At 63.9% G+C, this 52,800-nt stretch carries 47 protein-coding genes and 4 pseudogenes; 27 read left to right on the top strand and 24 right to left on the bottom strand.

All coding sequences use genetic code 11. The features are described from left to right. Both E8E95_RS13055 and E8E95_RS13050 read left to right on the top strand, forming a co-directional pair. Nucleotides 1-868: IS3 family transposase (locus E8E95_RS13055; RefSeq protein WP_280349636.1), on the top strand; the 868-nt coding region annotated here is incomplete at its 5' end. A gap of 166 nt (nucleotides 869-1,034) precedes the next feature. Next, nucleotides 1,035-3,614, top strand: coding sequence for a PAS domain-containing protein (locus tag E8E95_RS13050; RefSeq protein WP_280350762.1), 2,580 nt, complete (start codon nucleotides 1,035-1,037; stop codon nucleotides 3,612-3,614). Between the two features lie 217 nt (nucleotides 3,615-3,831). On the opposite strand, the gene E8E95_RS13045 is transcribed toward E8E95_RS13050, so the two are convergent. Both E8E95_RS13045 and E8E95_RS13040 read right to left on the bottom strand, forming a co-directional pair. Then, nucleotides 3,832-4,002 (bottom strand): hypothetical protein, encoded by a 171-nt coding sequence (locus E8E95_RS13045; protein WP_280350760.1) that lies wholly within the window; start codon nucleotides 4,000-4,002, stop codon nucleotides 3,832-3,834. Nucleotides 4,003-4,337: 335 nt separating this feature from the next. Continuing rightward, nucleotides 4,338-4,610, bottom strand: a pseudogene (locus tag E8E95_RS13040) (SDR family oxidoreductase); the annotation flags it as partial. Between the two features lie 346 nt (nucleotides 4,611-4,956). Between E8E95_RS13040 and E8E95_RS13035 the strand changes: the two are divergent. From E8E95_RS13035 to E8E95_RS13020, 4 genes are all read left to right on the top strand, one after another. Then, nucleotides 4,957-5,472: a DUF4142 domain-containing protein gene (locus E8E95_RS13035; RefSeq protein WP_280350758.1), complete on the top strand. Its 516-nt coding sequence runs from the start codon at nucleotides 4,957-4,959 to the stop codon at nucleotides 5,470-5,472. Nucleotides 5,473-5,702: 230 nt separating this feature from the next. Next, the gene (locus E8E95_RS13030; protein ID WP_280350756.1) at nucleotides 5,703-6,425 is read left to right on the top strand and encodes a DUF2238 domain-containing protein; all 723 of its coding nucleotides are present in this window, start codon (nucleotides 5,703-5,705) and stop codon (nucleotides 6,423-6,425) included. Then, a complete protein-coding gene (locus E8E95_RS13025; protein WP_280350754.1) occupies nucleotides 6,422-6,754 on the top strand; it encodes a four-helix bundle copper-binding protein in 333 nt (110 codons plus the stop codon). The genes E8E95_RS13030 and E8E95_RS13025 overlap by 4 nt, the downstream gene beginning before the upstream one ends. Nucleotides 6,755-6,793: 39 nt before the next feature. Beyond that, nucleotides 6,794-6,973: a hypothetical protein gene (locus E8E95_RS13020; RefSeq protein WP_280350752.1), complete on the top strand. Its 180-nt coding sequence runs from the start codon at nucleotides 6,794-6,796 to the stop codon at nucleotides 6,971-6,973. Nucleotides 6,974-6,997: 24 nt separating this feature from the next. Here the strand turns inward: E8E95_RS13020 and E8E95_RS13015 are convergent, their stop codons facing one another. Further along, entirely contained in the window at nucleotides 6,998-7,348 is a 351-nt protein-coding gene (locus E8E95_RS13015; protein ID WP_280350751.1) for a DUF3509 domain-containing protein, read from the bottom strand. A gap of 249 nt (nucleotides 7,349-7,597) precedes the next feature. Here E8E95_RS13015 and E8E95_RS13010 point away from each other — a divergent pair, with 249 nt between their 5' ends. Next, the gene (locus E8E95_RS13010) at nucleotides 7,598-8,671 is read left to right on the top strand and encodes an NAD(P)H-dependent oxidoreductase (protein ID WP_280350748.1); all 1,074 of its coding nucleotides are present in this window, start codon (nucleotides 7,598-7,600) and stop codon (nucleotides 8,669-8,671) included. A gap of 176 nt (nucleotides 8,672-8,847) precedes the next feature. On the opposite strand, the pseudogene E8E95_RS13005 reads toward E8E95_RS13010, so the two are convergent. The 5 genes and pseudogenes from E8E95_RS13005 to E8E95_RS30540 all read right to left on the bottom strand — a co-directional run. Beyond that, a pseudogene (locus E8E95_RS13005) lies at nucleotides 8,848-9,066 on the bottom strand (hypothetical protein); the annotation flags it as partial. 21 nt (nucleotides 9,067-9,087) lie between these two features. After that, nucleotides 9,088-9,495, bottom strand: a pseudogene (locus E8E95_RS13000) (PA2169 family four-helix-bundle protein); the annotation flags it as partial. 749 nt (nucleotides 9,496-10,244) lie between these two features. Beyond that, the gene (gene galU / locus E8E95_RS12995) at nucleotides 10,245-11,132 is read right to left on the bottom strand and encodes a UTP--glucose-1-phosphate uridylyltransferase GalU (RefSeq protein WP_280350746.1); all 888 of its coding nucleotides are present in this window, start codon (nucleotides 11,130-11,132) and stop codon (nucleotides 10,245-10,247) included. 311 nt (nucleotides 11,133-11,443) lie between these two features. Beyond that, on the bottom strand, nucleotides 11,444-11,785 hold the full coding sequence (locus E8E95_RS12990; protein ID WP_280350744.1) for a four-helix bundle copper-binding protein: 342 nt from the start codon (nucleotides 11,783-11,785) through the stop codon (nucleotides 11,444-11,446). 111 nt (nucleotides 11,786-11,896) lie between these two features. Then, the gene (locus tag E8E95_RS30540) at nucleotides 11,897-11,992 is read right to left on the bottom strand and encodes a CinA family protein (RefSeq protein WP_348532579.1); all 96 of its coding nucleotides are present in this window, start codon (nucleotides 11,990-11,992) and stop codon (nucleotides 11,897-11,899) included. Between the two features lie 294 nt (nucleotides 11,993-12,286). Between E8E95_RS30540 and glgA the strand changes: the two genes are divergently transcribed. The 11 genes and pseudogenes from glgA (at nucleotide 12,287) to E8E95_RS12935 (ending at nucleotide 28,311) form a co-directional block, all read left to right on the top strand. Next, complete coding sequence (gene glgA / locus E8E95_RS12985) at nucleotides 12,287-13,825, top strand: glycogen synthase GlgA (RefSeq protein WP_280350742.1); 1,539 nt, start codon at nucleotides 12,287-12,289, stop codon at nucleotides 13,823-13,825. Beyond that, on the top strand, nucleotides 13,822-15,585 hold the full coding sequence (gene treZ / locus E8E95_RS12980) for a malto-oligosyltrehalose trehalohydrolase (RefSeq protein ID WP_280350740.1): 1,764 nt from the start codon (nucleotides 13,822-13,824) through the stop codon (nucleotides 15,583-15,585). Before glgA ends, treZ begins: the two co-directional genes overlap by 4 nt. Beyond that, nucleotides 15,582-17,654, top strand: a complete 2,073-nt coding sequence (malQ, locus tag E8E95_RS12975; RefSeq protein ID WP_280350738.1) for a 4-alpha-glucanotransferase — start codon at nucleotides 15,582-15,584, stop codon at nucleotides 17,652-17,654. Before treZ ends, malQ begins: the two co-directional genes overlap by 4 nt. Beyond that, nucleotides 17,647-20,445 carry a malto-oligosyltrehalose synthase gene (locus tag E8E95_RS12970; protein WP_280350736.1) on the top strand — a complete coding sequence of 933 codons (2,799 nt, stop codon included), beginning with the start codon at nucleotides 17,647-17,649 and terminating at the stop codon, nucleotides 20,443-20,445. The genes malQ and E8E95_RS12970 overlap by 8 nt, the downstream gene beginning before the upstream one ends. Further along, nucleotides 20,442-20,714 (top strand): DUF2934 domain-containing protein, encoded by a 273-nt coding sequence (locus tag E8E95_RS12965; protein WP_280350734.1) that lies wholly within the window; start codon nucleotides 20,442-20,444, stop codon nucleotides 20,712-20,714. Before E8E95_RS12970 ends, E8E95_RS12965 begins: the two co-directional genes overlap by 4 nt. A 9-nt stretch (nucleotides 20,715-20,723) precedes the next feature. Further along, the gene (glgX, locus tag E8E95_RS12960) at nucleotides 20,724-22,883 is read left to right on the top strand and encodes a glycogen debranching protein GlgX (protein ID WP_280350732.1); all 2,160 of its coding nucleotides are present in this window, start codon (nucleotides 20,724-20,726) and stop codon (nucleotides 22,881-22,883) included. Between the two features lie 120 nt (nucleotides 22,884-23,003). Further along, a pseudogene (locus tag E8E95_RS12955) lies at nucleotides 23,004-24,200 on the top strand (zinc-dependent alcohol dehydrogenase); the annotation flags it as partial. 217 nt (nucleotides 24,201-24,417) lie between these two features. Further along, on the top strand, nucleotides 24,418-25,335 hold the full coding sequence (locus E8E95_RS12950) for a DUF72 domain-containing protein (protein ID WP_280350730.1): 918 nt from the start codon (nucleotides 24,418-24,420) through the stop codon (nucleotides 25,333-25,335). Then, nucleotides 25,332-26,120 carry an endonuclease/exonuclease/phosphatase family protein gene (locus tag E8E95_RS12945; RefSeq protein WP_179058673.1) on the top strand — a complete coding sequence of 263 codons (789 nt, stop codon included), beginning with the start codon at nucleotides 25,332-25,334 and terminating at the stop codon, nucleotides 26,118-26,120. The genes E8E95_RS12950 and E8E95_RS12945 overlap by 4 nt, the downstream gene beginning before the upstream one ends. Continuing rightward, complete coding sequence (clsB, locus tag E8E95_RS12940) at nucleotides 26,117-27,322, top strand: cardiolipin synthase ClsB (protein ID WP_280350727.1); 1,206 nt, start codon at nucleotides 26,117-26,119, stop codon at nucleotides 27,320-27,322. Before E8E95_RS12945 ends, clsB begins: the two co-directional genes overlap by 4 nt. Beyond that, nucleotides 27,319-28,311, top strand: coding sequence for a lysylphosphatidylglycerol synthase domain-containing protein (locus E8E95_RS12935; RefSeq protein ID WP_280350725.1), 993 nt, complete (start codon nucleotides 27,319-27,321; stop codon nucleotides 28,309-28,311). Before clsB ends, E8E95_RS12935 begins: the two co-directional genes overlap by 4 nt. A 15-nt stretch (nucleotides 28,312-28,326) precedes the next feature. On the opposite strand, the gene E8E95_RS12930 is transcribed toward E8E95_RS12935, so the two are convergent. From E8E95_RS12930 to E8E95_RS12920, 3 genes are all read right to left on the bottom strand, one after another. Next, entirely contained in the window at nucleotides 28,327-28,458 is a 132-nt protein-coding gene (locus E8E95_RS12930; RefSeq protein WP_280350723.1) for a hypothetical protein, read from the bottom strand. Next, nucleotides 28,455-29,348, bottom strand: a complete 894-nt coding sequence (locus E8E95_RS12925) for a Ku protein (protein ID WP_280350690.1) — start codon at nucleotides 29,346-29,348, stop codon at nucleotides 28,455-28,457. The genes E8E95_RS12930 and E8E95_RS12925 overlap by 4 nt, the downstream gene beginning before the upstream one ends. A gap of 74 nt (nucleotides 29,349-29,422) precedes the next feature. Next, nucleotides 29,423-29,575 carry a PSPA7_2676 family Cys-rich small protein gene (locus tag E8E95_RS12920; protein WP_179058669.1) on the bottom strand — a complete coding sequence of 51 codons (153 nt, stop codon included), beginning with the start codon at nucleotides 29,573-29,575 and terminating at the stop codon, nucleotides 29,423-29,425. A gap of 172 nt (nucleotides 29,576-29,747) precedes the next feature. Here E8E95_RS12920 and E8E95_RS12915 point away from each other — a divergent pair, with 172 nt between their 5' ends. Further along, nucleotides 29,748-29,972 carry a hypothetical protein gene (locus E8E95_RS12915; protein ID WP_280350685.1) on the top strand — a complete coding sequence of 75 codons (225 nt, stop codon included), beginning with the start codon at nucleotides 29,748-29,750 and terminating at the stop codon, nucleotides 29,970-29,972. Then, nucleotides 29,969-30,607 carry an NAD(P)H-binding protein gene (locus E8E95_RS12910; RefSeq protein WP_280350683.1) on the top strand — a complete coding sequence of 213 codons (639 nt, stop codon included), beginning with the start codon at nucleotides 29,969-29,971 and terminating at the stop codon, nucleotides 30,605-30,607. Before E8E95_RS12915 ends, E8E95_RS12910 begins: the two co-directional genes overlap by 4 nt. A 4-nt stretch (nucleotides 30,608-30,611) precedes the next feature. Here the strand turns inward: E8E95_RS12910 and E8E95_RS12905 are convergent, their stop codons facing one another. Then, complete coding sequence (locus E8E95_RS12905; RefSeq protein WP_280350682.1) at nucleotides 30,612-33,074, bottom strand: glycogen/starch/alpha-glucan phosphorylase; 2,463 nt, start codon at nucleotides 33,072-33,074, stop codon at nucleotides 30,612-30,614. Between the two features lie 28 nt (nucleotides 33,075-33,102). Continuing rightward, entirely contained in the window at nucleotides 33,103-33,432 is a 330-nt protein-coding gene (locus E8E95_RS12900) for a DUF2513 domain-containing protein (protein ID WP_280350680.1), read from the bottom strand. 165 nt (nucleotides 33,433-33,597) lie between these two features. Between E8E95_RS12900 and E8E95_RS12895 the strand changes: the two genes are divergently transcribed. From E8E95_RS12895 to E8E95_RS12885, 3 genes are read left to right on the top strand one after another with little or no spacing between them, the layout of a single operon-like run. Continuing rightward, complete coding sequence (locus tag E8E95_RS12895) at nucleotides 33,598-34,026, top strand: hypothetical protein (protein WP_280350678.1); 429 nt, start codon at nucleotides 33,598-33,600, stop codon at nucleotides 34,024-34,026. Then, nucleotides 34,026-35,123: a DUF3182 family protein gene (locus tag E8E95_RS12890; protein WP_280350676.1), complete on the top strand. Its 1,098-nt coding sequence runs from the start codon at nucleotides 34,026-34,028 to the stop codon at nucleotides 35,121-35,123. The genes E8E95_RS12895 and E8E95_RS12890 overlap by 1 nt, the downstream gene beginning before the upstream one ends. Next, nucleotides 35,110-35,880, top strand: coding sequence for an alpha/beta fold hydrolase (locus E8E95_RS12885; protein WP_280350673.1), 771 nt, complete (start codon nucleotides 35,110-35,112; stop codon nucleotides 35,878-35,880). Before E8E95_RS12890 ends, E8E95_RS12885 begins: the two co-directional genes overlap by 14 nt. Nucleotides 35,881-36,102: 222 nt before the next feature. Here the strand turns inward: E8E95_RS12885 and E8E95_RS12880 are convergent, their stop codons facing one another. Next, nucleotides 36,103-36,552 (bottom strand): PA2169 family four-helix-bundle protein, encoded by a 450-nt coding sequence (locus tag E8E95_RS12880; RefSeq protein WP_280350671.1) that lies wholly within the window; start codon nucleotides 36,550-36,552, stop codon nucleotides 36,103-36,105. A 210-nt stretch (nucleotides 36,553-36,762) separates the two neighbouring features. On the opposite strand from E8E95_RS12880, the gene E8E95_RS12875 reads away from it, so the two are divergent. After that, nucleotides 36,763-37,176 (top strand): CBS domain-containing protein, encoded by a 414-nt coding sequence (locus E8E95_RS12875; protein WP_280350669.1) that lies wholly within the window; start codon nucleotides 36,763-36,765, stop codon nucleotides 37,174-37,176. A 30-nt stretch (nucleotides 37,177-37,206) separates the two neighbouring features. Here the strand turns inward: E8E95_RS12875 and glgB are convergent, their stop codons facing one another. From glgB to E8E95_RS12855, 4 genes are all read right to left on the bottom strand, one after another. Continuing rightward, nucleotides 37,207-39,369: a 1,4-alpha-glucan branching protein GlgB gene (glgB, locus tag E8E95_RS12870; RefSeq protein WP_280350667.1), complete on the bottom strand. Its 2,163-nt coding sequence runs from the start codon at nucleotides 39,367-39,369 to the stop codon at nucleotides 37,207-37,209. Beyond that, entirely contained in the window at nucleotides 39,366-42,674 is a 3,309-nt protein-coding gene (treS, locus tag E8E95_RS12865) for a maltose alpha-D-glucosyltransferase (protein ID WP_280350665.1), read from the bottom strand. Before treS ends, glgB begins: the two co-directional genes overlap by 4 nt. 16 nt (nucleotides 42,675-42,690) lie before the next feature. Further along, nucleotides 42,691-44,676, bottom strand: a complete 1,986-nt coding sequence (locus E8E95_RS12860) for an alpha-1,4-glucan--maltose-1-phosphate maltosyltransferase (protein WP_280350662.1) — start codon at nucleotides 44,674-44,676, stop codon at nucleotides 42,691-42,693. 129 nt (nucleotides 44,677-44,805) lie between these two features. Beyond that, the gene (locus E8E95_RS12855) at nucleotides 44,806-45,351 is read right to left on the bottom strand and encodes an MgtC/SapB family protein (RefSeq protein ID WP_280350660.1); all 546 of its coding nucleotides are present in this window, start codon (nucleotides 45,349-45,351) and stop codon (nucleotides 44,806-44,808) included. A 170-nt stretch (nucleotides 45,352-45,521) separates the two neighbouring features. Between E8E95_RS12855 and E8E95_RS12850 the strand changes: the two genes are divergently transcribed. Beyond that, entirely contained in the window at nucleotides 45,522-45,899 is a 378-nt protein-coding gene (locus E8E95_RS12850; protein WP_280350658.1) for a Rho termination factor N-terminal domain-containing protein, read from the top strand. A 495-nt stretch (nucleotides 45,900-46,394) separates the two neighbouring features. Here the strand turns inward: E8E95_RS12850 and E8E95_RS12845 are convergent, their stop codons facing one another. The 4 genes from E8E95_RS12845 to E8E95_RS12830 form a co-directional block, all read right to left on the bottom strand. Then, nucleotides 46,395-46,637 carry a metallothionein gene (locus E8E95_RS12845; RefSeq protein WP_179058654.1) on the bottom strand — a complete coding sequence of 81 codons (243 nt, stop codon included), beginning with the start codon at nucleotides 46,635-46,637 and terminating at the stop codon, nucleotides 46,395-46,397. A 122-nt stretch (nucleotides 46,638-46,759) separates the two neighbouring features. After that, nucleotides 46,760-46,888 carry a hypothetical protein gene (locus E8E95_RS12840; RefSeq protein ID WP_256873301.1) on the bottom strand — a complete coding sequence of 43 codons (129 nt, stop codon included), beginning with the start codon at nucleotides 46,886-46,888 and terminating at the stop codon, nucleotides 46,760-46,762. Between the two features lie 27 nt (nucleotides 46,889-46,915). Continuing rightward, entirely contained in the window at nucleotides 46,916-47,359 is a 444-nt protein-coding gene (locus E8E95_RS12835; protein ID WP_280350654.1) for a phosphotransferase system, HPr-related protein, read from the bottom strand. Between the two features lie 169 nt (nucleotides 47,360-47,528). Further along, the gene (locus tag E8E95_RS12830) at nucleotides 47,529-47,993 is read right to left on the bottom strand and encodes a PA2169 family four-helix-bundle protein (protein WP_280350652.1); all 465 of its coding nucleotides are present in this window, start codon (nucleotides 47,991-47,993) and stop codon (nucleotides 47,529-47,531) included. A gap of 202 nt (nucleotides 47,994-48,195) precedes the next feature. Here E8E95_RS12830 and E8E95_RS12825 point away from each other — a divergent pair, with 202 nt between their 5' ends. Continuing rightward, on the top strand, nucleotides 48,196-49,077 hold the full coding sequence (locus tag E8E95_RS12825) for a formate/nitrite transporter family protein (RefSeq protein ID WP_280350766.1): 882 nt from the start codon (nucleotides 48,196-48,198) through the stop codon (nucleotides 49,075-49,077). On the opposite strand, the gene E8E95_RS12820 is transcribed toward E8E95_RS12825, so the two are convergent. Together E8E95_RS12820 and E8E95_RS12815 are read right to left on the bottom strand one after the other, a co-directional pair. Next, the gene (locus E8E95_RS12820; RefSeq protein ID WP_280350650.1) at nucleotides 49,074-50,042 is read right to left on the bottom strand and encodes a class I SAM-dependent methyltransferase; all 969 of its coding nucleotides are present in this window, start codon (nucleotides 50,040-50,042) and stop codon (nucleotides 49,074-49,076) included. The genes E8E95_RS12825 and E8E95_RS12820 overlap by 4 nt on opposite strands. Nucleotides 50,043-50,058: 16 nt before the next feature. Further along, nucleotides 50,059-51,447: an iron-containing redox enzyme family protein gene (locus E8E95_RS12815; protein WP_280350646.1), complete on the bottom strand. Its 1,389-nt coding sequence runs from the start codon at nucleotides 51,445-51,447 to the stop codon at nucleotides 50,059-50,061. A gap of 137 nt (nucleotides 51,448-51,584) precedes the next feature. Here E8E95_RS12815 and E8E95_RS12810 point away from each other — a divergent pair, with 137 nt between their 5' ends. Then, nucleotides 51,585-52,736: a carboxylate-amine ligase gene (locus E8E95_RS12810; protein ID WP_280350644.1), complete on the top strand. Its 1,152-nt coding sequence runs from the start codon at nucleotides 51,585-51,587 to the stop codon at nucleotides 52,734-52,736. Nucleotides 52,737-52,800: the final 64 nt, after the last annotated feature.

Raw genomic sequence — 52,800 nt, 5'->3', positions numbered from 1 at the left:
TGATGTCAGACGCCCTCGATTAGTGCGCTTAGTCGAGTCATTGGGTGAGCACTATCCACGGGCAGAGCTGTGCCGGCTGTTCGGCATCAATCGCAGCAGTGTCTATGCCGCCGCCAAGTCAGCGGCTCGCGGTAATCAGCCGCACGCCAGGTTGCGACAGCGCTTGGTGGAGCTGCATGTCCAGAGTCGGCGTTCGGCAGGCGCCCGGACGCTCGCGGCGGCTTTGCGCCAGGAAGGCTGGGCGGTGGGTCGATTCCTGGCCGGCCGTTTGATGAAGGAGGCCCAGTTGTTCAGCTCGCAACGCCGTCGACACCGTTACCGCCCAGCGGAGGGCGAGAGTGCCAAGGCGTCGAACGAGCTGGACCGACAGTTCCGCACTCACGGTCCCAATCAGGTGTGGTGCGGTGACGTGACGTACATCTGGGCCGGCGGGCGCTGGATCTACTTGGCCGCGGTCATGGACCTGTATGCGCGGCGGATTGTGGGTTGGGCAATGTCCGATCGTCCGGACTCGCAGCTCACCGGACGTGCTTTGCGCGTGGCCTATGAGGCTCGCGGTTGCCCCGGCGGCGTGCTGTTTCACTCCGACCAGGGCAGCCACTACAGCAGTCAGGAGTTTCGACAATTGCTCTGGCGGCATCGAATCCGCCAGAGCATGAGTCGTCGCGGCAATTGCTGGGACAACGCCCCGATGGAGCGTTTCTTCCGGAGCCTAAAATCCGAATGGATACCGGCTTCGGGTTACGCCAGCCAAGCCGAAGCAGAGGCTGACGTACTGCGCTACCTGACCGACTACTACAACCACCGACGGCCGCACAGCTACAACAGTTACCAGACACCGGTACAGCGCGAAGCGCTGGCTGGATAGACCTAAACCGGTGTCCAGTTTTACTTGACCACTTCAGCTTGACCTATAGTTGAAACTGATCGACCGCTGGTCCGGGAGGGGGAACGCAATGCGCCTCCCGTTCTCTTACTCGCTGGGAGATCGGGCTTAACCAGGGATCCCTATTCGCCTATCGGCCGCCGTTTTTATGGAACAGCTATCTGGCTTCGCCCCCGACCAGGCCACTTTCGACCTGAATTTTCTGCTCAATGGCGGTGCCGTCGGCGCGCTGTTGCAGAGCCGCGACTGGGCGGGCTCACCTCTGGGGAATCCGGCCAACTGGTCGCCCACGCTCAAGACCCTGATGTCCACCCTGTTGCCTGCCAAGGCCCAGATCGTGCTGTTCTGGGGGCCGAAATACGTCGCCCTGTACAACGATGCCTACGTGCCCACCATCGGCGCCAAGCATCCGCGCGCCCTGGGCCGCCCGGCCATCGAGAACTGGAGTGAACTCTGGAGCGATCTCGGTCCCCTGCTCGAGGCCGTGCGGGAAACTGGCGAAACCTTCACCGCCCAGGATCGGCCCTTCTACATCGAGCGTGATGGACGGGGAGAAACCGCCTACTTCGATGTGTCCTATTCGGCGGTCCGGGAAGAAACGGGTTCGGTTGGCGGCGTGCTGTGCATTGTCACTGAAACCACCGAGCGCGTTCGATTCGAAAGACGCCAGGCCTTCCTGCTCGAACTCAGCCAGACCTTGCGTTCGAGCTCCGACCCCGAAGAAATGGAGATCCTTTCCTTGCGCAAGATCGGCGAGGCACTCGGCGCTTCGCGGGTTTTCTTCGGCGAAGACAACGGCGACGGCGAGAGCTTCAGGGTTCATCGGGACTACTACCACGGCAACCGCTCCGCCTGGGGGCAGCATCGCTATCGAGATTTCGGCGGCGACCTGCTGCGTGCGTTGCGCTCCGGTCTTCCGGTAATCCGCGACGACATCGCCAGCGAGAAGGGACTGACGGTCGGGGAAATGTCGCTATGCGGCGAACTGGACGTGGCGGCGACGCTGCACATTCCGGTCGTTCGCCACGGCACTCTGGAGGCGACACTGGCCATTCACCACGATCATCCCCACGACTTCCTGCCTGCCGAAGTTGCCCTGGCGGAAGAAATCGCCAAGCTGATCTGGAATTCGGTGCATCACGCCCGGGCGGAAATGGCCTTGCGGGCCAGCTCGGCGCAGCTGTCGGCCATATTCGACCAATGCAGCGCCGGCATCGCCGTCTGTGACCAGGACGGCACCTTCACCCGGGTGAATGATCGCTATTGCGAGATCGTCGGACGCTCACGCGAAACACTGCTTGGGCTGTCGCTGCGCGATATATCCCAGGTCGACCACCCGCTCCCGGAACCGCTGGTGGATGACAGCCTCTGTATGGGGCCGTTGCTGGAGGGCACTGGACGCTACATCTTGCCGGATGGCCAGACGGTGTGGGTCCAGAATCAGATCACGCCGCTATTGAACGACCAGGAACAGTTCAACGGCATCCTCCTGGTCTGCGTGGACATCAGCGCACGGGTCCGCGCCGAGGTGGAGTTGCGCAAGCTGAACGAGGACCTGGAAGGTCGCGTCGCCTCCATGGTCAGCCAGCGTGAGTCGGCGGTGGCGCAGTTGCACGAAGCACGCAAGATGGAAATGGTCGGCCAGCTCACTGGCGGCATCGCCCATGATTTCAACAACCTGCTCACGCCGATCATGGCGTCGCTGGAGCTGATTCGCCGCCGGTTGACCGAAGAGCGTGACCGGGGACTTATCGATGGGGCCTTGTTGTCGGCGGATCGCGCGCGAATCCTCGTTGGCCGCCTGCTGACGTTCGCGCGTCGGCAGACGCTAAAGCCCCAGGCAATTGCGCTGCACACCCTGATGAACGATATGAGTGACCTGCTCGGCCGCTCACTCGGCCCGACCATTCCCGTCACCCTCGATATTCCCGAGCAGTTGCCCCCTGTCATCGTCGACCCGCACCAACTCGAACTGGCGATCCTCAACCTGGCGGTCAATGGTCGTGATGCCATGCCGGACGGCGGCGGGCTCATCATCCGCGCGCAAGTGAAGGAAGTCGCCGAGGACTCGATCAAGGGCATCGCCCCAGGACGATTCATGTGCCTCACGGTGACTGATGACGGATGCGGCATGAGTGCCGAAACCCTGGAACGGTGCATGGAGCCATTCTTCTCTACCAAGGGCGTGGGCAAGGGCACCGGGCTCGGCCTTTCAATGGTGCAGGGGCTGGCGGCTCAGTCGGGTGGCGGCCTGAGCATCGTGTCGGAATCCGGGCGCGGCACCGAGGTTTCCTTGTGGTTGCCGATTGGCGAGGGGCCGGAGGTTTATCGAAGCGAAGCGCCGGTCGACGCGCCCCTTGCGTGCCGTCCCACACAGGTGCTGCTGGTGGACGACGAGGAACTGGTACGCCAGACGACGGCGTTGCAACTAGGCGAACTCGGTTACCAGGTCACCTCGGCGGATTCGGCAGCCGCCGCCCTCGACCTGATCGAGGCAGGCCTGAAGCCGGATGTACTGGTGACCGATCACATAATGGCGGACAAGACGGGCGTCCAGCTCGCCCATGAACTGCGCCAGCGCAATGAAAGACTTCCGGTATTGATCATCACCGGCTTCGCCAATCTCACGCCCAAGCAGCTGCGCGGGTTCGAAGTGCTGACCAAACCCTATCGCCGCGTGGAACTCGCCGAGCGCCTTGCGCAGTTGCTGAATCCGCCGCACCGCTGACCAAAAAAAAACCTTGAACGATTCCGAAGGCGCCAATTCTCATTATTTGGAGCCTCTGGTGGCCTCCCCTCATACCACCGGAAATGCGAGAAGCGGCAGGAAGCCGGCTCGTAGCTCTATACGGCTGCCTCACCGCCCCCTCATCGGCGGGGCGGCCGTTTTCATTTGGGGCGTCGAAGCGGCAGCCGAAGCCGCCGCTTCGCGCGGGGGATGGGGATTATCTGTCGCGTCCGCCACCGCCTTGCTGGCCGCCACCCTTGCGGCTGGTATCAGAAGTGCGATCCTGCTCTTTCTTGATATCGCTTTGCTGGCCGCCTTTTTTTCCCGATTCGGATGCGCGATTACGATCCTCGTTGAAGTTGCCTTTACCGCCTTTTTGTTCGTTCATGAGTCGAATCTCCAGATGGTGAGGTGAGCGAATGCAGTGGCATTCCCCTTGTCCGAACCGACACAGCCGAGAATCGTTCCGACTCTTTTCGCCTCCTGGCCCTGTGCGAAAACGAGCCCGGTGGGCCGTTCCACCATCAATTCGCCATCAGAATTCCTGCTTCGAGACCTGATTTTTTCTCGGATGGCGATCCGCTCGCTCAACGCAAACCCCCGATCTTGCCGCGGCGCTACGAACATCCAAACGACCGTTTTCATTTTTGACCAGTTGGCCAGCATATGGCCGGACGCGCCAACCGAACTCGCCCGGCATGCAAAAACGGTCTGAACAGCGGCTCATCCATTGACCACGGTGCCGCCGTTCACATGCAACACCTGCCCGCTCATATACGAGGAGTCGCTGCTGCCCAGGTATACATGCGCCGGCGCAACTTCCGACGGTTGCCCCGGACGTCCCATCGGCGTATCGGCACCGAACTTCGCCACCTTCTCGGGACTGAAGGTCGAGGGAATCAGCGGGGTCCAGATGGGGCCAGGCGCCACGGCATTCACCCGTATTTCGCGAGATGCCAGGTTCATCGCGAGGGAGCGCGTGAAGGAGGTGATGGCGACCTTGCCGGCCAGCTTTCCACCCGCGCAATAGGGCGAGGAAAGATACTCCGGCGCCGGCCGCATATCGGCCTCCAGGCCCGGCTGGCGATTCTGGCGCTGCGGTGGAAGCGTTCTTTTCTCGGACATGGTGATTTCCTCCGATAAAGCGCGTGTTGACGAGTCCTCCCCCGCTGCCTGTGGACCTTCGGGAGACACCAATGTCAGCAGGGGCTCTAGGGTTGTGAGGATGCAAAACGCGCTTAGGTTCGAACTGCTTTCAAGCCTCGCACCGACAAACTTTCTTGAACTTCCCCACCGCCCTCCTCTTCTACCGACGGTAAAGCCTATATCCGGAGGACTCACCATGATTCATTCGCTCAAACACACGCTGTTCGCGTTGTTCGCAGTGCTGGCGCTCGCCACTTCCGTGCAGGCCAAAGATGAAATCAGTGCCCAGGACTTCGTCGATCAGGCGTCGGCCGCCGGCATGGCCGAGGTGGAAGCCGGGAAGCTGGCGTTGGAAAAAGGCACCAGTTCCAAGGTCAAGGAATTCGCCCGGATGATGGTCGATGAGCACACAGCCGCTAACCAGCAGCTCAAGGCCCTGGCCAGCAAACACGACCTTGAAGTCGCCGACGCCCCGGGACTGTCGGAACAGGCCAAGGCGAAAATCCTGGAAATGCGTGACTCCGACTCCTTCGACAAGGCCTATGCCAACAACCAGGTCGAATCCCATAAGGCAGCCGTCGAACTGTTCCAGACCGCCGCCAACTCCGAAGACGAAGCCATCCGCGCTTTCGCCGTGAAAACGCTGCCCAAGCTCGAGGAACACCTGAAGATGGCGCAGCAGCTCGCTGACGACCTCGTCGCCAAACAATAATCCCGCCCTTGCAGCTGATGACTGCCTGTAGGAGCGAGCTTGCTCGCGAACAGCCCCGGCACGATCTTTCGCGAGCAAGCTCGCTCCTATAAAAGCCAAGGTGAAATCGATCTGATCGAGGCTTCCGCGTAGCGCAGCGCGCGTGATGGCACTAAAAAAATCCGAACATTCGCAGAACCGGCGCCTCCCATGTAGCAAGGGGCCATACCCGAACGGTGGAGCCTGGCGATATGACTGGAACCGGACCTGGCGAGAACCGCCATGGCGCAGACCCAAACCACTTGCGTTACTACACGGGCGCGACGGACAAGCGCCTGCAGTGGGCACTGCTGATTCTCTTCCTGGTGTTCTTTGCCTTCCTCGCCATCGCACCCAAGGACCGCCAGGACTGGGCCATGGAGAACGGCCTGGTGTTCGCGCTGATGGCGATAGTGGCGTGCAGCTGGGGGCGACTGCGCGTGTCCAATGCCTCGGCCTTGCTGCTTTTTGCCTTTCTCTGCATCCACGAAGTGGGTGCGCACTACACCTATTCGCTGGTGCCCTACGAGCAGTGGAGCAAAAGCCTTTTCGGCCATGACCTCAAGGAACTGCTGGGTTGGCGGCGCAACCATTTCGATCGCTTCGCCCATTTCGCCTATGGGCTGTTGCTCGTGTGCCCCATTCGTGAACTGCTGGTCCGCGTGACGCCTTTGCGGGGTTTCTCCGCCACCTTCCTGGCGATGAACCTCGTGCTGTCCACTTCGGCTGGCTACGAGCTGATCGAATGGCTCGGCGGCGAATACGTCGGCGGGGACAAGTCCGCCCGCTTTATCGCCGCCCAGAACGACAAATGGGATTCACAGAAGGACATGGCCCTGGCCTTGATCGGCGCAGTGCTGGCGATGGGAATTGCCTGCCTGTCTCGACTCTTCACCCGATCCGGGGAACTCAAGCCACAGGAGATATCGTCATGACTGAGGAACATCGCTTCCAGACCTGCATCACCGCATGCAACAGTTGCGCTACCGCCTGTGAAAGTTGCATGGCGGCCTGCCTCACCGAAGACCGTGCGACTACCCTCACCCGCTGCATCCAGCTGTGCCGCGACTGCGCCGACATCTGTCATTCCTGCGCCTCGTTGATGATCCGCGAAAGCGAATACGCCTCCGCCATGGGCCATGTGTGTCTGATGGCGTGCATCGATTGCGGCGAGGAATGCGCGGTGCATGGCAGCAACCATTGCCAGGAATGCGCCAGGGCGTGCCAGGTTTGCGCCGAGGAATGCGAACTGATGACGGCATGAATCGCCGCCTCGGTTCCTCCACGCGAGAGGAGAAAGATCATGGGTACCGAAGAACGACCGCTCCCCGAACAGCCCGTCATCGACGACCCGGGCAACGAAGACCCCGGCTCGCAAATCGAGCGGGAAGAACCACCCGCTATTACGCCGGACAGCCCGCCTCGCGAGGCCCCTGACCCGCGCATCCCGCCCCGTGAAAAAGAACGCCGCGATCGGGTCTGAGCGCGGCGTTCTCGTTTACCGGGGTTATCTCGCGGCCAGGCGCCGTTCGTGCTCCACCTTGCGGCGTGCCACCAGTGTCTTGGCGGCGGTCACGTGGAGGCCTCCGCCGTAGTAGGTCGGCAGTTCACGTGACACCCAGTCGACGCCGCGCGCATGCCAGATGGCTTCGCCATTGGTCAGCTTCATCTCGCGCAGCAGCTCCCGGATGATCGCTCGGGCACAGTCTTCGTCGTGGAGCGCATGGCCGCTGATCGCCTTGCACAGCGGCTGGCCGGTTTCACCTTCGAGTACGAGCAGCAGCGTCCCGTCGGGACGGGGCTTGAGGTCGACGTGGAATTGCGGAAAGGCCTCGGTGAATACATCCAGGGAGCTCATTTTGGGTAGTCCTGAGGGGTGGTGGTTCCCTTATTCAGCATCAACCGTGCCGCTCCACCGCCTGCAGCGAAGGCTGCGAAACCAACCCTCAGCCGAGGCGAATGGCCTCTAGCCAGCAGCGATTTGCATGATCAGTCGGCCAGCGCCTTGCATCCTGCATGAGCGGAAAGACTCGCCGTCCGCAAGGTTGAACCCTGGCCACGCGGCGCGATTCGGAATAGGAGAACCGGACGCCACGAGGTGATCGCCATGGGCATTCAGCCACGTAAAGGCCAGGCAACTGGACGCATCTCCCCGGAAGTCTTCCGCCAACGTTTCAGGGAATCCTTCTCCGATCCCGCATTCTTCGTAGAACGGGAAGCGCTGGAGCGCATCGAAACCATCGCTTGGGAGGCCTATCAGGAAGGCCGCAAGGCGCCCCGGACGCACCCGGCCGGCAGTGGATACGCCGACCCGGAGTACTTGTTGTCGGATGAATGGAGGGCCACCCGCGAGGCCCTGGAGCGCGCCGAACACCGGCAGAAAGACCCGTCCACGCCGTCGCGGGTGCTCGTCATCATCGGCTCTTCGCGCAATGACGGTACCTGTCCTGGCGAGGTCTCCAAGTCCTGGCGGTTGGCGCGGATCGCCGCCGATGAGCTGGCCAGGGGCAAGGTGGAAACCGACCTCCTCGATCTCAGCCGGATCACCTCCGAGTACCGCCTGCACATCCATCCCTGCAAGGGTTGCGTCTCCACGGCCATGCCCCTTTGCCACTGGCCGTGCAGCTGCTATCCCAACCCCGCGTTGGGCCAGACCAATGACTGGATGGCGGAAATCTACGAGCGCTGGGTGGCGGCCCACGCGGTGATCATCATCACGCCGGTGTACTGGTATCAGTCACCCAGCCCGTTGAAGCTGATGATCGACCGACTGGTCTGCGCCGATGGTGGCAACCCCGATCCCACCTCCACCGGAGGCAAGGACGTCGCATTGGCCAAGCAGGTCGAACTCGATGGCTGGCACTATCCCAAACACCTTGAGGGCCGCGTGTATGGCCTGGTGGTTCATGGTGACGTCGCAGGAATCGAAGAGTCGCGCCGCGCCCTTTCCGACTGGCTCGACTGGATGGGCTTCCACGATGCGGGCTTCAACGCCAGGCTCGAACGCTACATCGGCTACTACAAGCCCTACGCAACCAGCCACGAAGAACTGGACAGCGACATGGCCCTGCAACAGGAAGTGCGCATCGTCGCCCAGGCGGTCAGCCGCACGGTGGCCGATGCCAGGGCCGGTCGACTGGCCAGCCCTCGCCAGGGATTGCAGGCTCCGCGGCCGAAATGAGCGGGGGCCAATCGGCGCACGTCACGCCGGCCCCTTGGCCCAGGCTCGACGACCTGTAGGAGCGAGCTCTGCTCGCGAACAGTTCCGAGCTCGGTCCTTCGCGAGCAAGCTCGCTCCTACAAGAGCTGATCGGTGCACGTCACGCCGGTATCTTCTTGGCCCAGGGCTCCCTCGCCCAGCAGCGTCGGGCCGCGTTCGCCCGCCTTCAGGCTGTTCTGGTTGTCGGCAATGCGGGTGCCGGTGTTGGTGGTCAGAGCTTCATTGGTGGCGTCTTCGCGGAAGGTTTCCAGCTGGTCGAGCTTGGCGTTGCTGTTGCGTCGGTCGAGGGTGTCGGTGCCGGCGAGTTCACTGGGTCGGCCCTTCTAGCGCTGTTGCGCTCGCGACCATTGCGCCAGGAGAACGCGCAGTTGCGCCTGGCGATCGAGCAGTCGGTGGTACTGGTCGGTCAGCTCGTGCCGCAGGGGTGGTGCGAGTTGTTCCCGCAGTACCGTTTCGAAGCGCTGGCGAACCGACGCTTCGATTCGCAAGCCCTCATCCAGCAGCGCCTGGTCGCTGCCGCGTCCAATCAGCGTCTTGAGCCCTCCCCAGCCGCGATGTATCTCGCTCTCCAGGCTGGCGTGCAGCGCCGGCCGCCCACCATAGGCCTTGATCTGATCGCGCAAGTTCTCTCGGATGACCATCCACTCCAGGGCGCGGCTGGCGAATAGCTGGTAGAGGTCCTGATTACGGCATTCGCGGGCGATGTCTCCGCATTCGAGTCGCCCACCTTCACAGGCGACCAATAGCTGGTTGAGCAGGTCGATGGTTTTGTTCAGCGTTGGCATGGAATCGCTCCCTGTTTTTGGTGCTATTGCTGTCGACTGGTGGGAAGGCTGGGGATTCAATGTGATTTTTATTTGCGTCATCGGTGCAGGCCTGACACAGCCCTCTCCCCCGGCCCCTCTCCCGCAGGCGGGCGAGGGGTGACTCGCGCTGGTGAGGGACAAATCATCCTGAAGCTCACACTCGACGGAACCTGATTTCAGCCCGATGGCTGTGTCAGGACCGCCTATGCCTTGCCGGCGCGAGTCACCCCTCTCCTCTTCAGGGAGAGGGGCCGGGGGAGAGGGTTGCCAATGGCTGGCACCGTGCTCGCCATTTCGCGAATGAATTCGCTCCTACAGGGCAGGACTGCGTCCTGCTTAGCGATTGAAATCGCCCCCACAGGACTGTGCCCAGACTGGAAGCAGGCACGGACAGCTCCCTCTCCCTCTGGGAGAGGGTTGGGGTGAGGGCGGACGCCGGCTGGCACCGTGCTCGCCATTTCGCGAATGAATTCGTTCCTACAGGCAGGACTGCGTCCTGCTTGGCGATTGAATTCGCCCCTACAGGACTGTGCCGAAGCTGAGCGGTGAGTCACCCCTCGCCCGCTTGCGGGAGAGGGGCCGGGGGAGAGGGCTGCCAATGGGTGGCACGGTGCCCCACCATTTCGCGAATGAATTCGCTCCTACAGGGCAGGACTGCGTCCTGCTTGGCGATTGAAATCGCCCCTACAGGACTGTGCCGAGACTGAACGCAGGCACGTACAGCCTCATCAGGCCACGCTGGCCACCTTCAACGGTTGCTCCAGTCCTTGCGACAGCCGCGCCGCCTGGGCGGGCTTGTAGAAGTTCTCGAAGCAGAAATTCGTCGCCTCGACATAGCCCTGGGCCGAGCCGCAATCGAAGCGTTGTCCCTTGAAGCGATAAGCCAGCACGCAGCCACGGCTGGCCTGCTTCATCAAGGCATCAGTGATCTGGATCTCGCCACCCGCGCCCGGCGGGGTTGCCGCGATCAGGTCGAAGATGTCCGGCGTCAGAATGTAGCGGCCGATGATGGCCAGGTTGGAAGGTGCGTCTTCCGGGCGGGGTTTCTCCACCATCCGGTCGACACGCAGCAGCCCTTCACGCATGCACTCGCCGGCGACGATGCCGTACTTGCCGGTTTCCCCTGCCGGCACTTCCTGGATGGCCACGATGGAACAGCGGAACTGGTTGTAGAGCTGCACCATCTGGGTCAGCACGCCGTCCCCGCCGGGGTTCAGGCAGAGGTCGTCCGCCAGCACCACGGCAAATGGCGCATCGCCGATCAGTGGGCGGCCGCTGAGAATGGCATGGCCGAGCCCCTTCATGTGGGTCTGGCGGGTATAGGAGAAGGAACACTCGTCGATCAGCCGTCGGATGCCATCCAGGGCTTTCTCCTTGTCGGTATTGCAGATCTCGTTCTCCAGCTCGTAGCTGATGTCGAAATGGTCTTCCAAAGCGCGCTTGCCTCGTCCGGTGACCATGGAAATCTGCGTCAGGCCGGCATCCAGTGCTTCCTGTACGCCGTACTGGATCAGCGGCGTGTCCACCACCGGGAGCATTTCCTTGGGCATGGACTTGGTTGCCGGAAGGAAGCGGGTACCGTAGCCAGCGGCGGGGAAGAGGCACTTCTTGATCATGGTGTCAGCTCCATTACTGATGTGGGCATCAGAATGCTGACTAGCCGGTCACGAGGGGGTTCAAGGAATATTTTCAACGGTAGGCAACTGCGCCCCGCCCTAGGGGCAGGACGCAATCTGTGGCTCAGGGACGGTTGCCTCCATGGCTATGTTGGCCCCCTTTGCGCGCTTTCTCGGCGCGGTTGGTATCGCTGCCGACATTACCGCCCGTAGTACGACCGGTCTCCGCGTCTCCGCCGCCGGAGATGGTCTGGGGTGCGTCGGGATACGGATGTTTTCGGTGGTGCTTGCTCATGAGGATTTCCTCCCCTCTATGTTGATGGGGCAAGGGGCGCTGGGCGGCGATCGAGCAGCCGCGCGCATTCCTCGCAGTTTTTTCGGCAATCCTGGCACTCGGCCGTCTGGTGGCGCGCGCACTCGGATGCGCAGAGCCGGCACATGGCGGCGCAGAAGGGGCCGTAGCTCTCGGTGTAGCGACTGTCATGCTCCAGCAGGTCGAGCATCTGCCGGCAGGTATCCATGCATTCGCCGCAGAGATCGCGGCAGCGACGGATGGCCCGGCGGTCCGCTTCGTCCTCCACCAGCAGGAAACTGGTGATACACACCGAACAGGTGACGATGCAGCGGCTGCAGGCTTCGCGGCGGGGTTCCATGGCGTCAGGTCCGGCGCAGGCGTTCGTAGTAATCAGGAAGATTCAGCAACGCATGCCGGGCGGCGGCCTCGCGAACCTCATTGCGCTCGCCGTCGAAACGAACGGTTTCGCTCACCACGCCATCAGGCCGGCGGTGCAGGACTCGGCGGTGGCCAGGCGCAGGCCGCACCGGTCCAGGAAACTCACGACTTCGTCTATGTCACCCATGGTTCCGCTCTCCCTTTGCCCGCTGCGCTCATGCCCTTATGGAATGACCCCCATAGGCAAAGTTCAGGTTTTCCCTCCAAACGGCTTGCCGGTGAGAAATAAGTCGAACCTAAGCGAATCCGACCAGTCAGCAAAAAGTGTGGGACCCAGTCCAGGGCAACCACTCACAGATGGCAGCAGGGCTTGCGAAGAGCCCGGACAAAAGGAAATCAGACGTGCGCGTCCGGGCTCGGCGGGAAACCTGCCAGCCAAGGGCATCGCCAAAACATGGTCCACGACGAATCGGAGCACATTATGGGAAATGCTGTAGCCACGGCCCAGGTCGACGAAGCTGTTTGCATCGAACCCAGGCCCAGGGCCGAATTGCATCTGGGCAGCTTGCAGGCGGCCAAGAAGCGCATCCTCTTCGTCACATCTGAGCTGGCCGACCTGGTCAAGGTCGGCGGGCTCGGCGATGTCTCGGCAGCCTTGCCGAAGGCGTTGTCCGCCCACCACGACATGCGCGTGTTGCTGCCGGGCTATCGGCAGGTGCTGGAAAGTGGCTATCCCATTCGCATGATCGGCCAGGTGAACGGCCTGGCCGCCCTGCCCCCTTGCCGCATCGGCCGCATGGACCTGCCCGACGGGCTCATCGTCTACCTGCTGATCTGCCCCGAACTCTACGAACGGGAAGGTACGCCCTATGGTGACGGCCACGGCCACGACTGGCCGGACAACCACATCCGCTTCGCCAGACTTGGCCTGGCGGCCGCACAGATCGCCGACGGCACGGCCTGCATCAGCTGGTGTCCGGAACTGGTCCATGCCAACGACTGGCCGGCTGCCCTGGCGTCCGCCTACATGGCCTGGCACGGCGTGAACACGCCGCGTGTGTTCACCATCCACAACCTCGCCTACCAGGGCCTGTGCGACCTGCAATGCAGCGCGGAACTCGGCATCCCGGCCGAGGCCCTCACCTCCGAGGCCCTGGAGTTCTACGGCAAGCTGTCCTTCCTCAAGGGCGGGATCGCCTACTCGAACCATGTGACCACCGTCAGCGAAACCTATGCCCAGGAAATCACCACGCCGCTGTTCGGTTGCGGGCTGGAAGGCATGCTACAGGCCAAGGTTAACAACGGCCAGCTGAGCGGAATCATCAACGGAATCGACGAAAGCTGGGAGCCGCGCAGCGACCCCCACCTCGTGGAGGGTTTCAGCGCCGGCCGCTGGCAGGGCAAGGAAGCCAACGCGCGCCATGTAAGAGAACGCTTCCAGCTGGAAATGCACGACGGCCCGTTGTTCGCCGTGATTTCCCGCCTGGTGCAACAGAAAGGCATCGACCTCACCCACGATGTGGCCGGGCATATCGTCGAAGCCGGCGGCAGCATCGTCGTGATCGGCCAGGGCGAACCGGACCTGGAACAGGCGATGGTCGACCTGGGCGAGAGCTACCCCGGCCGTATCGGCGTGAGCATCGGCTTCGATGAAACCGTGGCGAGGCGCATGTTCGCCGGCAGCGACTTCCTGCTCATGCCCTCGCGCTTCGAGCCCTGCGGCCTGAGCCAGATGTACGCCCAGTGTTTCGGCTCGCTGCCCATCGCGCATCGCACGGGTGGTTTGGCGGACACCATCGAGGACGGCGTCACCGGATTCCATTTCGAGGATGAAACGGTGGACAGCTACCGGGACGCCATCGATCGTGCCTTGGCGGTCTACCGGCATCCCGAGCTGCTGGACGCCATGCGCGTCCACGCGATGGATTCGCCCCTCTATTGGGGCCGTACGATCTGGCCCTATGACGAGCTGTACCAGCGGCTGGTGGACAGCCAGTGCGAGGCAGGGGACGCGCTGTGATCACCGACCCGCTCCATGGAGCCCGTCTGATCGGCCCGCACACCACCCGCTTCGCCCTCTGGGCCCCGGATTGCCGCAGCGTGGCGGTGGAGCTGATGGATGGTTCCCTGCACCCGCTGGCGGAGCAACCCGGAGGCTGGTTCGGTGGCGAGCTGGAGTGCGGCGCGGACACCGGATACCGCTATGTCGTCGACGGCGAGCGCCGGGTTCCGGACCCGGCCTCGCGTAAACAGGCCGGCGACATCCACGGCTTCAGCATGGTGGTCGATCCTGCGGCTTATTCCTGGCGCATGACGGACTGGTGCGGGCGCCCCTGGCACGAGGCGGTGATCTACGAGCTGCATGCCGGGTTGCTGGGGGGCTTCGCCGAAGTGGAAGCCTACCTGCCAACGCTGCGCGAACTGGGCGTCACGGCGGTGGAGCTGATGCCCCTCGGTGAATTTCCGGGTAAGCGCAATTGGGGCTACGACGGCGTCCTGCCCTTCGCCCCGGATTCCTCCTACGGGACGCCGGATGAGCTGCGTAGCCTGGTCGATCGGGCCCATGAGCTGGGGCTGATGGTGCTGGTGGATGTGGTCTACAACCACTTCGGGCCTGAAGGGAATTACCTCGGTCATTACGCGTCGGACTTCTTCCGCACCGACCGCCAGACGCCCTGGGGCGATGCCATCGATTTCCGCCGACCCGAAGTCAGCGAGTACTTCATCGAGAACGCCTTGATGTGGCTCCAGGATTACCGCGTGGATGGGCTGCGCATCGACGCGGTGCATGCGATCCGCGACACGGCGTTCATGTTGGAACTGGCGAGCCGGGTGCGAACGACCCTCCCGCGCAACCGCCATGTGCATCTCGTGCTCGAAAACGAGTTCAACCAGGCCAGCCTGCTGGAGCACGGCTTCGATGCCCAGTGGAACGATGACGCGCACAACGCCCTGCACGTCCTGCTCACCGGCGAACGCCACGGCTACTACGCGGATTTCGCCGAGGCGCCGGCCCTCAAGCTGGCCACCTGCCTGGGGGAAGGCTTCGCCTACCAGGGGCAATCCGACCGCAATGGCTTCGGCCGTGGCGAGCCCAGCGCCCATCTGCCTCCCAGCGCATTCGTAATCTTCCTGCAGAACCACGATCAGGTCGGCAATCGCGCCTACGGTGAACGGCTGCCGGCCCTCGCCGACCTGGATGCGCTGAAAGCCGCTGCCGTGCTGTTGTTGCTCTCGCCGATGATTCCGCTGCTGTTCATGGGCGAGGAATGGGGCTCGACGCAGCCTTTTCTCTACTTCACCGATCACCCGGAAGCGTTGGGGGCCGCGGTTCGTGAGGGCCGGCGTAACGAGTTCGCGGCATTTCCAGCCTTCAGCGACGCCGCCTTGCGCGAGAACATCCCCGATCCCAACGCCCCCCGCACCTTCAACCGCTGCCTGCCCGATCTCGACCTGGTCAACCAGCTGCGGCACCGCGAATACCTGGCCTTCTATCGGAACCTGCTCGGACTGCGACACGGCAGCATCATCCCCCGGCTGCACGGCTGCCGCACCCTGGAGTCCGCTGTACTGGGTTCCCATGCGGTAAGCGCTGCCTGGCAGATGGGCGACGGCACCCGCCTGGATATCCTGATCAACCTGGGTGAGTCCCCGGTCGCCCTGGAACCCGTGAATGACAACGCGGAGATTCTGTTCACCCATCGTGTCCAAGGCGTCGACCTGGCCGAAGGCCGATTGCCGCCGCGAAGCGCCCTGGCACTGCTGGAACCGGCGCCATGAGCGATGTGCAACTGGCGGAACTGGCCAATGCCGCCGGTCTGCAACTGGACTGGGTGGATTCCAATGGCCAGGCGCAGCGCGTCAGTCCCGAAGTCCAGCGCGGCCTCCTGGAAGCCATGGGCTATGCGGCGCAATCTCCCCAGCAGATAGCCGGCAGCCTGGCCGGTGTGCGCGAGCGCCAACAGGCCGCCCGCCTCGGCCCGCTGATCGTGCTCGACCAGGGCGAACGGTTATCCCTGGCCGGAATCGGGCGTCCTGGCCAGGGCTACCAACTGCGCCTGGACGATGGCCGGCTGAGCGAGGGACGACTCGATGCGGACTGCTGTCTGAACGCCCCCGACGCCTGCGGCTACCACCCGTTGCTGATCGGCGACAGTGAACTCTGCCTTGCCGTCGCCCCACCCGCTTGCCCCAGTGTTCGCGAACTGGTCGGCCATGAGCACGCCTGGGGCCTCACCGCCCAGCTCTACGCCCTGCGTCGGGCTGGAGACGGCGGCCTCGGCGACACCCGCGCTGTCGAGAACCTCGCCTGTAGCGCCGGGCGCCGTGGTGCCGACGCGCTGGCCATCAGCCCGGTACACGCCATGTTCAGCGCCAATGGTGAGCAGTACGGCCCTTATTCACCCTCCAGCCGTCTGCACTTCAACGTGCTGCATGCGGCTCCTGCCAGTGTGCTGGGCGATGCCGCGCTGGCACGTGCCCTGGCGGCGACCGGCCTGGGTGCCGAGTACGCTCGCCTGGAATCCTTGCCTCTGCTCGACTGGCCGGCGCTTTCCCGGGCGCGGATGGCGGTCCTGCGCCAGCTCTACCAGCAGTTCGAAGAAGAACAGGGTGCGTTGCGCCACGACTTCGAGCGCTTCCGTGAACAGGCGGGTGACGCCCTGCTCCTCCATTGCCGCTTCGAAGCCCTGCACGGACATATGCTGGCCAGCGGTGCTTCCGGGGATTGGCGCTGCTGGCCGGAGCACTTGCGCAATCCCACCCACTCCGCCGTCCAGCGCTTCGCCCGCGAGCATGCCCGCGACGTGGAGTTTCATGCCTTTGCCCAATGGCTCGTGGTCCGTGGGCTGGAACGCGCACAGATCGCCGCCATCGGCGCCGGCATGGGCATCGGGCTGATCGCCGATCTTGCCGTGGGCGCGGACTGCGCGGGCAGCCAGGCCTGGGCGTGCCAGGAACAGCTGCTGGCCAGCGTCACCGTGGGTGCGCCGCCAGACGTCCTCAACCGCTCCGGTCAGAACTGGGGCGTCTGGGCATTCTCACCCTTGGGCCTGAAAGAGCACGGCTACCAGGCGTTCATCCAGATGCTGCGGGCCAGCTTCGGCTGCGCCGGCGGGGTGCGGATCGACCACGTCATGGGCCTGCAGCGACTCTGGGTGATCCCCGAAGGCGCCGACCCGGGAAGCGGCGCCTACTTGCGCTTCCCGCTCCAGGACCTGTTGCGCCTGATCAGCCTGGAGGCCTGGCGCAGCCAGGGCCTGGTGATCGGCGAAGACCTCGGCACGGTTCCCGACGGCCTGCAGAAAGAACTCGCACGGCGCAATATCCTCGGCATGCGCGTGCTGTTGTTCGAGCACGCCGACGGTGCCTTCGCCCTGCCCTGCGACTGGCCCCATGACGCCCTGGCGACCACCACGACCCATGACCTGCCGACCCTGCAGGGCTGGTTCCAGGGACAGGACATCAGTTGGCGTCTGAAAGCCGGCCACAGCGACATGGAGACCACGCGCAACGACTTCGAGGTTCGCCAACAGGAATGCAAGGCACTGACGGCCGCACTGCGGGTGGAGGGCCATCTTTCCCCCCATGAGCACGACATCGAGCATTGCGTGCAGGCCTGCATCGGCTATGTCGCGGAGACACCCGCGCCGCTGGTGCTCGTGCCGCTGGAGGACCTGCTGGGAGAGTCCGAGCAGCCCAACCTGCCGGGCCCTGGCGATTTGCATCCCAACTGGCGTCGCCGCTTGCCGGTGGCGGCAGCCGAACTGCTCGAACTCCCGGTAGCCCGCCAGCACCTCGGCTGCCTGGTGGAGGGTCGCGAACAGCGAATGGAGGTGCCGGATGGATGAAGTACGCGCCACCTTGCGCTTGCAGTTCCATCGCGGCTTCACCCTCGACGACGCGATACCCCTGGTGCCCTACTTCGCCGAACTGGGCATCAGTCATCTGTATTGCTCACCGCTGTTCACCGCCCGCCCCGGTTCCAGTCACGGCTACGACGTGGTGGACCCGACGACGATCAATCCCGAACTGGGCGGCGAATCCGCCCTGGAGCGGCTGGTGGAAGCGCTGCGCCACCAACGCATGGGGTTGATCCTCGATCTCGTACCGAACCACATGGCCGTGGGCGGCGACAGCAATCCCTGGTGGCTGGACGTCCTGGAATGGGGCCAGGCGAGCCCCTATGCGAATTTCTTCGATATCCAGTGGCAATCAACCGACCCGCTGCTGGATGGCCAGCTACTGGCGCCCTTCCTCGCCAACGACTATGCCGAGGTGCTGTCCGCAGGCGGGTTGCAGCTGGGGTACGACAGCGAGCGTGGCGGCTTTGCCGTCCGCCATTTCGATCACCTCTTCCCGCTCTCGCCCCCCACCTGGGGCGAAATCCTGCGCAGCACGGGTGACCCCGATCTTTCCGCCCTGGCGCAGGACTTCGACCGGCTGGCGGACGCGCCCTCCCCCCGCGACCGGGCGCAGGCCTTGAAAGAAGCGTTTGCGCGCCTGGTCGCGGAATCTGGCAAAGCGGCTGCACTGGAACTGGGAATGGACCAGTACCTGGGCGACAACGAGGCCGGCATGCAGCGCTTGCACGAACTCCTGGAACGTCAGCCCTATCGCGTCGCCAGCTGGCGAACCGCCGCCGACGACATCAACTGGCGGCGCTTCTTCGACATCAATGAACTGGGTGGCCTGCGGGTGGAGCGCGCCGAGGTGTTCGAGGCGACCCACGCCAAGCTCTTCGAGCTGGTCGCACGCGGGCTGGTGGACGGGCTGCGCATCGACCACGTGGATGGCCTGGCCGATCCGCGAGGTTATTGCCGCCGCTTGCGCCGACGCGTCGAGCGCCTGCTGGATGCCCTGCCCCGGCGCCCGCCTTTCCCCATCTACGTGGAAAAGATCCTCGGTCATGGCGAGCACCTCCCGCGGAACTGGGACGTCGACGGGACCACGGGGTACGACTTCATGAACGAGGTGTCCCTGCTGCAGCACGACCCGCTGGGCGAACTGCGCCTGTGTGCGCTCTGGACCGCCATCAGCGGTCGCAGCGGAAACTTCCCCGAAGAGTCCCAGGAGGCACGCCGACTGCTGCTGACCAGTTCCCTGGCCGGCGATGTGGAAACGGTAGCCCAGGGCCTGCTGCAGATTGCCCGAGGCGAACTGGCGAGCCGCGACCTCACCCTCGGCGCCATCCGCCGGGCGCTGGTGGAGCTGGTGGCGCACTTCCCCGTCTATCGGACCTACGCCGGCGCTTGCGGGCGTTCCTACGAGGACGAGGAGGTGTTCCAGCGCGCCTTGAACGGTGCCCGTACCAGCCTTGCACCGGCTGACTGGTCGTTGTTCGATTATCTCGACCGCTGGCTCGGTGCGCAGGCGCTGCGCGATGTCCCCCGCGGTCCCAAGCGTCGTCTGCGGCGGCAGGTCCTGCAGCGCTTCCAGCAGCTGACATCGCCGGCGGCGGCCAAGGCCGTGGAAGACACCGCCTGCTACCGCTCGATCGTGCTGCTTTCGCGCAACGACGTCGGCTTCGGCCCCGAGCATTTCAGTGCGCCCCCGACGGAGTTCCATTGCGCTTGCCTGGAGCGCGCCGCCCGCTTCCCCAATAACCTGCTGGCCACCGCAACCCATGACCACAAGCGCGGCGAGGATGCGCGCGCCCGGCTTGCGGTACTCAGCGAGCGCTCGGACTGGTTTTTCAAGGCGGTTCAGCGCTGGCGTCGGTTGGCCGATCCACTGCGTAACGTCGCCGATGACGAAGAGACCATCGCACCGGCCGACGAACTTGCGCTGTACCAGACCGTGCTGGGCAGTTGGCCACCCGGGCTTTCCCTGACGGATGCCGACGGCATGCAGGGCTACCTCGAACGGTTGCAGCGCTGGCAGGAAAAATTCCTTCGCGAGGCTCGGTTGCGCAGCAGTTGGAGCGCGCCGAACCAGCCCTACGAAGCGGCCTGCCGCGTCTTTCTTGCGCGTCTGCTGGAGAGCCCCGAAGGGCGTCCACTGCGCAAGGACCTGCTCGCCGCCGTTGCCGAAATCGCCCCAGCCGGCGCGCTCAACGGCCTGGTCCAGTGCCTGTTGCGGATGACCACGCCCGGCGTGCCGGACCTCTATCAGGGCACCGAATTCTGGGACTTCAGCCTGGTGGACCCGGACAATCGCCAGGAAGTCGACTTCGCCGCGCGCATCGCCGGTTTGGCTGACCAGGGCGCGCCGCAAGAACTGCTGCGGTCCTGGACCAACGGCCATATCAAGCAGCGATTGGTGGCGACCGTGCTCAACCTGCGCCAGAAGCAGCCGCTCCTGTTCAGCCAGGGTAGCTATGAGCCGCTTGAGGTCGAAGGCCCCCAGGCCGAACGGGTCCTGGCCTTCGCCCGCTGCCATGAACTGTTTGGAATGGTGGTGGTGGCGCCGCGCCTGGCTTCGACGCTCCTCGACGGTCCCCTGCCCCAGGTGCCGCCGCAGCACTGGGCGGATACCCGTCTCAAATTGCCTCGTTCACTGCGCAAGGGGCGCTTGAGCGGCGCGTTTTCAAGCCGCGACCTCGTCCCTCGGCAAAATTGCCTGGAGGTTGCCGACCTGCTGGCCGACTTCCCCGTCAATCTTCTACTGATCACACCCTCGAACCGGGAGCCGCAACCATGAGCAACGACGAAGCACGAATCCGCGAACTCGCCTACCAGATCTGGGAGTCGGAAGGTTGCCCGGAGGGCCAGTCGACGCGGCATTGGCAATTGGCCTGCGTCCTCGCCGAAATAGCCCATACGCCCACCCCTGCGGAAGTCGTCCGTACCCGCCGAGTCACCAAGCCCGAGCCGGTCGAGCCCGCCAAAGCCCCGGCACCACGCAAGCCCAGCGCGCCGAAATCCATCACCAGCAACCCCCCACCGAACCGAAATCCTGAGATCGGCTAAGGAGGCAGCATGAGCAGGCAGCGCGCACGTGCCCCTGAAGTCCTGCGGCGTTCGCGCATCAGCGAAGGGCACCCCTTTCCGCTGGGCGCGAGCTGGGATGGACTGGGGGTCAATTTCTCGATCTTCTCGGCCCACGCCACACGGGTCGAACTGTGCCTGTTCGATGGCACGGGCGAGACCGAACTGGAGCGCATCGAGCTCCCCGAGTACACCGACGAGATCTGGCACGGCTACCTGCCCGACGCCCATCCCGGCCAGGTCTACGGCTTTCGGGTGCATGGCCCCTACGAGCCCGAGGCCGGGCACCGCTTCAACCCGAACAAACTGCTCATCGATCCCTATGCCAAGCAATTGGTCGGGCGGCTGCGCTGGTCGGAAGCGCTGTTCGGCTACGAGATCGGCTCGCCGGACGCCGACCTCAGCTTCGATACCCGCGACAGCGCTGCCTTCGTGCCCAAATGCAAGGTCATCGATCGCGCCTTCACCTGGGGCGACCAGCAACACCGACGCATCCCCTGGGACAGCACGCTGATCTACGAGGCACACCTGCGCGGCATCAGCATGCGGCATCCGGCGGTGGCGGAAAATCTGCGCGGTACATTCGCCGGGCTGGCGAGCCGCGAGCTGATCCAGCACCTGCGTTCCCTGGGTGTTTCCGCCATCGAGCTGCTGCCGGTGCATGCCTTCCTCGACGACAAGCACCTGCTGGAAAAGGGCATGAGCAACTACTGGGGATACAACAGCATCGGTTTCTTCGCGCCCCACCCCGCCTACCTTGCCAGCGGCCAGGTGAGCGAATTCAAGGAGATGGTGGCGCACCTTCACGACGCCGGCCTGGAGCTGATCCTCGACGTGGTCTACAACCACACCGCCGAAGGCAACGAACTGGGCCCCACCCTGTCCATGCGCGGCATCGACAACGCGACCTACTACCGATTGGTGCCCGACTCCCGCCGTCACTACATCAACGATTCCGGTACCGGCAACACCCTCGACCTCAGTCACCCCTGCGTCCTGCAGATGGTCACCGATTCGCTGCGCTACTGGGCGACCGAGATGCACGTCGACGGTTTCCGCTTCGACCTCGCCACCATCCTCGCCCGGCGCTCCCAGGGCTATGAGGAGCGCCACGGATTTCTCGTGGCCTGCCGCCAGGACCCGGTACTCAGCCGCCTGAAACTCATTGCCGAACCCTGGGACTGCGGTCCCGGCGGCTACCAGGTCGGCGGCTTCCCGCCCGGCTGGGCGGAATGGAACGACCGCTTCCGCGATACGGTGCGGGCCTTCTGGCGCGGCGACAACGGCAAGGCACGGACCCTGGCCAAGCGTCTCACGGCCTCCGGCGACCTGTTCAATCAGCGCGGCCGGCGGCCCTTCGCCTCGGTGAACTTCATCACCGCACACGATGGCTTCACTCTGCGTGACCTGGTCTCCTACGACCACAAGCACAACGAGGACAACGGCGAGGACAACCAGGACGGCAGCGACCACAACCTGTCCTGGAACCACGGTTGCGAAGGCCCGACCGATGATCCGCAGCTCCGTGAGCTGCGCATGCGGCAGATGCGCAACCTGCTCGCCACCCTGATGTTCTCCCAGGGCACGCCGATGCTGCTGGCCGGCGACGAGTTCAGCCGCACCCAGCACGGCAACAACAATGCCTACTGCCAGGACAATGAAATCGGCTGGGTCGATTGGAGGCTGGATGAGGAAGGCCGCGACCTGCTGGAGTTCACCCGTCGCCTGGCGAGCCTGCGGCGGGCCTATCCGATCATGCGTCGCGGGCGCTTCCTGGTCGGTCATTACAACGAGGAACTGGGGGTGAAGGACGTCACCTGGCTCGCGCCCGACGGCGAGGAAATGACCGAGGAGAACTGGCTCGACGAGAACACCCGTTGCATGGGCATGCTCATGGACGGTCGCGCACAGCCGACGGGCATCCGCCGCAGCGGGGCCGATGCGACGGTGTTGCTGGTCGTCAACGCCCATCATGAAGCGGTGAACTTCCAGCTTCCCCAGGTGACCGGCGGCTCCGGTTGGCACTGCCTCGTGGATACCGACAGCCCGGCCCTGCGCAGCCAGGGCGAGTTGCCTTTCGACGAACCCTATGAAGTCACCGGTCGGTCGCTCGCACTGTTCGAACTGGTCCAGCTGGCCCGGGCTGTCTGACTGGCGCCGCTCCGTCAAAAAGGCTGAACCCTCCGTGAGGGCCCCAAGTCGGAACATAAAGGGCTGGTTCGGACGGCCCGGTTAGTTGCAGCAACCCCCGAACGCCAGAGGAGCCGACCTATGAAAGCCGTGGTTTTTCACGACGTTGGCGATATCCGTCTCGATGACGTAGCGGAACCGGTGCTGCAGGAACCGACCGACGCGATCATCCGCCTGACGGCCTCGGCGATCTGCGGGACCGATCTGCATTTCGTCCGGGGAACCGTGAGCGGCATGGTCAAGGGCACCATCCTCGGGCATGAAGGCGTCGGCATCATCGAGGCACTGGGCAAGGACGTCCGCAACCTGGAAATCGGCGACCGCGTGGTGGTGCCGTCCACCATTGCCTGTGGAAACTGCTCCTACTGCCGCGCCGGCTACTACGCCCAGTGCGATGAGGCCAACCCCAACGGCAAGGAGGCCGGCACCGCCTTTTACGGCGGCCCTGCCACCACCGGGCCTTTCCACGGCCTGCAAGCCGAACTGGCGCGCATTCCCCACGCCAATATCGGCCTGGTCAAACTGCCCACCAGCATCAGCGATGACCAGGCGATCCTGCTTTCCGACATCTTTCCGACCGGGTACTTCGGCGCCGAGTTGGCGGAGGTCACGCCAGGCGACACCGTGGCCGTGTTCGGGTGTGGGCCCGTCGGCCAGTTCGCCATCGCCAGCGCGAAGTTGCTCGGCGCGACCCGCGTTTTTGCCATCGACAAGCTCGATGACCGCCTGCGGATGGCCCGGCAACAGGGTGCGGAGATCATCAACTTCGACCTGGAAGACCCGGTCGAGACCCTGCGCCGCCTGACCAACGGGATCGGCGTGGATCGCGCGATCGAGGCCGTTGGCGTGGACGCCGAATGCCCCGCCCATTGCGATTCGAACGTCGGCTCCGAGTTTCATCAGGAGATGGCCGAGGTTACCCCCCACTCGCACCCCGATGGCGACAACTGGCACCCCGGCACCGCGCCGAGCCAGGCCCTGCGCTGGGCGGTCGAGGCCCTGGCCAAGGCCGGAACCCTCGGCATCATCGGCGTGTATCCGCAGCAGGCATGCCGCTTTCCCATCGGAGGAGCCATGAACAAGAACCTCACCATCAACATGGGCAACTGCCACCACCGGCGCTACATCCCGATCCTGATCGAGATGATCCAGGCGGGCCGCATCGACCCAGCCAAGATTCTCACCCAGATCAAGCCGATGGGTGATGCCATCGAAGCCTTCAAGGCGTTCGATCGCCGCGAAAGCGGCTGGATCAAGGTGGAGCTGCAGCCCCAGAAGCCCACGGAGAGCAAGGAGGGTGTAGGCGAGGAAGTCGTCTACGACTGGACCGCCGCCGACAAGTCCGACAAGACGGCAACGCTTCCGGCCGGTCCCAAACCGCCGCCAGGGGAACGCAGCGATGCCGAAGACTCGGCCAATCGTCAGGAACGAACCGAGTCCGCCACACTGCCCGCGGGTCCCAAACCGAAGAAAACCGATAGTTGAGGACGCCGCTGTGGGTGAAATACGCGTGGGTATTTCCGGATGGCGCTATGCGCCCTGGCGGGGAATCTTCTATCCCGATGGACTGCCCCAGGACCGCGAACTGGCCTTCGCCTCGCGCGCGGTCAACAGCATCGAGATCAATGGGTCCTTCTACGCCTTGCAGAATCCGGTGCGCTACGCCCACTGGCGTGATGACGCGCCGGAGGATTTCATCTTCGCCGTCAAGGCGCCGCGCTACATCACCCACACCCGCAGGCTGAGGGAGGTCGAGCAACCGCTGGCCAATTTCTTCGCTTCGGGCCTGTTGCAACTGGGTGAGAAGCTGGGGCCGATCCTCTGGCAGTTCCCGCCCAGCATGAAGTTCGATGCCGAACTCTTCGCCCACTTTTTCGACCTGCTGCCGCGCACGTCCCTTGCAGCCCGGAACTGCGCCAGCCATTGCAGTGAGCGCCTGAAGAAATCGGGCTATCGGGATGCGCCAGCCCGGGCCGTGCTGCGCCATGCCGTGGAAATCCGCAACGAGAGCTTCGTCTGTGACGAGTTCGTGCAACTGCTGCGCAAGCACAAGGTCGCCCTGGTGATCGCGGACACCGCCGGCAAGTGGCCGTACCTGGAAGACCTCACCAGCGACTTCGTCTACCTGCGCCTGCATGGCGACAAGGCGCTCTACGCCAGCGGCTATTCCGAACAGGCCCTGGAGCGTTGGGAGACGCGCATCCGCACCTGGAGCGCCGGCCGTCAGCCCGGCGACGCCCATGTGGTGGATGAGCACCAGCCCAAGCAGCGCAAGTCGCGGGACATCTATTGCTACTTCGATAACGACCTGAAAGTGCGCGCGCCTTTCGATGCACGACGACTGCTCGAGCGCCTGGACCTCACCAGGGACCTGGAAACCGAACCTGGTGTCTTGCAAGGAACACCACCGTGACCACGACCATTCCCATGCCAGAGATCGTCATCGACCGGATCACCGCCGTGCATCGTCTGAAGGTGATCACCATCAACACGCACAAGGGCTTCACCGCCTTCAACCGGCGTTTCATCCTACCCGAGCTGCGCGATGCCGTGCGCACCACCAACGCCGACATCGTGTTCCTGCAGGAAGTCCTGGGCAGCCATGATCGCCATGCCCGGCGTTACCAGGACTGGCCAGCGACGCCGCAGTACGAGTTCCTTGCCGACAGCATCTGGCCGCAGTTCGCCTATGGGCGTAACGCGGTCTATCCGGATGGCCACCACGGCAATGCGCTGCTGTCGAAATTCCCCATCATCCACCATGAAAATCTCGACGTGACGGTGCATGGCAATGAGCAGCGCGGCGTGCTGCATTGCATCCTGGATGTGCCGGGGCATCGCGAAGTGCACGCCATCTGCGTCCATCTGGGCCTGCGCGAGGGACACCGCAAGCTGCAGATCGGGCTGCTCTCGGAGCTGCTTTCCACGCTGAACCCACAGGCCCCGACCATAGTCGCGGGAGACTTCAACGACTGGCGCCTGCGCGCCGACGGCATGCTGGCGGAACACGGCCTGGTGGAAGCCTTCGGCTGGGCCTATGGCGCGCCTGCCAAGACCTTCCCCGCACGCCTTCCGCTGCTCTGCCTCGACCGCATCTACGTGCGCAACGCCAGCTGCCATGACGCCGAAGTGCTGTCGACCCGTCCCTGGTCGCACCTGTCCGACCATGCGCCGCTGGCCGCGGAGGTACATCTGTGAACGGGCAATGGCGCGACGGCAACCACATCGAACTGCTGGTCAACGGCGAGGAGTATTACCCGCGGGTATTCGAGTGCATCCGCGCGGCGAAGCACGAAGTGCTGGTCGAGACCTTCATCATTTTCGAGGACAAGGTCGGCTACGAACTCAAGGAAGTACTGATCGAAGTGGCCCAGCGCGGCGTCAGGGTGGAGCTGGCCTTCGATGGCTACGGCACCGCGGACCTGGGCGACGCGTTCATCGCCAGCATGACCTCGGCGGGCGTGCGAGTGCATGCCTTCGATCCCAGCCCGCGACTACTGGGCATGCGCACCAACCTGTTCCGTCGCCTGCATCGCAAGATCGTCGTGATCGACGGTGAGCTGGCCTTCGTCGGCGGCATCAACTACTCCGCCGACCACCTGGCGGACTTCGGCCCCATGGCCAAGCAGGACTACGCCGTGGAAGTGAGCGGTCCGATAGTGGCCGACCTGCACCGTTCCAGCCTGCGCCTGCTCTCCCCCGTACTGGAAGGCCCCAGCGAGGTCCGGCCACCGCTGCAAAGCACCGGCCAGGCGCGCATCCTGCTGGTGGAGCGCGACAACAATCGCCATACCACCGATATCGAACAGCAGTATCTGGCCGCTTTCCGCAGCGCTCGCTCGCACATGGTGGTGGCCAATGCCTACTTCTTTCCCGGCTACCGCCTGCTGCGCGAGCTGCGCAACGCGGCCCGCCGAGGCGTGAAGGTGGTGCTGATCCTGCAGGGGCAGCCGGACATGCTCTGGGCCCAGAGCTTCTCCCGCCTGCTCTACAACTACCTGCTGCGTGAAGGCGTGACCATCTACGAGTACTGCCAACGCCCGCTGCACGGCAAGGTCGCCCTGGTGGACGAGGAATGGTCGACCGTGGGTTCCAGCAACCTCGACCCCCTGAGCCTGGCCCTTAACCTGGAAGCCAATCTGTTCGTGCGGGACCGAGCCTTCAACCATCACCTGCACCGCCATCTGGAGCAGTTGGCGACCGCCCACTGCAAGAGCATCAGCCTGGAGCGAATGATCCGGGGCTATTGGTGGCGGGCGCCGCTGATCTTCCTGTGTTTCCACTTCATCCGGCGCTTTCCCGCCATTGCCGGCTGGTTCCCCGCTCACCGGCCCAACCTCGAGTCGCAGCACCCGGCCGAGGACGAAGAACCCCACCTGGATGAGGGCAAGCCGCGATGAGCGAGTCCGCCAAGAAACCGTGGATGAAATGGGGTTCGCGGCTGCTGACCCTGTTTTTCATTCTGTTGATGCCGGTCCTGCTTTACCTGGTGGCACGCAACCTCGACTGGAACGAGGTGAAGAAGTCGCTGCAGGCCTTCAGCTTCACCACCTTGCTGGTGGGCGGCGTCCTGGCCTTCTGCAGTTACATGGTTTTCAGCATCTTCGACCTCATTGGCCGCGCCTACACCGGGCACCACCTGCCCGCGCGCCAGGTCCTGCCGGTGGCCTTCGTCTGCTACGCCTTCAACCTCAACTTCACCACCTGGGTCGGCGGTGTGGCGCTGCGTTATCGACTGTACAAGCGGCTCGGCCTGGATACCGCCACGGTCACGCGCATCATCAGCCTCGGCATCCTTACCAACTGGATTGGTTACATGGCGCTGGCGGGCGTGGTGTTTTCCCTACGGCTGGTGAAACTCCCGGCCAGCTGGAGCCTGGGTGTGACCGGCCTGCAAATGATCGGCCTGCTGCTCCTGGTGCTGGTCGGCATCTATCTGTACGCCTGCGGCTGGGCTGAAAAGCGGACCTGGTCGTGGCGGGACCATGAGATCACCCTGCCCTCGCTGCGCCTGGCGCTGATCCAGATCTGGCTCGGCGCGACCAATTGGGCGCTGATGGCCTCACTGATCTTCTGGCTGCTGCCCCACGGACACGGCACCTACTACCCGTCGATTCTCGGCATCCTGCTGATCAGCTGCGTGGCGGGGGTGATCACGCATATCCCGGCCGGGCTCGGCGTGCTGGAAACGGTGTTCCTCGCCCTGCTGCACGACCAGGTCAGCCAGGGTGGATTGGTGGCGGCCCTGCTGGGCTACCGCACGCTCTATTTCCTGGTGCCGTTGCTGATCGCTGTAGTGACCTATCTGATCCTGGAAAAACGCGCCAAGACCATTCGCAAGCAGCACAAGCACAAGGTCCGGCCGGAAAAATCGGAGGAGACGAGCTGACGCCGATCAGTCGCTTCAGGGCGGCGTGCTGCCGATCAGGGTCCACATGTTGCGGGTGCCGCTGGCCGCATCCATTTTCCAGCACGGGCTGCTGATGCCGATGCCGGCGACTTCCGTCCGGGGGGCGCGATGGATATCGGCGTTCATTTGCGTGACGCCTTGGCGGGTTTGCGCGCGGTGCCACCCGCGCGCCGGCGTGGTGCTTCTTCGGCCTCTTCTGTTTCTTCAGTGGGCTTGCCGCCCTTGCGTTTGCCACCCAGGCTGCGACGCAGCAATTCGGTAAGGTCGATGATCTCGGCGCCTCGGCCAGTCGGTTCCTCGCCCGGTTGTTCCACGCGCTCGATCTTGCCCGCCTTGGCCTTCTGTTCCACCAGTTCCATCACCTTCTCGCTGAAGGTGTCGACATAGGATTCCGGCTCCCAGTCGGTGGTCATGTCCTCGATGAGACGGCTGGCCATCTGCATCTCGCCCTTGCTCAGTTTCGCGTTGGTCACGTCTGAGCCCAGGTCCAGCACATCGAGTTTTCGCACTTCAGAGGGCCAGCGCAGCATCACCAGGACCAGCGCATTCTCCATCGGCATCAGCGCAGCGAGGTGCTGGCGGGTGCGCAGGACAACCTCGGCGAGGGCTACCTTGCCCGACGCTTCGAGGGCTTCGCGCAGCAAGGCATAGACCTTGCCACCACGCTTGTCGGGGCTGAGGTAATACGGCGCTTCGATGTTCTGCAGGGGAATCTGCGTGGCTTCAACGAAGGCGATGATATCGATGGTCTGCGTCGACTCCGGGTGCGCCTGGCGGATTTCGTCATCGCTGAGGACCACATAGTGCCCATCACCGTATTCCACGCCCTTGACGATGTCCTCGTGCTGGATTTCCTTGCCGGTGATCTTGTTCACGCGCTTGTAGCCGACCGGCTCCATGCTGCGCTTGTCCAGCCAGTCGAAATCGATGCCGCTGGATTCGCTGGCGGAAACCAGGGCGACCGGAATGTGCACGAGTCCGAAGCTGATGGCGCCTTTCCAGATTGCGCGTGCCATGGAAATTTCCCCTTCGCGGTGGCCTACATTCGACCGACAGGCCGTCCTCCGCAAAGTTGCAGGAATCCGCCGGGCTACCTCCCTGGCTGGCGGGTTTCTTCGACAGGCCTGATATAGCGGTTGCTGCCGCAACGGCTGCAGCGCTGCTGCATGAGGTTCTCATTGCCGATTCGTACCGGCATTTCCAGCATCCAGGCACAGCCGCAGAAGAAACAGATGAAGCTCATCGCAACCTCCCCCGCGTGAAGCGGGAGTGTCGTGCATGACCGTTCGACAGCCGGGGTTCCTCGTCGGCTCAGCCAATCGGCCGGCGCGGCGCCGTCCGACGGATTGGCGGAACCCCTACTGGCAGGCCGCGACTCTACCTCTAATACATCAAGCCAAAGGGAGTGCCCGCTCATGTCCAAGAAGACGCTATTCCTCATCAGCTACATCCTCGACAACCAGCCCTGCAGCGTCGAGGTGGAAGCGGATAGCGAAGCCATGACGCCGGACCAGGCACGCTTCTACCTGGGCTCCCTGCACACCTCCGCCTCCCCCGAATCCTTCACCGATGTCCAGGTGACCCGCATCAGCCACCCGAAGAAGGATGGGCCCACCCCGGCCCATAACCTGCAGTCATGAAGAATCTCGAGACTCCGGCGGTGAAGCTGGCGCTCTACGGTGCGCAAAGCGCGCTCGGCTATGCGCTGATGGTGGAGGCCCTGCATCGCCAGTACGAGGTCGGCGCCGTGCTCAGCGACCTCAACGCGATCACCGCACGGCCCGGCATCCGCGCGATGAGCAGCAACCCCTACGACGCTCTAAGCGTAAGCCAGGCAGTGGTGGGCAAGACTGCCGTGATCGGCATGCCTTGCGCGTCCGGTGTGCCCGCCGCAGCCCATGACGGCAGCGGCGAGCCCTTTGCGCAGGTCTATACCGGGATCAGCGCCCTGATCGATGGCCTGTGCATTGCGGGGGTACGTCGGCTGGTGATCATCGATCCGCTCCGATGGCTGGAGCAGTCGCCCTCCAGCCCGGCACCTGCGGCGGAATACCTCCAGCGACGCCTGCTGGACAGTGGTTTGGAATGGACCTTGGTGGAAGCGCCGCAAGGCTACGATCCGGACCTGGACTTCGAGGATTTCGTGCACGCGCCCTCAGCCGAGAAGGCCCACTCGGTCGAGCTGCTGCAAAGTTTCGCCTCGGCCGTGCTGGACGAACTGATGCTGCGAAATCACTTGCACCAGTGCCTGCTGCTCTGCGACGAGGAGGCCTGAGTCGTCAGGGCTGTTCCGGCGGCGGAACGGGAACATGCCAGATATCGGTGGCGTATTCGCGAATGCTGCGGTCGGAGGAAAACCAGCCCATGCGCGCCGTGTTGAGTACCGCGGAACGCCACCAGCGGGAAGTGTTCTGCCAGCATTTGTCCACCTGCCGCTGGGCATTCCAGTAGGCATCGAAATCATCGCAGACCCGGTAGCGGTCCTCACGGATCAGCGCATCTATCATCCCCAGGTAACGTCCCCGGTCTTCCGGGGAAAACACCCCTGAGCGAACGGCATCCAGCGCCGCGTGGAGACGCTCGGAATACGGGGCCGCCGGCTCGCCGGCCAGTTCGTCCAGGCGGCGCTGCTCAACCTGTTGCGCCGTCATGCCGAAGATGAACATGTTGTCCCGGCCGATCCGTTCGCACATCTCGACATTGGCGCCATCCAGGGTGCCGATGGTCAATGCGCCGTTAAGGGCGAACTTCATGTTGCTGGTCCCCGACGCCTCGAGGCCGGCGGTGGAAATCTGTTCGGAAAGGTCGGCCGCCGGAATGATCGCTTCGGCCAGGCTGACGTTGTAGTTGGGGATGAACACCACCTTCAGCAGCCCGCTTACCGTGGGGTCGTCATTGATGGTTCGGCTGATGTCGTTGGCCAGCTTGATGATCATCTTGGCCTGCTGGTAACTGGCGGCGGCCTTGCCGGCGAAAATCTTCACGCGTGGCACCCAGTCGGTGGCCGGGTCGTTGCGGATCGCCTGATAGAGGGCCACGGTGTGCAGCAGGTTCAGCAGCTGGCGTTTGTATTCGTGGATGCGTTTGACCTGCACGTCGAAGATGGCATGGGAATCCACGGCGATGCCCAACCGCTGGCGGATCAGCTGCGCCAGGGCGTCCTTGTTGTGCTGGCGGCTGAGACTGAACTGTTTGCGGAACGTCTGCTTGTCGGCACAGGGCTCCAGCTCCCGCAACACGGTTTCCGGCGAATCCAGAACGCCCTCCCCCAGGGTTTCCACCAGCAGGCGGGTAAGTTGCGGATTGACCTGGAATAGCCAGCGGCGGAAGGTCACGCCGTTGGTCTTGTTGTTCACCCGATTGGGGTACAGCTGGTGCAGGTCGCGGAACACCGTTTTCTGCATCAGGCGGGTATGCAACGCCGACACGCCGTTGACGCTATGGGCACCGAGAAACGCCAGATTGCCCATGCGCACGCGCCGCCCCTGCTCTTCCTCGATCAGCGACACCGAGCGCAGCAGCGCAAAGTCGTGGATGTCCTTGGCGCGTAGGGCATCGATGTGCAAGGCGTTGATCAGGTAGATGATCTGCAGGTGCCGGGGCAACAGGCGTTCCATCAACGCCACCGGCCAGGACTCCAGCGCTTCCGGCAACAGCGTGTGATTGGTGTAGGCCAGCGTCGCCACCGTCAGCTCCCACGCCTTGCCCCACTCCATCCTGTGCACGTCCACCAGTTGGCGCATCAGTTCGACAACGGCAATGGCCGGGTGCGTGTCGTTGAGCTGGATTGCCACCTTTTCGGGCAGGTTGTTCACGTCGCCGTACTGGTCCATATGGCGCTGCAACAGGTCCTGGAGCGAGGCCGAAACGAAGAAGAACTCCTGGCGCAGGCGTAGCTCCTGTCCGGCTTCGGTGATATCGGCGGGATAAAGCACGAGGGAGATGGATTCGGCCCGTACCACGTCCGCCACTGCGCCGATGTGGTCGCCGGCATTGAAGCGGTCCAGTTGCAGGTCTTCCTCGGCACGTGCGCGCCACAGTCGCAGGGTATTCACCGCCGAGCGCCGCCAGCCGACCACGGGCGTGTCATAGGCGATGGCGCGAATGGTCTCGTGGGGTTGCCAGATCTGCCGGACGCTACCGTCTTCCTCCTGGTGGCTGAAGACGCTGCCGCCGAAGCCGACGGTATACGCCACTTCGGGTCGTTCGAACTCCCAGGGGTTGCCGAAATCCAGCCAGGTTTCCGTCTGTTCCGCCTGCCAGCCGTCGATGATGGCCTGACGGAAAAGACCGTGTTCGTATCGAATGCCGTAGCCATGCGCGGCCACGCGCAGGGTTGCCATGCTTTCCATGAAGCACGCGGCCAATCGCCCGAGGCCGCCGTTGCCCAAGGCTGCGTCGGGTTCCACTTCACGGATGCGGTCGAGGTCGACGTTCAAGTCGGCCATGGCCTGGCGGGCCACGTCCAGCAGGCCGAGGTTGCTCAGGTTATCCATCAGCAGGCGGCCGATGAGGAATTCCAGCGAGAGGTAATAGATGCGCTTCTGGTCCTGCCGGTCGACATGGCTGGAAGCTTCCTCCCATTGGTCAACCAGGTAGTCGCGCGTCGCCAGGGCCAGCGCCTCGAACCAGTCATGATCGAAGGCGGTTACCGGGGATTTGCCAACGGCGTACTTGAGTTTCGCCAGAATGCTGTCCTTGAACGTCTGGACGGCATCGGCGGGAGTTGGCTGCTCGGCCATCACCACCTCTCGTCAGCTGCAAAGGGGATTAGCAGATCTTCCTTAACGAATCGTAGGAGATGACGCCCAGGCGCTGCAGCAGCATGGCCTTCTTGGCGTCCCAGTTCTCCTGGTCGCGGATACTGTCGAGCAGGTCGTGGCCATGCAGGGTCAATGCACTGGCGACGCGGCCGGACTCGCCATTCCACTGGCGCTGCTCCCGGCATTCCACCAGACCGGCCTGTTCCATCAGGTGAAGGTGATAGTCCACCTCCCCCAGACTGTGTTCATCGGTGCAATGCAGGGTCACGAGATGGCCTGGTTCCAGGGCCTCGATTTCCAGCAGTAGATCCCTGATCAGATCCCAGTTCCGCTTCATGAGTGATTGCTCCTCGTACGGCGACAACGCCTTCAATTTGAGTCCACAGCGACGGCCGCGAGTTCAGACTTTCTCGCCCCCGGCGCGCTTCCGTTGATCAATCACCCTGAACTCTCCGCGAACCTCCCCGTTCAGAAGCTGTGAACAGCTGACTGGAGATTGACCATGCGCCTCGCCCCCCTGATCCCGCTGCTCTTTCTGCTAGGCACAGGTTCGGCCATGGCCGAGGCATGCCATGTCATGACCCGTTCATCGAGTTCCGCAGTACCGGCAGTCGAGATGGAGAGCTGCTATGAGTTCACCGGCGTGCCCGAGTCGACCATCGACTGGTCCTGCAGCAATGAGAGCAAGGAAATGCTCAGCAGCCAGAAGCACCCGGTCGAACGTTGCGCCGACGGCAGCGATGGTCAGTGCATCGCAGCCCTGACCCAGGAATCCCTGGCCAATCCCCGATCCGGCGCGGAGAACGAAAGCCAGGCACGCCCGGCAATCCCCAATGACGCCAAGGTCATCACTTACTACTACAGCGTCGCCAACCTGGGACAGGCCCGCACCGACTGTGAAAACAGCGGCGGTACCTGGCGGGAACAGTGATGAAGCGCCTCGATGGAGTTCTGCTGCTGCAGGTCGGCGAGCGCTTCCTGGAGCATGAACTGGCCGTGCACCGGATTCTGGGTGAGAAGCTCGGTGAACTGCTGGGCTGCCCGTTTCTCGGCCGTTACGACCCGCTGCAGCACGAACAGGGACAGTACTACCTGATTCCCGATGAAACGCTGATCGGCAATGGCAACGGCCTGGGCATACACGGACCGGATGATTTCTTCGGCGGCCTGGTCCCGCAGCCCTTCACGGCCACCAAGGCGATCACTCATCCGTTGTTCAAACTGCCTAACCGTGTTCCGCCGGGCTGGTCCGAGCGCTTTGCCGAGCAGGCTGCCAAGGCAATCCTGCATGGTTATACGGTGTTCGACCTGACCGACGCCCGGCGCGCCGGTGAAGCGATGCTGGAACATGGCCCGCTGCGCCTGAAACCGGTGCGCGGCAAGGCCGGGCGCGGCCAGCAGGTGATCTGGAACCTGCACGACCTGGGCGAAGCGCTGGACGAACAGGATGCGGAAGAACTCGGGACCTGGGGCCTGGTGCTGGAAGAGGACCTGGAACAGCCCGAAACTTTCAGCGTCGGCCAGATACGCGCCGCCGGCCTGGTGGTCAGCTACTTCGGCACCCAGCAGCTGACCCAAGATAACGACGGCGAAAGTGTCTATGGCGGCTCGCAGCTGACCCTGGTGAACGGCGATTACGCGGACCTGATGAAGCTCGACCTGCCACCGGCAACCCGCCTGGCGATCGAGCAGGCGCGCATTTACGAGAAGGCCGCCTTCGACAGCTATCCGGAAATGTTCGCCTCACGCCGCAACTACGACATCGCAAGGGGGCTGGACGCTCGCGGGCGGCAGCGGTCCGGGGTCCTGGAGCAATCCTGGCGGATTGGTGGCGCGAGCGCGGCCGAAGTGTTCGCTCTCGAGGCCTTCGCGGCCGATTCCTCGCTGAAGAGCGTGTGTGCCTCGACCCAGGAAATCTACGGTGACGCACCGCCCCCTGCCGATTCGATCCAGCTCTATCAGGGAGAGGAGCCCGAACTCGGCAAACTTTCCAAGTACGTCAAGGTGGAACCTCATGACAGCACATAGCGAACAAGTGGAGATCGTGGTGGATAACGAAGCAATTGCCGGAACGCTCCTCGCGCCCGAGACCCGAGTCCCGGGCGTTCTCTTCGTGCATGGCTGGGGCGGCAGCCAGCAGCGCGACCTGGCTCGCGCCCGCGGCATCGCCGGCCTGGGTTGCGTGTGCCTGACCTTCGACCTGCGCGGCCACGAGAAGACCATCGCCTCCAAGGAAAGCGTCACCCGCCGGCACAACCTCGATGACATAGTCGCGGCCTACGACCGGCTGGCCACCCATCCGGCGATCGATTCGGAATGCATCGCAGTGATCGGCAGCAGCTACGGCGGCTACCTGGCGACCTTCCTCACCACGCTGCGGCCGGTGAAATGGCTGGCGCTAAGAGTGCCGGCGCTGTACTGGGACGACGAATGGGACTCGCCCAAGCATCTGCTGGACGTGGCGCGGCTGGCGCGATACCGGAACATTCCGTGGAATCCCATCGACAATCTGGCCCTGAAGGCTTGCTCTGCTTTTGCCGGTGATGTGCTGCTGGTGGAGTCCGAGCACGACACCTTCGTGCCCCATACCACCCTGATGAGCTACCGCGCGGCGTTCGAGAAGGCCCATTCGCTGACCCACCGGATACTCGACGGCGCCGACCACGCCATGAGCCAGGACTGCGACCAGCAGGCCTACACGAAGATTCTCACCAACTGGTTCAGCGAAATGGTGATCGGTGCGCGGGTGGGGGATTATCCGCATCATTCGGCGCGGTATTCCTGACCTTCGCACGGACTCTGTAGGAGCGAGCTTGCTCGCGAAGGTCCGAGCTCGATCTTTCGCGAGCAAGCTCGCTCCTACCCACTGCCCCACCTCGGTGCCAAATTTCAGGCCACTAGCTGCTTCAGGACTGTTAGTGCGTCGCCGTCGCGAGTCACCCCTCTCCTCTTCAGGGAGAGGGGCCGGGGGTGAGGGCTGTGTCAGGCTGACTCGGAAGCCCAGCCCTCAAATCCGCCCACTATCCTTCAACGCGCGCATTTGCCCGTGATTGCGGATCACCCCGGCGTACTGCATCTGCACCACCTCGCGGACTGCCGGTGGCAAGGCCTCATCGAGGGCCTTCTCGTAGTTGTGCATCGCCGCGTCCTCGCCCCGTTCGCACTCATCGAGGATGGCTTTCTCGTTCTGCCCGGTGATCAGCGCCTTGAAATTGATCCAACGGCGGTGCATGTCGCCGCCGGTGCTGGTGTGCTCTTCAGGGACGTCACCCAGTTCCATCACCATCCCCTGCAGTTTCTCCGCCGCTGCCGCGCATTCCTCGGCGCGGGCTTCGAGCATCTGCTGCAGCGGCGGGCTCAGCACCGCCTTGGCGCAGGTGCGAAACCCTTCTTCGCCATCCTTGCAGGTCTGCACCAGGCCATTGAGCACCCTTGCCGTTTCGTGTGGATCAGTCATGACCGCCTCCCATGCCGGGCACTCCGGCTCGTTCGTGGCTTCGCCTGGACGACCAGGTCGGTTCCTAACAGGTGACTGGCTTTCTCTGCGCGGTGTTCGGACCCGCGGATGGCCGGTACTGACGAAACAACCTGAACGACCGGGGAGCAGGTCAGTCGACTCTTTCAGGGGCCCCAGCCGGGGCCTTTGCATTGATAGGGAGTACCCGAGATGAGAATCAGCGAAATCATGACGCGAAACGTCCAGACCACTACCCCTGAGCGGACCCTGCGCGAAGTCGCATCGCTCATGGAAAGCATCGACAGCGGTGCGATTCTGGTACACGAAGGTGATCGACTGGTGGGCATGGTGACCGACCGGGATATCGCCCTCCGTGGCGTCGCAGCCGGCCTTGGTGCGGATACACCGGTGCGTCAGGTGATGAGCGGCGATGTCCGTTACTGCTTCGAGGACGAGGACGTCCAGCACGTCGCCGAGAACATGGCGCAGATCCAGTTGCGTCGCCTGCCGGTGCTCAATCGCGAAAAAAGGCTCGTGGGCGTGGTGTCGCTGGGCAATATCGCCGCCTGCCGCAGTGAACACGCCAGCGCCACGGTTCTGCAGGGCGTCGCCCGCGCTCACTGATGCATCAGCCGTTCCGGCCGGCAGCCTGCGTCAGCGCTCCGGTCGGAATATCAGCGTGCCCAGGGGTGGAAGGTCCAGCAGCAGCGACTGGGCCTCGCCATGGGAGATCACCAGCTCACTGTCTAGTGCCCCCTGGGTACCAGCGCCGGAGCCGCTGAAGCGCGCGTCGTCGGTGTTCAGCAGCAATTGCCAGAGTCCCGCCCGGGGGACGCCGATCCGGTAGTCGCGGCGCGGCTCGGGCGTGAAGTTGTGCACCACCAGCAACGGCTTGCCGTCGTCGCCATGGCGCAACCAGGCGAAGACACTGTTGTGGAAGTCGTCGCCTATCAGCCACTGGAAACCCTCGGCGCGCCCGTCGCGCTGATAGAGCGCCGGCTCCCGTCGGTAATGGGCGTTGAGTTCCTTCACCAGCTCGCGAATCGCCGCGTGCTCTGGATAACGCAGCAGGTACCAGTCCAGTTGCTGGTCGTGGTCCCATTCGCGCCATTGGCCGTACTCGCAGCCCATGAACAGCAGTTTCTTGCCCGGATGGGTCCACATGAAGCTGAGGTACAGGCGCAGGTTGGCGAACTGTTGCCAGCGGTCACCCGGCATCCGCGCCAGCAGCGAGCCTTTGCCATGCACCACCTCGTCGTGGGAGATCGGCAGGATGAAGTGTTCGGAGAAGGCATAGAGCAGACCGAAGGTCACCTGGTGGTGATGGTGCTTGCGGTGGATCGGTTCTTTCTGGATGTAGTCCAGGCTGTCATGCATCCAGCCCATGTTCCATTTGTAGGCGAAGCCCAGACCGCCTTCCGCTGCGGGGTGGCTGACACCCGGCCAGGCGGTGGACTCTTCGGCGATGACCATCGCCCCCGGTACCTCGCTGCGCACCACCTCGTTGAGATGGCGAAGAAACTCGATGGCCTCCAGGTTCTCGCGTCCGCCGTGACGGTTGGGAATCCACTCGCCTTCCTTGCGTGAATAGTCGCGGTAAAGCATCGAAGCCACCGCGTCGACTCGCAGTCCGTCGACGTGATAGACCCGCAACCAGTGCAGCGCCGAGGCCAGCATGAAGCCGTGGACTTCCGTGCGGCCCAGGTTGTAGATCAGCGTGTCCCAGTCCTGGTGGAAACCTTCGAAGGGGTGCTCGTATTCATACAGCGCCGTGCCGTCGAAGCGGGCGAGCCCGTGCTCGTCAGTGGGGAAGTGCGCCGGCACCCAGTCCAGGATCACGCCGATTCCCGAACCATGGCAGGCATCGACGAACGCGGCGAAGTCCTTCGGGCTGCCCAAGCGTGCGGTGGGCGCGAACATCGAAAGCGGTTGATAGCCCCAGGAGCCGCCGAAGGGATGCTCCATGATCGGCATGAGTTCGATATGGGTGAACCCCATTTCCAGGATGTAGGGGATCAGGCATTCGGCGAGTTCCCCCCAGCTCGGTGGTCGATCTTCGAACCATTGCCAGGAGCCGGCGTGGAGCTCGTAGATGGCAAGCGGCTGGTCATGTTGCTGGCCGACCTTGCGGCGCGCCATCCACTCCTGGTCCTTCCAGTCGAACTCCAGCGGCCCGGCCACCCGGGAACTGGTCTCGGGCGGCAGCTCGCTGGCCAACCCCACCGGGTCGGCCTTCAAGGGCAACAGCCCTTCGGCGCCGAGGATTTCATACTTGTAGCGTTCGCCCGCCTCCAGGCGCGGAATGAAGAGTTCCCAGATACCGGCCGGGTAACGCTTGCGCATGGGGTGCCGACGTCCATCCCAGGCGTTGAAATCGCCGACCACGGACACCCGCCGCGCATTGGGCGCCCAGACGGCGAAGCGCACACCGGGTGTGCCGCCCTGATCGATAAGCTGTGCCCCCAGGCAGCTGCCCAGTTCCCGGTGATTACCCTCGGCGAACAAGTAGAGATCGACATCGCCGAGCAGCGCGCCGAACGCATAAGGGTCTTCCGTCAATTGCTGCCCGCCAGGCCACTGGATACGCAACAGGTATTGGCGCGGCTCGGCCATCAGTCCCTCGAAGAGTCCCTCGGGGTCGGTCCTGTGCATCGCGCCAAGCGAGCTCTGGTCGGTGGCGTCCAGCAACTCCACAGCCTCGGCGCCCGGCAGCCATATCCGCACCCGTATTCCGTCCGTCTCGGCATGGGGGCCGAGAAAACTGAAGGGGTCCGCTTCTTCCGCCCGTCGCAGGCGTTCCAGTCGTTCATCGATCATGTGCGGTGTCCCACCAGGTGTCGTGACAATTCCAGGAGTCCGTGCAGCGGCACGTCGAGCCAGTCCGGGCGATGTCCGCTTTCGTACAGAATTTCATAGGCGGCCTTTTCCAGACTGAACAACGCCAGTGCAGCGCCCTCGCCTTCCCGGCCATGCCACTCGTGAGGCAGGCCGTTGGCCGCCAGACGATAGGCATCGAGGAAGGCGGTGCGCGCATTGGCGCGGTAACGGGCGACGACGGCGGAGCATGCGTGCCGGGCCTCGGCGGAGTTGTCGGCGCCACAGGCCTTGCGGCTCGCCACCGCCGCTGCGTAATCGAATGAGCGGAGCATGCCGGCGACATCCTTCATGGGACTGTGGCGTTGGCGTCGCTCCGACAATGGCCGGCTGGGCTCGCCCTCGAAATCGATGACGTAGGCGTCACCCTGCACCACCAGTACCTGTCCCAAATGTAGATCGCCGTGGACCCGAATGAGGATCCCGCCCGCCGCCAGGCTCGCCAGGCGGCCGATGACCATCAGTAAACGCTCCTCTTCGGCGCGCAGCCACTGCAGAGAGGCCGCATCGTCCGAACCCAGCCGCTCCTGGGCATGGACCAGGGCAGCCAGTGCCTCGCGCAGCTGCGCACTGATGCGGGTGGCCCATTCCGCGCTGTCGCTGTCGTCGCTCAGTCGATAGCCGAAATCGGGGTTTTCGGTCGGTCGCGCCAGTACCGCGTGCATTTCCCCGACCCGCTTGCCCAGGGTTCCGGCGAACACCTTCAGCTCCGCCAGGGCACCTTCGTCACTGGCCACCTCGGCCCCGCCCATGCAATCGCGAATGGCCCGGTCAAGGTTGTTCAAGGTCCAGGTCCAGGCGTCGCCCTGGTTGTCCAGGTACCGCTGCAGGACCATCAGCGTGTGCGGCTGGCCTTCTTCGTCCACGCGCAGGACTTCACCGAGGAACGGCGCCACGTGGGCGTAGCCGTGATGGGTGAGGAAGCGCCCCATCTCGACCTCCGGGTGAACGCCGGGGAAGCCGCGACGCAGCAGTTTGAGCAACAACCGGCCACCGATCAGCGCCGAGCTGTTGGATTGCTCCGCTGTCAACAGCTTCACCTCGGGTTCCGGGCCCGTGTCGATATCCGCCAGGGTGTCTTCCGGGAGGAACTGCAGTTCGCCGTCCGCATTGCGCAACACTGATCCGGCGCGCAGGTGCCGGAGGATGTCGAGGCTGAAGCCTGGCAGGGAGAAGGCATCGGTCAAGAGTTCGACCTTGCGCCCGCGCCGCAGCCGCGCCAGGGCCAGTTGTTGCGGCAGGTCGCTGCCACTGGGGCGTTCGGGCACGACGGCGAGGGGTAACTGGTAGAACTCGGGCCCGTGGGCGCCGTGGACCTCGATCTCGGTCAGGACCGGAGCGTCCGGCCCTTCGTCCAGTGGCATGGCGTAGAGCAGATGGACACTGCCCGCTGTGACGTTCCCGCCGCCGAACCAGCGGCGTTTCGGCAGGTACAGCGGGAGGGCCTCGTATTCCAGCGTCTGGCGCGCCTTGATCTGGATGATCTCGTCGATCTGCCGCAGCAGGACCAGGGTTTGCAGTTCGGGCATGCGCTCGACGGGTTTCTTGTGCCAGCTGGGCATCTGCGAGGCATCGGCGAGGTAGAACCAGTAGAAACCGTAGGGCGGCAGCGTCAGCAGGTAGGTGAGCTGGCCGATGGGCGGGAAGGACGAACCGCCCACCATCTCCACCGGCACGCGACCGTTGAAGTCGGCCAGTTCCAGCTCGACCGCCTGGGCCGCACTGGAGAGGTTGGCGACGCACAGGATGCTCTCGTCACGGTCTTCATCCGCGTCACGGTATTCGCGCAGGTAGGCGAGGATGCGTCGGTTGCTCGGCGAGAGCATCTTCACACTGCCCCGGCCGAAGGCTTTCTGCTGCTTGCGTACGCTGAGCATGCGGCGCATCCAGTTGAGCAGCGAGTGGGAATCGTGCGCCTGCGCCTCGACATTGATGGTCTGGTAGCCGTACAGCGGGTCCATGATCGGCGGCAGGACCAGCCGGGCCGGGTCAGCGCGGGAGAATCCGCCATTACGGTCGATCGACCACTGCATCGGGGTGCGCACGCCATCGCGATCGCCGAGGTAGATGTTGTCGCCCATGCCGATCTCGTCGCCGTAATACAACGTCGGCGTCCCGGGCATGGACAGCAGCAGGCTGTTCAACAGCTCCACGCGGCGCCGGTCGCGCGCCACCAGCGGTGCCAGGCGCCGACGGATGCCCAGGTTCAGGCGCGCCCGCTTGTCTCCGGCGTAATAATCCCAGAGGTAGTCGCGCTCATCGTCGGTGACCATCTCCAGGGTCAGTTCATCGTGGTTGCGCAGGAAGATCGCCCATTGGCAGTTCGGCGGGATCTCCGGCGTCTGGCGCAGGATATCGGTGATCGGGAAGCGATCTTCCTGGGCGATGGCCATGTACATGCGCGGCATCAACGGGAAGTGAAAGGCCATGTGGCATTCGTCGTCATCGCCGAAGTACGGGCGCGTGTCCTCGGGCCACTGATTGGCTTCGGCCAGCAGCATCCGGTCCTGGTAGCGGGCGTCCAGTTCGGCGCGGATGCGTTTGAGCACCGTGTGGGTTTCCGGCAGGTTCTCGTTGTTGGTGCCGTCGCGCTCGATCAGGTACGGAATGGCGTCCAGACGCAGCCCATCCACGCCCATGTCCAGCCAGTAGCGCATGACCTTTAGCACCGCGCTCAGCACCCGCGGATTGTCGAAGTTCAGGTCCGGCTGGTGGGAATAGAAGCGGTGCCAGTAGTACTGCCCGGCCACCGGGTCCCAGCTCCAGTTGGATTTCTCGGTGTCGATGAAAATGATCCGGGTGCCGGTGTACTTGTCGTCCGTGTCCGACCAGACGTAATACTCCCGCGTCCTGGAACCCTTCTTCGCATGGCGGGCCCGCTGGAACCAGGGGTGCTGGTCCGAGGTGTGGTTGATGACCAGCTCGGTGATCACCCGCAGGCCCCGTCGATGGGCTTCGTCGATAAAGCGCCGGGCATCGGCAAGGGTGCCGTAGTCGGGATGCACACCCCGGTACATGGCGATGTCGTAACCGTCGTCACGCCTCGGCGATGGGTAGAACGGCAGCAGCCAGACGGTGTTCACGCCGAGTTCGGCGATGTAGTCCAGCTTTTCAATCAGCCCGGCGAAATCGCCGATGCCGTCGTTGTTGGCGTCGTAGAAGGACTTCACATGGACCTGGTAGATGATCGCGTCCTTGTACCAGTGCGGGTCGTTCAGGAAGGCTGCCCTTCCGCTGCGCTTAGCCATGGGGATACTCCTGTTCTCAACGGACCGGGCGGACGCGCCAGATACCGAACGGCAGGTGCGCGGGGTCGATGCGCATCCATTGCTCCTTGCCGTGCCAGGTCCAGCGGTGGCCGCTCATGAGGTCTTCGCCTTCCAGGTCGGCGTCGTCAGCCAGACCGAACTCCCACAGGGGCAGTTCGAAATGCGCTTCCTGGGGCCGCTGCGGATCGAGGCTGATGGCGATGAGGATGAAGTTCGACAAGTCTTCGGTGCGCTTGCCGAAGTAGAGGATCTGGTCGTTCCAGGCGTTGTAGGCCTTGAAGCCCAGGTGGGTCTGCAAGGCGGGGTTGTCGCGACGGATCATGTTCAGCTGGGTGATCTCCGCGCGGATGTTGCCCGGCGCGTCGTAGTTCCGCGCACGCAGCTGGTATTTCTCCGAGTCCAGGTATTCCTCCTTGCCGGGCACGGGCGCCGATTCGCACAGCTCGAAACCTGCGTACATGCCCCAGAGTCCGGAGCCCATGGTGGCCAGCGCCGCGCGGATGAGAAAACCGGGGCGCCCGCTGTGGTGCAGGAAGAAGGGATTGATGTCCGGCGTATTGACGAAGAAGTTGGGTCGGTAGCAATCCCGCCACGGCGGCTGGTTGAGCTCGGTCAGGTACTTCTGCAGCTCGGCCTTGGTATTGCGCCAGGTGAAGTAGGTGTAGCTCTGGCTGAAGCCGATCTTGCCCAGACGCGCCATCATCGCCGGCCGGGTGAAGGCCTCGGAGAGGAAGATCACCTGCGGGTGACGCTGCCGTACTTCGGCGATCAGCCATTCCCAAAACGGCAGCGGCTTGGTGTGCGGGTTGTCGACGCGAAACAGGCTGACGCCCTGGTCCACCCAGCCGAGCACCACGTCGCGCAGGCCCAGCCAGAGACCGGGAATGGCCTGTTCGGCATAGAAATCGACGTTGACGATGTCTTCGTACTTCTTCGGCGGATTCTCCGCGTGGCGGATGGTGCCGTCCGGGCGCCAGCTGAACCAGCCGGGATGCTGCTTCAGCCACGGGTGGTCGGGGGAACACTGGATGGCGAAGTCCAGCGCCACTTCCAGGCCATGGGCATGGGCCGAATCCACCAGCATGCGGAAGTCTTCCAGGCTGCCCAGCTCGGGGTGGACAGCCTCGTGGCCGCCCTCCTCGCTGCCGATCGCATAGGGACTGCCGGGATCGTCGGGCCCGGCGCGCAAGCTGTTGTTGGGACCCTTGCGGTGAGTGCGGCCGATGGGATGGATGGGCGGGAAATAGAGCACGTCGAAGCCCATCCTGGCGATGTCCGGCAGGCGCCGACGGACATCGGCGAAGGTGCCGTGTCGGGTCGGGTCAGGGCTTTCGGAACGGGGGAACAGCTCGTACCAACTACCGAATAGCGCGAGGTGCCTTTCCACCTCCACCGGGTATGCGGGGCTGCGCAGCAGATGCGGACGGTGCTCGGCGCGGCGCATCAGGTTGCCGACCTCGGGCTCGATGAACAGTGCTACCTGGTCCTGGATACCCTGGCAGCCATCCAGCCGTGCCAGGAACTGGTCCAGTTCGCCGGTCATGTGCGACGGGGCTTCGCCCGCAATTCGCCGGACCAGCGATGCACCTTCGGCCAGTTCGAGGGGGACTGGCACGCCGGCGCCATATTTCTTGGTCAGCTCATAGCGAAAGCTGGCGAAGACGTCCTGCCAGGCCTCGATGGCGAACTCCAGGCGCCCTTCTCCCTCGGGCCTCAACCGTGCCGTCCAATGGTCGTTGCCGAGCAGCTCCATGGGAGTGCGCCGCCAGTCCGCCTGTCCCGTCATCCTCCACAGCAGATCCGCCGCCAGTTGGTCATGGCCGTCGGCGAAGATGACCGCCTGGACTTCCAGGGCCTGCCCGCTGATGCACTTGACCGGAAAGCGGCCGCCTTCGACCACTGGCTCCACGCCCTCGATGCACAACCGGGGTTCTCGTGCTGCGCGAATCGCCGTGGATTCGCCTTCTTGCGCCGGAAGCATGCTCTGGCTCCTTGAACGCCGTTCAGACGATGCAATCGGTTGAGTCGGCCCGACCCGGAGGACCTGCATTCGATGGGGTGGGCTACTGGGATTCCGAGGGCACGACGGCAGGAAAGTTCAGGTGATTTCCTACGGCTTTCCGTCCTCGTCGTCCCTCTCGTCCTTGTGCGCCGGTTCGTCCTCCACGTCGTCCTTACCATTCCCCGCGGGATCGACCAGGAACGGGACCACATGCAGCACCACCAGCGCCAACAGGGTTCCCAGCACGGCTGTGCCCTCACGCCCCATCCCGACGGCAACCCCGATGGCGGTGGCTGCCCAGAGCCCGGCGGCGGTGGTCAAGCCCTGGACGTCGGCGGGGCTGCGTCCTTTGAGGATGGTACCGGCGCAAAGGAAACCAATACCGGCGGCGATGCCCTGGATGACCCGGCTGATGGCGTCGTGGCCGGCGCCGTCCTGCTCCAGCGCCATGATGAAGAGCGCCGCACCGAGGCATACCAGCATATGGGTACGCATGCCGGCCGATTTGCCCTTGACCTCCCGTTCGTAGCCAACCAGGCCACCAAGGAAGATCGCGAGCAGAAAGCGCAGCAGCGCCCGAACCAGTCCTTCCACGTGGCCGAGGTCGGCGAACTCCGCCACCAGGGTGTTGAGGATGCGTTCGCCCAGTTCCATGGTGCTTTCCAGACGGACCCCATGAAATTCTGAAACCGGCCGAGGCGAAGCGGTTCGAGCTATCGGCGCACCGTTCATCCGCTGAAGCGAACCACGGGGCCCCGAGCGCCTCTTCCAAAATAAGGCCATGCGGCGTTCGAGCCGCAGGCGACCTTTAGGAGGAGCACTCCATGCCACGCGGAAGCAAAGACAAATACACCGACAAACAGAAGCGCAAGGCCGAGCACATCGAGGAGAGTTACGAGGCCAAGGGCGTTTCCAAGGACGAAGCCGAGTCCCGCGCATGGGCCACGGTCAACAAGCAATCCGGAGGCGGTGAACGCACCGGCGGCTCAGGACAGAAAACCAGCGCCGGGGAAAAGCAAGCCGCACGCAAATCCTCCGCCCGCAGAGCAGCGGCCACCCGTAAGGGCGTCCCTCGTCCTGGCCAGAAGGTCGATGGCATGACCAAGACCGAACTGATGGAACGGGCCCGCAAGCGCAACATTCCGGGGCGCTCCAAGATGCGCAAGTCCGAACTGATAGAGGCGCTGCGCAAGGGCGCTTGAAATCGACTTCCCCTGACCGTCGCAGCAGTATGGCGACGGTTTTTTTTTGGAGTTTTTGTAGGGGACTCCCAGCTGGCCGGATGCTTCCCTCACCCCCGGCCCCTCTCCCTGAAGTGGAGAGGGGTGACTCGCGCCGGCGGCTCCGCGCTTCCAGGGGGCAACCTACTGTAGGGGCGAATTCATTCGCCAAGCAGAACGCAGTTCTGCCCGCAAACTCCCAGCTGGCCTGGTGCTCCCCTCACCCCCGGCCCCTCTCCCGCAAGCGGGCGAGGGGTGACTCGCGCCGGCGGCTCCGCGCTTCCAGGGGGAAACCTACTGTAGGGGCGAATTCATTCGCCAAGCAGGACGCAGTTCTGCCCCGAACTTCCAGCGGGCCAGGCGCTACCATCTCCCCCGGCCCCTCTCCCGCAAGCGGGCGAGGGGTGACTCGCGCCGGCGAGGCACAAGTCATCCTGAAGCGAAGTAGATGATATGGGGCGGCGACTCCGCCCCCAATCACGGCGAAATCGGATCACTCGCCGGGAAGGTTTCCTCCAGGGCGTGGTCGACCTGGGTTTCGCGCGGCTGGTCTTGCGCATTGGCCTCGCCGCATTGGCAGTTCGGGTCCCGGCATTGTGCGTTGTCCGAAGGATGGCCTTCGGCGCACGCGGGGCAGCAGAAGGCTTTTCCATCAACTACCACGGCGTCGGCGTCCACGATGCAGGTGCACTCGGGACAGGCGCAGCGCGCTCCGTTCATGGTCGTACCCTCCAGAGGAAAAATCCCAGCGCCGTGTTGGGCAGGGGAACATGGCTGATCAATGGCCGCTGCCGGTTCTCCGGGTAGCGGTGCTTATCGGGGGTGTGCGGCATCTGCATGGTTCAGACCCGCCCTGCCGCCTGGGTAACTACTTTGCGTGGCTTGCGCGAGCGGCGTTTTCTGCTCAGGGAAACCACGACTTTCACGCCAAACCGATTGGCTGGAACCCAATTGATCTTGGGATTTTTCATGGTTGAACCTCCACGCGCTCGGGCGCGTCACTCGTCTTCAGAGCCTTCCACCGGCGAAACCCGGTCGGTCCAGGGTTTGCCGTCGAGGGGGGCCGAGCGGCCCAGTTCCGCTTCATCAAGACCGATGCCGCCGCCGATCTCCGACTCGGGCACCGTGCGCAATTCCTGATCCGCGGGGCTGTCACCTTCTCGCTCTTCCGGGGAGCGGGCGCCGGTCTGGTCATACAGCGTGTCGGGGCTGAGATCGTCGGGGGTCACATTGTCTTCGCGAGGGCTGTCGTCCGGTCTCTCGCCGCCACGTTCCACCACATATTCGGACGGCATTTCCCGTTCGATCTCGCCGGTGGGGCGCAGGTCTTCAATGCTGCCTTCACGGGTGTCGCGCTCTTCGCTGAAGTCCAGCTCGCGCGCCGAGCCCATGCTGCCTTCGGTCACGTCGCTTGCTCTTGGGGCGGGTTTGTCGCGAATCATGGTGCCTCTCCAACTGGGTTACCTGCTTCAGTCGACTGGCAGCCCGCGGCAATGATTCAGGTTTTTTGCCGAGCGGAGTTCCACTTGTAGGAGCGAGCTTGCTCGCGAAAAAAGTCGGCAAATAGGACATGAAAGGCCCGGAACATATCCGGGCCTTTTTCGCGGCCGATCAGCTCCTGGCGCGCTCGACGTCGCGCAGTGCCTTGATCTGATCGTGATTGCGCAACACCCCTTCGTACTGCCGCTGGACGGTGGCACGAACGTCGGTCGGCAGGTTCGTCTGCAGCGCTTCGGCATACTGCTTCTTGGCCACGTCTTCGCCGCGCTCGCATTCGTTGAGGATGGCTTTCTCGTCCTTGCCGGTGACCAGGGATTTCAGGTCTACCCAGCGACGATGCAGGTCGGCGCTGACGCTGGTGCTGTCTTCTGGTTCGCCGCCAAGTTCAACCACGGCCCTCTGCAGTTCGGCGGCGGCCGCACCACACTGCCGTGAGCGCTCCATGAACAGTTGCTTGAGGTCCGGGCGCTTTACGTCGTCGGCGCAGACCTTGAAGCCCGCTTCGCCGTCCTTGCTGGTTTCGATGAGGTTGTTGAGGGTGCGTACCGTGTCTTTGCGATCTTCAGTGAGTTCCATGGTGTCCGCTCCTGGCCGGCTACGGCCTGTGCATGAATGGATGACCCGTGCCGGGCCTACGCAGTCTTCCGACGTAACCGGCGTGACGATCGTTCAGGTAATTTTCCCCGGCGGTCATCGGGCCCGCGATGGATGGCACGGAGTCCAATGAGCCAACACAGGGTCACAAATGGATAGCCAAGCTGCGCAGGTCATCCTCGCCATGGACAAGAGCAACAGTGACAAGACCCCGTCCCTCACCCCCAGCGAAGAGCGGGAAGCCCACAAGAGCAAACCGCCCCGCGCCGCGGTGGTTCACGAGATCATCCGCCTGCAGGGCGACCAGGAGTTGCAGCGTACGGTCGCCGCGCTCTGGTGGTCGGCGCTGGCGGCCGGCCTGTCCATGGGACTGTCGATGATGGGCATGGGCCTGCTGCGGGCGCGCCTGGAAGGTGTCGAAGCCGCCACGGCCCTCTCCAGCATTGGTTACTCGGCAGGTTTTCTCGCGGTGATCCTGGCACGCCAGCAACTCTTCACCGAGAACACCCTGACGGCAGTGCTGCCGGTCATGAACAAACCCACGCCCGGCAATTTCGCACGTCTGGGCAAGCTCTGGAGTGTGGTACTGACCGGCAACCTCGCCGGAACCCTGCTGGTGGCCTATCTGCTGCTGCAGTTGCCGATCTTCGACGCGCAGACCGACGCGGCTTTCCTGGAAATCGGCCGCAAGCTGATGGAGAACGACAGCACCCAGATGTTCGCCCGTGGGGTCATTTCCGGCTGGATGATCGCCACCATGGTGTGGATGATCCCGGCCCAGGAGAGCGCCAAGTTCTGGATCATCGTGCTGGTGACGACACTGATGGGACTCGGTGATTTCACCCACATCGTGGTGGGTTCGGTGGAGGCCGCCTACCTCGTCTTTGCGGGCGAACTGGCCTGGATGGAATTCTGGCTCGTCTTCGCCGGCCCTACCCTGCTTGGCAATATCGTCGGTGGCAGTTTCATTTTCGCGCTGATCAGCCACGCGCAGATCCGCAGCGATGTCGAACTCCAGCAAGAGGAACGGGATCGCCGCCGCGAACGGGAGGCCCAGGAAAGCTAGTTCCCCGGGCCGCGCACCACCGTCAGCAACACCGCCGCGATGCGGTCGGTATTGAGGTAGGCGTATTCGTCCAGTTCCTCACCGAAGACATCGGGGTCCAGCTCCCGGTAATGCCATTGCAGGTCCGTGGCACCCAGGCATTCGGCAACGCGTTCGAAGAAGCTGTCCCGTCCGTTCGCGATCGCCACCCCGGTATAGAGCAGCAGAGCACCGCCAGGAGCCAGGCGCGCAACGCCCCCGTCTAGGATGGCCAGGGACAGGCCGCTGCCCATCTCCCCTCCTCCGTGCCGGTAAGTGCGTTGCGCCGGGTCCAGCATGTAGGGCGGATTGGCCACGATCAGGTCGAAGTGACCTTCGGCCTCTCGCAACAGATCGCTCACGATGGCGCGCACGCCGGGTGTTTCCGCCAGGCGGGCGTTGATCCGGGTGAACTCCAGAGCGCGCAGGTTGATATCCACCGCCTGCACATCCGCGTGCGGGAAGCGCCCGGCGATGCGGATTGCCGCTGCGCCTGTGCCGCACCCCACGTCCACGGCCTTGACCACGTCCCGCTCGGATCGGTCCAGGAAGCAATCGATGGCTTGCACGAACCTGTAGGTGTCAGGACCGAAGAACACGGCATCGGCGGCATCCGTGGGGAAGCTGGAGTGCACGTAGAGCTCCCCGCCCAGGCTGGACCAGCGGACCGTGGAGCGAAAACCGTCGATCCCGGCGATCAGTACGTCGGCGGCTTCCATCAATTTGAAAAGGTCCTCGCCAATCACCTCCCGAGTGAAGGGCCGGCTCCAGCCGAACACCCCGTCCAGATCCACGGCCATGACATTTTCCGGGCGCTGGTTGATGCGCACGTGGGTGGCTGGTGTGACCGTGGTGAAATGGTAGCCGCGTTGTTTCAGCGCTTCGCCCAGATGCAGCAGTGCCTGGTTGCGTCTGGACAGTTCGGAACAGCTATCGTCGCCTTGCATGGTCCTGCCCCTTCGTTCATCTCGACTGTGCCGTGAACAGGCGGGTCGCGAGCAGCCCCGCCGGCCGGTAGTGGAAGGCCGGCGACATCAGGCTGATGAGCCGCTGCATTCCACCGTCAGGATCTATCGCGTCCAGCTGCCCTTGCAGGGCTCGCTCGTCGAGATCGAATTCGTCGCCCACTCCGGACGGCGGCGACGCACGATGACGCGCACGCCGCCAGGGCTGGCAGGCCGCTTGCGGCGTCTGCAGCCAGCGTCCGGCAATCCAGTCATGGATCAGCTGTTTTTCATAAGGGCTGAACACGCCGACCATGGCCGCCGACTGCCCCTCTACCACCTGCCAGAAGCGGCTGGCGGCGGGGGCTTCGTGACGACGAATCCAGCCACGCTGCTCCAGTGCCACGAGTAGCCGCTTCATCTGCCCCGGCTGGCTCAGCCAGCGGTTGAGCGGGCAGCCCTGCACCACCGACGCGTCCGAGTGCATGTTCTGCGCCTTGTGCCGCTTGCGCTCGAGCATGCAGAGCAGTTCGTGCTCCAGGTCGAAGCGCGCGATCACGTCGAGGGTGCCCAGGCCAAGGTCATTCAGCCGATATCCCCGCGCCACCCGCGCCATGAACTCGTCACGCCGGGCGGCCAGGGGCAGGTTTTCGTGCAGGGCCTTCACGGCCTGCATGGCATGTCCGCAACTGACGTTGTCGATGGTGACGTGCAGACGGAAGTAGTGAGGATCGATGCCCAGCTCCGCCAGTTCGCGCGTGCAGATCAACAGGTGCAGCGGCAATTGCTCGTAGCCCAGGTTGTAGCCGATGACTTCCGGCAACCGCTCCCGCGCCAAGTACCCGAGCGCCAGCTGCGTGGCGCCCTGGATGTAGCACGCGTCATCCAGGCCTTCGATGTCATCGCAGCCGTGGCGAGCCAGCAGGTTTCGGTAGATCAGCACGTGGTTCTGTTCCGGCACGCCCTCGCCCAGTTCTTCCAGGTAGGTGCGCACCAGTCCGTGGAAACGGTGCTCCCGCCAGTGGGCGAGCAGGCCATAGAGCCAGGCACCGTCCACCAGCTTGGTCGGCGCGACGCCGCGCAGGAAGTACAGGGCATGGGCGCGACAACTGAAGTAGCGTCGCGGTTGCCCCTGGGCGCGTTGTGCCTGGTAGTCGGCGTAGGCAATTGCCGTCTGGTGCACGCGATTTTCCATCCAGCCGAGGAGCTGCGCGGGGTCGTTCGGCATGTCGCAAGGGAGACTCGCGGCCTCGGCCAGTTGGACTTCCAGGAAGCGTCGCGCACGCTGGATCACCGCAGCCGACTCCGGCTCGGCCAGCAATTTCCAGTAAAGGTTTTTCGCCGGGTCGACCGCCTGGGGCCGGGAAGCGACGGCTGCGCCGTCGTCGCGGAGAGGGGATTTGTCCATTGCCGGCTCCTGGGTGTCCTCACCTTCCGAACCGTGGGCAGCGGAAAGATTCAGCGTGATTGACAGGCGGCGAAGGCGACCTGAACCGGCGCAGGACGGCCGGGTCAGTTTGAGTGTCGGCGTAAGGATTCAAGGCAATGAATGCAGAAGCGCTTCCCGGTTTTGGTATCGAAGAGGAATACCTGCTGGTAGACCTGCGTACGCGCAACGTGCCCGCACAAGCGCCTCCCGGTCTGGTCGCGGCGTGCCGCAATGCACTCGGCACCTGCCTGGCGGATGAGATGTTCGAGTGCCAGCTGGAACTGGTCTCCCCCATCCTCCATGACCTCGCTGAAGCACGCGCCTGCCTGACGAACCAGCGTGCGCGCCTGGCGAACGTGGTCGCAGGGTTTGGCATGGGGCTGGTTTCAGCCGGCAGTCATCCTTTCGCCGACGGCCTGGCCACGCGCCGAAATGCGTCGCCACGCTACCAGTGCCTGTTCGACGATTACCGGATGATCGCTCGCAGCAGCCTGCTCTGCGGCCTTCATGTGCACGTGGGCGTGCCCGACGGACATGACCGCATCCTGCTGCTGCGGTACCTGCTGCATTGGCTCCCGCTGTTGCTCGCCCTCAGCGCGTCTTCGCCACTCTGGCTGGGCCAACCCACCGGCAGCATGAGCTATCGCCGGGTAATCTGCGGGCAGTGGCCGCGAATGGACCTGCCGGATGATTTCGCCGATGAAGCCGAGTACCGGGCGCATGTCAGCTGGCTGCACGGTATCGGCGCCATTCGCACTGACAACGATGTCTGGTGGTTCATTCGCCCTTCCGCCCGCTTCCCCACCCTGGAACTGCGTATCGCCGACGCCTGCCCACGGCTGGAGGATTCGCTGTGCATTGCCGGGCTGTTCCGCAGCATGGTTAGCCACGCCCGGGAAAGCGCCCCTCTCCCGGCGCCGAGCGCCTTGCAACGACAGGTGGTCACGGAGAATTACTGGCGGGCGCGCATGCACGGCATCCATGGCCGTTTTCTCGACGAAACCGGTCGCGAAACCCTGGATTGCGCAGCCTGGCTGGCCGTCGCGGAGGATCGCTTTGGCGAGGCGGCACGGTGCCTCGGTGACGAAGGCGCGTTCATCCAGGCACGTCGCATCCTGCAAGCGGGATGCAGCGCCGATCGCCAGCTGGAGCAGTACCAGCGCGCCCTGGAGCAATATTCATCGAAGCCTCGTGCATTGCTCGCCGTGGTCGACGGTCTGTTGGCCGAGTTCGCCGAGGGCTTGCCGGCCGAACGGAAAATAACCTGAACCCGAGAACGCGCAGGAGCATCCCAATTGTACGGATGACCTACATTTTCAAGGGTGAAGCACC

Source organism: Pseudomonas sp. BN414, assembly GCF_029871275.1.
In the GTDB taxonomy this organism is placed as follows: domain Bacteria; phylum Pseudomonadota; class Gammaproteobacteria; order Pseudomonadales; family Pseudomonadaceae; genus Metapseudomonas; species Metapseudomonas resinovorans_C.
The sequence above is the reverse complement of the archived record's forward strand: the minus strand, read 5'-3'. Positions and strand labels throughout refer to the sequence as shown.

Coding starts and splice junctions, on each gene's coding strand:
- E8E95_RS13050 (WP_280350762.1), top strand. CDS start 1,035: ATGGAACAGCTATCTGGCTTCGCCCCCGACCAGGCCACTTTCGACCTG.
- E8E95_RS13045 (WP_280350760.1), bottom strand. CDS start 4,002: ATGAACGAACAAAAAGGCGGTAAAGGCAACTTCAACGAGGATCGTAAT.
- E8E95_RS13035 (WP_280350758.1), top strand. CDS start 4,957: ATGATTCATTCGCTCAAACACACGCTGTTCGCGTTGTTCGCAGTGCTG.
- E8E95_RS13030 (WP_280350756.1), top strand. CDS start 5,703: ATGACTGGAACCGGACCTGGCGAGAACCGCCATGGCGCAGACCCAAAC.
- E8E95_RS13025 (WP_280350754.1), top strand. CDS start 6,422: ATGACTGAGGAACATCGCTTCCAGACCTGCATCACCGCATGCAACAGT.
- E8E95_RS13020 (WP_280350752.1), top strand. CDS start 6,794: ATGGGTACCGAAGAACGACCGCTCCCCGAACAGCCCGTCATCGACGAC.
- E8E95_RS13015 (WP_280350751.1), bottom strand. CDS start 7,348: ATGAGCTCCCTGGATGTATTCACCGAGGCCTTTCCGCAATTCCACGTC.
- E8E95_RS13010 (WP_280350748.1), top strand. CDS start 7,598: ATGGGCATTCAGCCACGTAAAGGCCAGGCAACTGGACGCATCTCCCCG.
- galU (WP_280350746.1), bottom strand. CDS start 11,132: ATGATCAAGAAGTGCCTCTTCCCCGCCGCTGGCTACGGTACCCGCTTC.
- E8E95_RS12990 (WP_280350744.1), bottom strand. CDS start 11,785: ATGGAACCCCGCCGCGAAGCCTGCAGCCGCTGCATCGTCACCTGTTCG.
- E8E95_RS30540 (WP_348532579.1), bottom strand. CDS start 11,992: ATGGGTGACATAGACGAAGTCGTGAGTTTCCTGGACCGGTGCGGCCTG.
- glgA (WP_280350742.1), top strand. CDS start 12,287: ATGGGAAATGCTGTAGCCACGGCCCAGGTCGACGAAGCTGTTTGCATC.
- malQ (WP_280350738.1), top strand. CDS start 15,582: ATGAGCGATGTGCAACTGGCGGAACTGGCCAATGCCGCCGGTCTGCAA.
- E8E95_RS12970 (WP_280350736.1), top strand. CDS start 17,647: ATGGATGAAGTACGCGCCACCTTGCGCTTGCAGTTCCATCGCGGCTTC.
- E8E95_RS12965 (WP_280350734.1), top strand. CDS start 20,442: ATGAGCAACGACGAAGCACGAATCCGCGAACTCGCCTACCAGATCTGG.
- glgX (WP_280350732.1), top strand. CDS start 20,724: ATGAGCAGGCAGCGCGCACGTGCCCCTGAAGTCCTGCGGCGTTCGCGC.
- E8E95_RS12935 (WP_280350725.1), top strand. CDS start 27,319: ATGAGCGAGTCCGCCAAGAAACCGTGGATGAAATGGGGTTCGCGGCTG.
- E8E95_RS12930 (WP_280350723.1), bottom strand. CDS start 28,458: ATGAACGCCGATATCCATCGCGCCCCCCGGACGGAAGTCGCCGGCATC.
- E8E95_RS12925 (WP_280350690.1), bottom strand. CDS start 29,348: ATGGCACGCGCAATCTGGAAAGGCGCCATCAGCTTCGGACTCGTGCAC.
- E8E95_RS12920 (WP_179058669.1), bottom strand. CDS start 29,575: ATGAGCTTCATCTGTTTCTTCTGCGGCTGTGCCTGGATGCTGGAAATG.
- E8E95_RS12915 (WP_280350685.1), top strand. CDS start 29,748: ATGTCCAAGAAGACGCTATTCCTCATCAGCTACATCCTCGACAACCAG.
- E8E95_RS12910 (WP_280350683.1), top strand. CDS start 29,969: ATGAAGAATCTCGAGACTCCGGCGGTGAAGCTGGCGCTCTACGGTGCG.
- E8E95_RS12905 (WP_280350682.1), bottom strand. CDS start 33,074: ATGGCCGAGCAGCCAACTCCCGCCGATGCCGTCCAGACGTTCAAGGAC.
- E8E95_RS12900 (WP_280350680.1), bottom strand. CDS start 33,432: ATGAAGCGGAACTGGGATCTGATCAGGGATCTACTGCTGGAAATCGAG.
- E8E95_RS12895 (WP_280350678.1), top strand. CDS start 33,598: ATGCGCCTCGCCCCCCTGATCCCGCTGCTCTTTCTGCTAGGCACAGGT.
- E8E95_RS12890 (WP_280350676.1), top strand. CDS start 34,026: ATGAAGCGCCTCGATGGAGTTCTGCTGCTGCAGGTCGGCGAGCGCTTC.
- E8E95_RS12885 (WP_280350673.1), top strand. CDS start 35,110: ATGACAGCACATAGCGAACAAGTGGAGATCGTGGTGGATAACGAAGCA.
- E8E95_RS12880 (WP_280350671.1), bottom strand. CDS start 36,552: ATGACTGATCCACACGAAACGGCAAGGGTGCTCAATGGCCTGGTGCAG.
- E8E95_RS12875 (WP_280350669.1), top strand. CDS start 36,763: ATGAGAATCAGCGAAATCATGACGCGAAACGTCCAGACCACTACCCCT.
- glgB (WP_280350667.1), bottom strand. CDS start 39,369: ATGATCGATGAACGACTGGAACGCCTGCGACGGGCGGAAGAAGCGGAC.
- treS (WP_280350665.1), bottom strand. CDS start 42,674: ATGGCTAAGCGCAGCGGAAGGGCAGCCTTCCTGAACGACCCGCACTGG.
- E8E95_RS12860 (WP_280350662.1), bottom strand. CDS start 44,676: ATGCTTCCGGCGCAAGAAGGCGAATCCACGGCGATTCGCGCAGCACGA.
- E8E95_RS12855 (WP_280350660.1), bottom strand. CDS start 45,351: ATGGAACTGGGCGAACGCATCCTCAACACCCTGGTGGCGGAGTTCGCC.
- E8E95_RS12850 (WP_280350658.1), top strand. CDS start 45,522: ATGCCACGCGGAAGCAAAGACAAATACACCGACAAACAGAAGCGCAAG.
- E8E95_RS12845 (WP_179058654.1), bottom strand. CDS start 46,637: ATGAACGGAGCGCGCTGCGCCTGTCCCGAGTGCACCTGCATCGTGGAC.
- E8E95_RS12840 (WP_256873301.1), bottom strand. CDS start 46,888: ATGAAAAATCCCAAGATCAATTGGGTTCCAGCCAATCGGTTTGGCGTG.
- E8E95_RS12835 (WP_280350654.1), bottom strand. CDS start 47,359: ATGATTCGCGACAAACCCGCCCCAAGAGCAAGCGACGTGACCGAAGGC.
- E8E95_RS12830 (WP_280350652.1), bottom strand. CDS start 47,993: ATGGAACTCACTGAAGATCGCAAAGACACGGTACGCACCCTCAACAAC.
- E8E95_RS12825 (WP_280350766.1), top strand. CDS start 48,196: ATGGACAAGAGCAACAGTGACAAGACCCCGTCCCTCACCCCCAGCGAA.
- E8E95_RS12820 (WP_280350650.1), bottom strand. CDS start 50,042: ATGCAAGGCGACGATAGCTGTTCCGAACTGTCCAGACGCAACCAGGCA.
- E8E95_RS12815 (WP_280350646.1), bottom strand. CDS start 51,447: ATGGACAAATCCCCTCTCCGCGACGACGGCGCAGCCGTCGCTTCCCGG.
- E8E95_RS12810 (WP_280350644.1), top strand. CDS start 51,585: ATGAATGCAGAAGCGCTTCCCGGTTTTGGTATCGAAGAGGAATACCTG.